The sequence below is a fragment of the Chitinophaga ginsengisoli genome (assembly GCF_003014595.1).
Taxonomy (GTDB): Bacteria; Bacteroidota; Bacteroidia; order Chitinophagales; family Chitinophagaceae; genus Chitinophaga; species Chitinophaga ginsengisoli.
Genome location: NZ_PYGK01000001.1, coordinates 864820 through 922490, shown reverse-complemented (window position 1 = coordinate 922490; position 57671 = coordinate 864820). Strand labels below are relative to the sequence as shown.

41 protein-coding genes (1 of these 41 running past the window's edge) are annotated in these 57671 nt (G+C 45.8%); 7 read left to right on the top strand and 34 right to left on the bottom strand.

Annotated elements, in window-relative coordinates; genetic code table 11:
- A protein-coding gene (locus CLV42_RS03910) for a response regulator transcription factor (RefSeq protein ID WP_106600564.1) crosses the window boundary here: on the top strand, positions 1 to 73 show its 3' end. The gene continues 632 nt to the left of window position 1, outside the view; only the last 73 of its 705 coding nucleotides appear in the window; its start codon lies off the left edge, out of view; its stop codon occupies positions 71 to 73.
- On the opposite strand, the gene CLV42_RS03905 is transcribed toward CLV42_RS03910, so the two are convergent.
- From CLV42_RS03905 to rsmA, 4 genes are all read right to left on the bottom strand, one after another.
- Positions 51 to 446 (bottom strand): HIT family protein, encoded by a 396-nt coding sequence (locus CLV42_RS03905; RefSeq protein WP_106600563.1) that lies wholly within the window; start codon positions 444 to 446, stop codon positions 51 to 53. The two genes, CLV42_RS03910 and CLV42_RS03905, sit on opposite strands and share 23 nt — an antisense overlap.
- Positions 447 to 533: 87 nt before the next feature.
- Positions 534 to 1007, bottom strand: a complete 474-nt coding sequence (greA, locus tag CLV42_RS03900; protein ID WP_106600562.1) for a transcription elongation factor GreA — start codon at positions 1005 to 1007, stop codon at positions 534 to 536.
- Positions 1008 to 1181: 174 nt separating this feature from the next.
- Entirely contained in the window at positions 1182 to 2111 is a 930-nt protein-coding gene (locus tag CLV42_RS03895; protein ID WP_106600561.1) for an NAD(P)-dependent oxidoreductase, read from the bottom strand.
- Positions 2108 to 2857: a 16S rRNA (adenine(1518)-N(6)/adenine(1519)-N(6))-dimethyltransferase RsmA gene (gene rsmA / locus CLV42_RS03890; RefSeq protein WP_106600560.1), complete on the bottom strand. Its 750-nt coding sequence runs from the start codon at positions 2855 to 2857 to the stop codon at positions 2108 to 2110. Before rsmA ends, CLV42_RS03895 begins: the two co-directional genes overlap by 4 nt.
- A 113-nt stretch (positions 2858 to 2970) precedes the next feature.
- On the opposite strand from rsmA, the gene pdxA reads away from it, so the two are divergent.
- Positions 2971 to 4044, top strand: coding sequence for a 4-hydroxythreonine-4-phosphate dehydrogenase PdxA (gene pdxA / locus CLV42_RS03885; RefSeq protein WP_106600559.1), 1074 nt, complete (start codon positions 2971 to 2973; stop codon positions 4042 to 4044).
- Between the two features lie 67 nt (positions 4045 to 4111).
- Here pdxA and CLV42_RS03880 read toward each other — a convergent pair whose 3' ends face one another.
- From CLV42_RS03880 to CLV42_RS03830, 11 genes are all read right to left on the bottom strand, one after another.
- On the bottom strand, positions 4112 to 4963 hold the full coding sequence (locus CLV42_RS03880) for a class I SAM-dependent methyltransferase (RefSeq protein WP_106600558.1): 852 nt from the start codon (positions 4961 to 4963) through the stop codon (positions 4112 to 4114).
- 178 nt (positions 4964 to 5141) lie between these two features.
- Positions 5142 to 5789, bottom strand: coding sequence for a hypothetical protein (locus CLV42_RS03875; RefSeq protein ID WP_106600557.1), 648 nt, complete (start codon positions 5787 to 5789; stop codon positions 5142 to 5144).
- A gap of 60 nt (positions 5790 to 5849) precedes the next feature.
- Positions 5850 to 8000, bottom strand: a complete 2151-nt coding sequence (locus tag CLV42_RS03870; RefSeq protein WP_106600556.1) for a TonB-dependent receptor — start codon at positions 7998 to 8000, stop codon at positions 5850 to 5852.
- Positions 8001 to 8189: 189 nt separating this feature from the next.
- Entirely contained in the window at positions 8190 to 9767 is a 1578-nt protein-coding gene (gene atpA / locus CLV42_RS03865) for a F0F1 ATP synthase subunit alpha (protein WP_106600555.1), read from the bottom strand.
- An 87-nt stretch (positions 9768 to 9854) separates the two neighbouring features.
- Positions 9855 to 10415, bottom strand: a complete 561-nt coding sequence (atpH, locus tag CLV42_RS03860; RefSeq protein WP_106600554.1) for an ATP synthase F1 subunit delta — start codon at positions 10413 to 10415, stop codon at positions 9855 to 9857.
- Positions 10416 to 10510: 95 nt separating this feature from the next.
- Positions 10511 to 11005 (bottom strand): F0F1 ATP synthase subunit B, encoded by a 495-nt coding sequence (gene atpF, locus CLV42_RS03855; RefSeq protein WP_106600553.1) that lies wholly within the window; start codon positions 11003 to 11005, stop codon positions 10511 to 10513.
- A 116-nt stretch (positions 11006 to 11121) separates the two neighbouring features.
- Positions 11122 to 11403, bottom strand: coding sequence for an ATP synthase F0 subunit C (gene atpE, locus CLV42_RS03850; RefSeq protein ID WP_012788904.1), 282 nt, complete (start codon positions 11401 to 11403; stop codon positions 11122 to 11124).
- 45 nt (positions 11404 to 11448) lie between these two features.
- Entirely contained in the window at positions 11449 to 12588 is a 1140-nt protein-coding gene (atpB, locus tag CLV42_RS03845; RefSeq protein WP_106600552.1) for a F0F1 ATP synthase subunit A, read from the bottom strand.
- A gap of 127 nt (positions 12589 to 12715) precedes the next feature.
- A complete protein-coding gene (locus tag CLV42_RS03840; protein ID WP_106600551.1) occupies positions 12716 to 16483 on the bottom strand; it encodes a DUF3857 domain-containing protein in 3768 nt (1255 codons plus the stop codon).
- Positions 16484 to 16535: 52 nt separating this feature from the next.
- Positions 16536 to 18209 carry an ABC transporter ATP-binding protein gene (locus CLV42_RS03835; RefSeq protein WP_245901452.1) on the bottom strand — a complete coding sequence of 558 codons (1674 nt, stop codon included), beginning with the start codon at positions 18207 to 18209 and terminating at the stop codon, positions 16536 to 16538.
- A gap of 161 nt (positions 18210 to 18370) precedes the next feature.
- Complete coding sequence (locus CLV42_RS03830; protein WP_146154302.1) at positions 18371 to 20566, bottom strand: hypothetical protein; 2196 nt, start codon at positions 20564 to 20566, stop codon at positions 18371 to 18373.
- Positions 20567 to 20690: 124 nt separating this feature from the next.
- Here CLV42_RS03830 and CLV42_RS03825 point away from each other — a divergent pair, with 124 nt between their 5' ends.
- The 3 genes from CLV42_RS03825 to CLV42_RS03815 all read left to right on the top strand — a co-directional run bounded on the left by CLV42_RS03825 (position 20691) and on the right by CLV42_RS03815 (position 23489).
- Positions 20691 to 21437 (top strand): DUF1003 domain-containing protein, encoded by a 747-nt coding sequence (locus CLV42_RS03825; RefSeq protein ID WP_106600548.1) that lies wholly within the window; start codon positions 20691 to 20693, stop codon positions 21435 to 21437.
- Between the two features lie 171 nt (positions 21438 to 21608).
- Entirely contained in the window at positions 21609 to 22292 is a 684-nt protein-coding gene (locus CLV42_RS03820; RefSeq protein WP_106600547.1) for a response regulator transcription factor, read from the top strand.
- A gap of 150 nt (positions 22293 to 22442) precedes the next feature.
- Positions 22443 to 23489, top strand: a complete 1047-nt coding sequence (locus CLV42_RS03815) for a sensor histidine kinase (RefSeq protein WP_170117379.1) — start codon at positions 22443 to 22445, stop codon at positions 23487 to 23489.
- A 3-nt stretch (positions 23490 to 23492) separates the two neighbouring features.
- Here the strand turns inward: CLV42_RS03815 and CLV42_RS03810 are convergent, their stop codons facing one another.
- The 17 genes from CLV42_RS03810 to CLV42_RS03730 all read right to left on the bottom strand — a co-directional run bounded on the left by CLV42_RS03810 (position 23493) and on the right by CLV42_RS03730 (position 51210).
- The gene (locus tag CLV42_RS03810; protein ID WP_245901449.1) at positions 23493 to 24815 is read right to left on the bottom strand and encodes a porin; all 1323 of its coding nucleotides are present in this window, start codon (positions 24813 to 24815) and stop codon (positions 23493 to 23495) included.
- A gap of 57 nt (positions 24816 to 24872) precedes the next feature.
- Positions 24873 to 26357, bottom strand: coding sequence for an MBOAT family O-acyltransferase (locus CLV42_RS03805; protein ID WP_106600545.1), 1485 nt, complete (start codon positions 26355 to 26357; stop codon positions 24873 to 24875).
- A complete protein-coding gene (locus CLV42_RS03800; RefSeq protein WP_106600544.1) occupies positions 26354 to 27625 on the bottom strand; it encodes a GDSL-type esterase/lipase family protein in 1272 nt (423 codons plus the stop codon). Before CLV42_RS03800 ends, CLV42_RS03805 begins: the two co-directional genes overlap by 4 nt.
- Positions 27597 to 29027 carry an SGNH/GDSL hydrolase family protein gene (locus CLV42_RS03795; RefSeq protein WP_106600543.1) on the bottom strand — a complete coding sequence of 477 codons (1431 nt, stop codon included), beginning with the start codon at positions 29025 to 29027 and terminating at the stop codon, positions 27597 to 27599. The genes CLV42_RS03800 and CLV42_RS03795 overlap by 29 nt, the downstream gene beginning before the upstream one ends.
- 44 nt (positions 29028 to 29071) lie before the next feature.
- Positions 29072 to 29602, bottom strand: a complete 531-nt coding sequence (locus CLV42_RS03790; protein ID WP_146154301.1) for a glucosaminidase domain-containing protein — start codon at positions 29600 to 29602, stop codon at positions 29072 to 29074.
- A gap of 211 nt (positions 29603 to 29813) precedes the next feature.
- Positions 29814 to 31562 carry an aspartate--tRNA ligase gene (gene aspS / locus CLV42_RS03785; RefSeq protein ID WP_106600541.1) on the bottom strand — a complete coding sequence of 583 codons (1749 nt, stop codon included), beginning with the start codon at positions 31560 to 31562 and terminating at the stop codon, positions 29814 to 29816.
- An 85-nt stretch (positions 31563 to 31647) separates the two neighbouring features.
- Positions 31648 to 32703, bottom strand: a complete 1056-nt coding sequence (locus CLV42_RS03780; RefSeq protein WP_106600540.1) for an NAD(P)/FAD-dependent oxidoreductase — start codon at positions 32701 to 32703, stop codon at positions 31648 to 31650.
- Positions 32704 to 32730: 27 nt separating this feature from the next.
- Positions 32731 to 35103 (bottom strand): ABC transporter permease, encoded by a 2373-nt coding sequence (locus tag CLV42_RS03775; RefSeq protein ID WP_106600539.1) that lies wholly within the window; start codon positions 35101 to 35103, stop codon positions 32731 to 32733.
- 4 nt (positions 35104 to 35107) lie between these two features.
- On the bottom strand, positions 35108 to 36499 hold the full coding sequence (locus CLV42_RS03770) for an alpha/beta hydrolase-fold protein (RefSeq protein ID WP_106600538.1): 1392 nt from the start codon (positions 36497 to 36499) through the stop codon (positions 35108 to 35110).
- A 194-nt stretch (positions 36500 to 36693) separates the two neighbouring features.
- Positions 36694 to 37410 carry an HNH endonuclease gene (locus CLV42_RS03765; protein WP_106600537.1) on the bottom strand — a complete coding sequence of 239 codons (717 nt, stop codon included), beginning with the start codon at positions 37408 to 37410 and terminating at the stop codon, positions 36694 to 36696.
- Entirely contained in the window at positions 37407 to 38714 is a 1308-nt protein-coding gene (locus CLV42_RS03760; RefSeq protein WP_106600536.1) for an AAA family ATPase, read from the bottom strand. The genes CLV42_RS03765 and CLV42_RS03760 overlap by 4 nt, the downstream gene beginning before the upstream one ends.
- A gap of 99 nt (positions 38715 to 38813) precedes the next feature.
- Positions 38814 to 44936 carry an alpha-2-macroglobulin family protein gene (locus CLV42_RS03755; RefSeq protein ID WP_170117378.1) on the bottom strand — a complete coding sequence of 2041 codons (6123 nt, stop codon included), beginning with the start codon at positions 44934 to 44936 and terminating at the stop codon, positions 38814 to 38816.
- 220 nt (positions 44937 to 45156) lie between these two features.
- Complete coding sequence (gene sucD, locus CLV42_RS03750; protein WP_106600534.1) at positions 45157 to 46038, bottom strand: succinate--CoA ligase subunit alpha; 882 nt, start codon at positions 46036 to 46038, stop codon at positions 45157 to 45159.
- Between the two features lie 64 nt (positions 46039 to 46102).
- Positions 46103 to 46906 (bottom strand): ABC transporter ATP-binding protein, encoded by an 804-nt coding sequence (locus tag CLV42_RS03745; protein WP_106600533.1) that lies wholly within the window; start codon positions 46904 to 46906, stop codon positions 46103 to 46105.
- Positions 46907 to 46983: 77 nt separating this feature from the next.
- A complete protein-coding gene (locus tag CLV42_RS03740; RefSeq protein ID WP_106600532.1) occupies positions 46984 to 47727 on the bottom strand; it encodes an MlaE family ABC transporter permease in 744 nt (247 codons plus the stop codon).
- Positions 47728 to 47783: 56 nt separating this feature from the next.
- Positions 47784 to 48815 (bottom strand): hypothetical protein, encoded by a 1032-nt coding sequence (locus CLV42_RS03735; protein ID WP_106600531.1) that lies wholly within the window; start codon positions 48813 to 48815, stop codon positions 47784 to 47786.
- Between the two features lie 112 nt (positions 48816 to 48927).
- Positions 48928 to 51210 carry an NADP-dependent malic enzyme gene (locus CLV42_RS03730; protein ID WP_106600530.1) on the bottom strand — a complete coding sequence of 761 codons (2283 nt, stop codon included), beginning with the start codon at positions 51208 to 51210 and terminating at the stop codon, positions 48928 to 48930.
- A gap of 121 nt (positions 51211 to 51331) precedes the next feature.
- Between CLV42_RS03730 and CLV42_RS03725 the strand changes: the two genes are divergently transcribed.
- On the top strand, positions 51332 to 51772 hold the full coding sequence (locus tag CLV42_RS03725; RefSeq protein ID WP_106600529.1) for a DUF4293 domain-containing protein: 441 nt from the start codon (positions 51332 to 51334) through the stop codon (positions 51770 to 51772).
- A gap of 83 nt (positions 51773 to 51855) precedes the next feature.
- Here CLV42_RS03725 and uvrA read toward each other — a convergent pair whose 3' ends face one another.
- Positions 51856 to 54672: an excinuclease ABC subunit UvrA gene (gene uvrA / locus CLV42_RS03720; RefSeq protein WP_245901447.1), complete on the bottom strand. Its 2817-nt coding sequence runs from the start codon at positions 54670 to 54672 to the stop codon at positions 51856 to 51858.
- 328 nt (positions 54673 to 55000) lie between these two features.
- Here uvrA and CLV42_RS03715 point away from each other — a divergent pair, with 328 nt between their 5' ends.
- Complete coding sequence (locus CLV42_RS03715; RefSeq protein ID WP_089834381.1) at positions 55001 to 55573, top strand: sigma-70 family RNA polymerase sigma factor; 573 nt, start codon at positions 55001 to 55003, stop codon at positions 55571 to 55573.
- A gap of 387 nt (positions 55574 to 55960) precedes the next feature.
- Here CLV42_RS03715 and CLV42_RS03710 read toward each other — a convergent pair whose 3' ends face one another.
- A complete protein-coding gene (locus CLV42_RS03710; protein ID WP_106600722.1) occupies positions 55961 to 57163 on the bottom strand; it encodes a thiolase family protein in 1203 nt (400 codons plus the stop codon).
- Positions 57164 to 57671 lie beyond the last annotated feature (508 nt).

Genomic DNA, 57671 nt, shown 5'->3' with positions numbered 1-57671 from the left:
GTCCGACCCCTCCATCAAACTGGAAACCCTCCATGGAGTAGGGTTCCGCTTCAACGTCCCAGGTCAGCTGTAATCTGCTGCTGTATTGCTTTGAATTCTTCTTCCGACAACTTCAGCTTAGGACGTGAAAAGTTCATGTCATCCGCCGTATTGATAGGTATCAGATGCATATGTGCATGTGGTACCTCTAAGCCGACAACGCTCACACCTACACGATTACATGGAAAATGACGCTCTAAAGACTCGGCAATAGGCTTTGCAAACAATAACCACTCTCCCAACAGATCATCTGTCACATCAAAAAATTTGTCTACCTCTACTTTAGGTACAATCAGCGTATGACCTTTCACTAATGGGAAGATATCCAGGAAGGCATAAAAACTATCATTTTCGGCTATTTTATAACTGGGGATCTCACCTTTGATGATCTTTGTAAAAACAGTCATGGTCCTCATTTTTAATGGACATAAAGGTATAAAAAAAAGCCCGCCCCTGTTGAACAAAGGCGGGCTTTTCATTATGATCGTATTCCTTTATACTGTAATATTCTCAATCTTAAACTTCATGCTACCGTTAGGAGCCTGCACGTCTGCGATCTCTCCTACGGTTTTGCCTAACAGGCCCTTTCCGATAGGAGAAGTTACTGAAATCTTGTTCAGTTTCAGATCAGCTTCCTTCTCAGAAACCAGCTGATAGGTAACTGTTTTCTTATTAGCCATATTTGTAATAGTTACCTTACACAATATGGATACTTTTGAGGTATCAATGGAATCAGCTTCCACTACTCTTGCAGTTGCAATCGCACTTTCCAGTGAGGCAAGTCTTGCTTCATGCATTCCCTGCGCTTCCTTGGCTGCATCATATTCCGCATTTTCTTTGAGGTCACCTTTTTCCCGCGCTTCTGCAATAGCTCTGGCAATCTCCGCCCGACCTTTGGTCTTGAGGTAGTTGAGCTCTTCCCGCATCTGGTCCAGGGTCTCTTTGGTAACGTAGTTTATACCAGACATAACGTTATGTTTTAGAAATAAGAAAAAAAATCAACGCCCCCGTTTGCACAGAAGCGTTGTAAAATTGGTATACGCAAATATAATATTTTTTACATCACCTTGTTGAAATACCCACAATAAATATTGTCATATTTACGGTATTTATAATAGAAGAGGCTGAAATGCAAAATAGCCTTAGATAACGTGTAATTTTTCCAGTACAATTCTCGCCATCTTCACACTGGCCTCATGAGAATACCCTCCTATATGCGGGGTCATGATCACATTAGGCATATGTAACAGTTTTTCGAAACGCTCTTTTTCTGCATGACTGTAAGTCGATAATTTTTCATTCTCCAGCACATCAAGGCAGGCCCCTCTTATTATTCCTGTTTCCAGAGCACTGACAATATCGTCTGTGTTCACAATCTTGCCCCTGGCCGCATTGATAAACCATATGGGTTGCTTAAAAGAGTTAAAGAAAACAGTATTAGCCAGGTGATGTGTTTCTGCAGTCAATGGCAGATGCACGCTGACTATCTCTGCTTTTTCAAACAGCTGGTCCATCGTTGCTTCGTGTACATATTTGTCACTGAAACCGGTCTTATATTTATCGTATGCCAGGATCTCTACATCAAAGCCCCTTAATTTACGCGCAAATGCGCCTCCCGTATTGCCATATCCTATGATTCCTACCGTCCTGCCATTCAGCTCAAAACCGCGGTTACCGTCCCTTTCCCAGATACCCTGGCGAAGCTCCAGATTACTTTTCTGGATATTGTTCATGAGACTTAGTAGCATACCTACCGCCTGCTCTCCCACTGTATCGCGATTACCTTCCGGACTGCTCACACAGTGAATACCCTTACTTTCAGCATAAGGTACATCAATCAGCTCCATACCGCTACCCAAGCGGCCAATCCACTGCAGCTGACCGGCACGGTCTATCATCGCCTTGTCAACCTTGATCCTTGTAGTGACGATCATTCCCGTGCAATCAGGGATCGCAGCCACTACTTCATCGTAAGAAATGGAAGGCATGTAGCTTACTTCATATCCTTTTTCTTCCAGTTTGTTAATCAGATATTCGTGCACCTTTGCGGTGATCAATACTTTCCTGCTCATATCATCTTATGGGATAATGCTGCAAAATCTGCTATACTCAGCTCTTCTGCTCTTTTATTAAAAATACTGTCCTGAAGAAATTCCTTGTCAAATAACGGCTTTAACGGATTACGCAGCTGTTTGCGGCGCTGGCCAAAGGCCGTTTTTACCAGTACAAAGAATTTGCGGTCGCTGGCGATATCATAAGGCTGCTCCAGCCGGTGTAAACGGATCACTGCCGACTTTACCTTGGGAGGTGGATTGAAACAGTTTTCATGTACTTCAAACAGGTATTCCACCTTGTAGTAAGCCTGGATCAGCACGCTCAATATGCCATATTCCTTCCCCTTTGTAGCCGCAATACGCTGTGCCACTTCTTTCTGGAACATACCTACCACCACCGGCACCTGCTGCTTCCATTCAAGAATACGGAACATGATCTGGGAGGAGATATTATAAGGGAAATTACCTATCACCGTAAACTGGCCTTCATAAGGCGCCGGCGTATCCAGGATGCTTTCATGTATGATCTTTCCCTGTATGACAGGATACGTCTTCTCCAGATACTGAACCTTTTCAGCATCCAGCTCCACAGCCTTAAAGTGCACATCGGGTATTTCCAGCAGATACTTGGTAATGGCGCCCGCTCCAGGGCCTACCTCTACTATCTGCTGACCAGGAATTACAGGTAAGGAGTCCACAATCTTCCTGCAGATGTTCTCATCTTTCAGGAAATGCTGCCCAAGCGATTTTTTGAGTGTATACATGGTTAGCCTGCAAAATTAAGGAAAACTTAGCGCAATGCTGCAAGATACCGGGGTGCTGCCTGTACAGCTTCCCGGCTATTATTCTTATATTTGCCCATTATTCTCAAATTAACATGAGTAGCAACACCCATACAAATAAACCGGTAATCGGCATTACTGTCGGCGATATCAACAGTATCGGCGCAGAGATCATCATCAAAACCTTTGCAGACAACAGAATGCTGGAGTTTTGCACCCCGGTGATATTTGCTTCCAATAAAACTATCAACTTCTACCGGAAGCTGATGAATGAAAACAACTTCAATTACCAGAGCCTGAAAGACTTCACCCGTCTGAACCATAAACAGGTGAACGTGTTCAACTGTTGGGAGGAAGAAGTACAGATCACCCCTGGTATTCTGAATGAAGTAGGCGGTAAATATGCAGCCCGCTCTCTGGCAGCAGCCATTGAGTGTTTGAAAGAAGGTCACATTCAGGGCCTGATCACCGCTCCTATCCATAAAAAGAATATCCAGAGCGAACAATTTAATTACACCGGCCATACTCCCTACCTGCGGGATGCTTTCGAGGCAAAAGATGTGCTCATGTTCATGACGGCTGACAATATGCGGGTAGGCCTGCTTACCGAACATGTACCGGTAGCAGAGGTTTCCAAATATGTAACAAAGGAAAATATACTGGCCAAGCTGCAGATGATGAAGGATAGCCTGATCAAGGATTTCGGGATCGATAAGCCCCGTATCGCTGTACTTGGCCTAAATCCTCATGCGGGAGATGATGGCCTGATAGGGCAGGAAGAGATCCAGGAGATCAATCCCGCTATCCAGCAGGCGAAAACCAATGGTATCCTTGCTTTCGGCCCCTACAGTGCCGATGCTTTTTTTGCCCGTCAGATGCACAGCCAGTTCGATGGTGTACTGGCCATGTATCACGATCAGGGCCTGATCCCATTCAAATCACTGGCAACCGGTAGTGGTATTAACTATACAGCCGGCCTGCCTATTGTGCGTACATCTCCTGATCATGGTACCGCATTTGACATCGCAGGTAAAAACCTGGCAGATGCTGACTCTTTCCGTCAGGCCATTTTTACCTGCCTGGACATCCTGGAAAAAAGAGAAACATATGCGGAGAATACCAGCAATCCTCTGAAGAAAATAGAGCTGGTTTCAGAAAAGTTAGCTTAAATTATAAAATTGTAAAAAGAAAGGGAGTGCCGTTTACACAGCACTCCCTTTCTTTTTACAATCAGATTCAGATATGAAAGGAGATAATTTCCAGTAAGCCTTTCCGCTCGCCCCTATAAACCTTATTCTGTCCATTAAGCACATATTCCGCTGCTTGCATGTCATATACATCCAACTGGTCAGCCTCCAGCAGTGATAACAGATTCTGTATCTTTTTGCGGCTGAACTGTTGTAAACGGCTACCTATGTAACTTTCCATTGTATCCAGCATCTCTTCTGCCTTTGTAGATGAACCAACCGGCAATCCTTCCGCATGCACCATGTAATCCATGATCACGGCATTCGTTTTCGTTCTTGAACAGAAATTCCGCATGATGCTCAGAAACTGTTCCTCAGAAATATAATGAATAATGCCTTCAAATATAATCAACGCTGGTTGTTGCGGATCATAACCCGCATCGATCAATGTACTCATCAGCTGATGAGTATTATTAATATCGGCCTGCAACGTATGTAATCTTTCATCATGGAAGGAAATAGCGGCATATATTTCCTGTTTCTCCCGCATGTTGGCACTATCTACTTCGTAAATACTTGCTAACTGCTGCTCAGGGAAATATTCCGTCAGCTGCAGGGCGAGAGGATCCAATCCGGCTGCCAGTATGCACACCTGCTGCCGGGGATGTTGAATCATCAATTGTTTGATCAGGTACCTGATCATTCTTTTTCTTAATAATAACGCTTCGCGGAATAAGGGCGTAATTCGGCTCAATTCATCTGCCAGATTCTTTACCTGACTAAAATCAATATGGGCGAGATATTCTCTTCCCAGTCCTTCTTCATACAAACTTTTGACATAGGTCAGTACCAGTGCAGAAGTGGACGCAACGCTCAGCTTGTTGACACCACCAGTTTTCATGGAATATACTTTTCAAGGTTAACAGATGACAGCGTTAATTTGTTAACACGTCTTATTAAAGATACCCCCAACAACTGATACCGTATTGCAGGATGTTGGCACCAATAGAAAAAGCCAGGAATTAACGGGAAGATAATTCCCATTAATTCCTGGCTCATGATGCCTGATTTCCGGTCTGTTATTTTATCTGTGCCAACAACCCTTTTGTATATGCTTCACCCCAATGAGGCGCGATAGCACTGGCAGGCTTAAATGCGCTGAATTTTTCCAGGGCAGTTTGGAATTTTTTCTTTGCTTCGGTCTTGCTACCTCCGAACTGCTCTGGTGTATAGAACAGGGATTGTCCCTGCAACATATACACTCTTGGATTCTCCTGGTTGATCTGGTTGGCCTGTGCTAATAACTCGGCTGATTCCATACCATATTTCATACCTCTGGTAGGTGGATCTACACGGATACGGGAAGTAGCTACCAGCGATTTGATACAATTGATCTCATCGTTTTTAGGACTGATGGCCTCCGCCTGCTCAATGTTTACTGCTGCCTTATCTGCCAGGTCATCTACTTTGTCATTATCCCGCTGCATCAGCGCACTCATTACATAACAATAACTTGCATAGTAAAAAGGCAACCACTGTGTTTTTTCTGCGGCGGCGATACGTTCAAAGGTGTTGCCGATTTCAAGTAATCTGTCGGGGTTAAAATTCGCGGAGTCATCCAGCATTGTAACATTTTTGGTCATCACGCTCTCGTATTGAGCACTCTGCGCCATGGATACTGATGCCAGGCCAACGAACAGACAAATGGAAAACAAAATACGCTTCATTGTAAAAGTGTTTAAGTGTTAATTGTGGTTTTATATAACGGTTTTAGAATGGGCTATAGATTATAGATTATTGATCACATCCTGCCTTCTGTCTATTCCGAAGTTCATGAACATACCAAGGTAAATGAACCGGGGAATATTAGGCACTACCTCTTGCCTGCGCAATTTATCTGAGGAATATCGATAACCATATACTTGTTTGAAGTTCGGTGCATTCGATACTGATAGCACAAATATGGTGAACGCCTTGCGGATGGATGTCAGATAGCTGGCGCTTAATCCGATGGAATTATAAGTCATAGTTTTTTCTGACATGAACTTACTATCCGGCAGATTAGGATTGTAATAAGGCCTTCCTGTTGAGAAACTGTATGTGATACCCAGGTTGGTGGAAATAGCAGGGATAGTATATTTATACACCACGCTGAAGGTATGTTTCGCAGCAAAATCAGGCTGTACCTCGAAAGGGTAGTTCAGGTAATTACGCTTTGTATCCAGGTAGGAATAAGAGATCCAGTAATCCGTGTTTTTAATTGTTTTACGATCGCGCCAGAACAACTCGATACCTTTTGCATAACCTGTTCCTGAGGTGGTCGTATCAGGGCTGGTTTTAACCAGATCGTGATATTTCTTGTAAAAGGCTTCCACTCGTAGTGTATAGTGTTTGGCTACCCACTGGTAAGTGGCGATATAATGTGTTGCCTTCATATAACCCAGATCAGGTTTAAAACGGAGATACTGTTGTTCCGGTTTCTCGTAAAAATCACCGTAGGCAAGAGATACCTGGCTTAAACCTGTCAGTTTATAAGCCAATGATACACGGGGAGCTATATTCGCCTTATCCAGTACGGAAGAATATTCCACCCTGCCGCCAAAGCGACCTACCAACCTCGGAGTAACATAGATATCACTTTCCACGAATCCCGCAGTATAGTTGTCTACATAGTTTGCCGGCCAGTTGTTGAAGGCTGATTTCTCCACACTATACTGGTATTCTCCTCCGAAACGTAGCATGGAATATTGTCCCAGTCCTTTGGTCAGCATTGCTTTCACCTGTCCCAGTTCCGACTGGTTCTTCACTTTTGCCGGCGTGCTTTTATTCAGGGTATCCAGGTCTATCTTATCAACATTCGTACTATAGGATAGTCCGGCGTTGAATTTCCAGTCGTTACCCAGGCTTTCTTTATATATCAGGTTGGTGTAGATGTTTTGGTTCTTCAGCTCAAACTGTTCCTCATAACCAGGATGTTCCAGGCTGGGACGAACAGTACCCATATGGGTCTTATTGGCATATCCATAAAATTTCAGCATACCGGTTTTGGAAGTCTTCCTCCTGAAATTGGCAGAGGCACCCATGATCTCAGGATTTGCGCTGAACCTGTATTTTGGCTTCAGCACATTCAGATAAGGTCCCAGGTTGGTATAATCTGCTTCGATACCATAGGAGCCTTTTTTATCTTTTGACAGTTCTTCCATTCCTCCGCTCACTCCAATCACGGAGGCGCCCAGGCTATAAGAAGAACGCTGTGGCAGGTCTGTTGATTCCAGGATCAGCGCAGAAGACAACCCCTGACCGTACTGGGCAGAATATCCACCGCTGCTGAAGGTCGTACCCTTAAACAAGAAGGGGGAGAAACGACCGCGACCGGGTTGGTCGGGAAGGCCTGAGTAAAATGGATTACGTACCAGCATACCATCTATATAGGTTTGTGTTTCGTAACCGGTGCCACCACGTACGAACAGCCCTTCTCTATCATTTGTCTGTTGGGTACCTGGTAATGTTTTCAATGCATTCACGATATCAGCGCCTGCTCCTGCAGTAGTTACAATATCCAGGGGTTTCAGTACGGTGGTCTTTCCTTCATCACTGGCTTCAAAACTGCCGGCAGTAATTGTCACGACTTTCAGGTCATTGACATTATTACGCATGATTATATTCACCTCCAGTGTTCCATCAATGAACACTTTTTGTTCCTGGGTGGTATATCCCAGTAAAGTAGCAGTAATATACTGTACACCTTTTACATCGGTGGTAAAGGAGAAACTGCCATCTGCACCACTGGTAGCCCCGTCATAGGTATCTTTTATGGCAACATTCACACCTTGTAAAGGACGTTTCTTGCCATCGGTGATCTTCCCGGTGATTCGCTGCTGTCCCATCATGCAGACCGGTAAGAATAGTGTAAACAGAATCAGGTTGAGTTGTTTCATGGGGGATTTGATGTTTAATAACAGAACAAAGCTACTCGTACATTCCTCCCTTTTCAATCCATAAAAGGTAAAGGCGGGGAAGATTGTCGGTAAAAACAGGGGATTTGTCGGCAGGAATTGAATATAAAGATAGGGAATAAAAAAGCTCACCGGCGAAACCGGTGAGCTTGATAAAAAGATGTATGCTGATTAAGCGAATCTTGGTTTCAGTTCGTTTACCAGTGTTACCATGCGTTTCAGGCCATCTTCAGGCAGGTTACCCTTCTTGAATTCGCCCAATACTTCTGGCAGGCGTACTTCCATTTCATGCAGGAAAGCCTCTTCGAATGCTTTCACATTCTTTACAGGCACTTCACGCAGCAAACCGTTTGTACCCAGGTAGATCATAGCGACCTGTTTTTCTACGGAGTATGGAGCAAACTGGGCCTGCTTCAGGATTTCCACGTTACGTGCACCTTTATCCAGTACTACTTTGGTAGCAGCATCCAGGTCACCACCGAATTTGGAGAATGCTTCCATCTCACGGTATTGCGCCTGATCCAGTTTCAGGGTACCAGCTACTTTCTTCATGGATTTGATCTGAGCGTTACCACCTACGCGGCTTACAGAGATACCCACGTTGATCGCAGGACGGATACCGGCGTTGAACAGATTGGATTCCAGGAAGATCTGACCGTCAGTAATGGAGATCACGTTGGTTGGGATGTATGCAGATACGTCACCAGCCTGTGTTTCGATGATAGGCAGCGCTGTCAGGGAACCACCACCTTTTACCAGGTGTCTGATAGACTCTGGCAGGTCGTTCATCTGTTTAGCGATTTCATCCTTGCTGATCACTTTCGCAGCACGTTCCAGTAAGCGGGAGTGCAGGTAGAATACGTCACCAGGATAAGCCTCACGGCCAGGAGGACGACGCAACAGCAGGGATACTTCACGGTAAGCAACGGCCTGTTTAGACAGATCATCATAGATGATCAGCGCAGGACGACCGGTGTCACGGAAGAATTCACCGATGGCAGCACCAGCGAATGGAGCGTAGAATTGCAGTGGAGCAGGATCAGCAGCAGAAGCCGCAACGATGGTTGTGTAAGCCATAGCGCCTGCTTCCTGCAGGGTTTTCATCACACCTGCAATGGTAGATGCTTTCTGACCTACTGCTACGTAGATACAATAAACTGGTTTACCAGCGTCGAAGAATTCTTTCTGATTGATGATGGTGTCAATACAGATAGCGGTTTTACCGGTCTGACGGTCACCAATCACCAGCTCACGCTGACCACGACCGATAGGGATCATAGCATCGATCGCCTTGATACCTGTCTGCAGTGGTTCTTTTACTGGTTCACGGAACAGAACGCCCGGAGCTTTACGTTCCAGTGGCATTTCATACAGTTCACCAGTGATAGGGCCTTTACCGTCGATGGCAGCACCCAGTGTATTTACAACACGGCCAACCATGCCTTCACCAACTTTGATGGAAGCGATCTGACCGGTACGGCGTACTTTATAACCTTCTTTTATCTCCCCGGATTCACCCATCAATACCACACCTACGTTGTCTTCTTCCAGGTTCAGTGCGATGGCTTTTACACCATTTTCAAATTCCACCAGTTCTCCGTAACCAACGTTGTTCAATCCATATATACGAGCGATACCGTCTCCCACCTGCAATACAGTACCTACCTCTTCCAGGTCGGCAGCAGCATTGAAGTTGCTTAGTTGCTGGCGTAATATCGCCGAAATTTCATCAGGTTTTATCTCCACCATAATGTATGCTTTTTATAAAAGGTCGTTAAAATGATTGAATATAACGACAACAGCTTTGCGTGTACGCAGCGGCTGCTGTGAATTGTTTTATTTGATTGCAGGCACGTAAATGTTCTCTGCAAACTGTTTTTTGATATCATTCAGATCGCGCAGTACGGAAGCATCAAACAAGTTGTTATTAGTTTCCAGTACAAAACCACCGATCAGATCAGCATTTACAGCTGTTTCCAGCTTCACCTGCTTATCTGTGCCAGCCTGTACTTTAGTCTTGATCAGATCCAGCACTGCTGCGTCCAGCGGAACAGCGGTGGTGATCTTCACTTTGCTGATGTTTTTCAATACATCGTACTGCTTACTGAACTCCTGTGCAATTTCCGGCAGGTTGCTTTCCCTTCCCTTTACCACCAGCAGTTTTACGAAAGCAGCAGTGATGGCATTTATCCGGCCTTCAAAGATAGCAGCTAAGATCTGCTGTTTCTTGTCAGGCTTAACGATAGGGCTTCTCAGCAGCACAACAACGTCCGGATTGGTCTTAGACAGCTGCTGCATGAACAGCATGTCGGCATTTACCGCTTCCAGCTGACCTTTTTCGGAGGCCAGATCTACCAGAGATTTTGCATACCGGGATGCTAAACGGGGATTCTGCATATTAGTTATATATCTTTGGGCCTTTCAAGGGGAAAGCTACAGAGGAAAGATTGTTTATCTATCTCCTGTAGCTTCCGGCTTGCCAGCCTATCTCTTTAGTTTAATTTGATTTCTCCAGCCAGTTCTTTGATGTAGCTTTCCTGAGCTGTCTTGTCAGACAGTTCTTTACGTAACACCTTTTCTGCTACCTCGATTACCAGTTTACCCACCTGGTTCTTAACGTCTGTCAGAGCAGCCATTTTCTGGTTGTCGATAGCCGTATAAGCTTCGCTGATGATCTTTTTAGCTTCCAGCTGTGCCTGTGCTTTCGCTTCGCTGAGGATCTGATCTTTAGCATCTTTTGCTTCCTTCAGAATCTTACTTCTCTCAGCTTTTGCTTCTGCCAGTACGTGCTCATGTTCAGCTTTCATCTGCGCCATTTCTTCCTTTACTCTTTCTGCAGATGCGATGGCATCAGAGATAGAGGTTTCCCTTTCTTTCAACGTGGACAGAATTGGTTTCCACGCAAATTTCTTCAGGATAAGGAATACAATAATGAATATGAGTAATGAAATGAAAAACAAGCCTAACGCGGGCTGCAACAGATCCATGATTATGAATATTTATTTGGTTCGCAACTTGATTGATAAGCAATCCGATACACATCCTTTGTAAAACATTACTGCATCCTTTGCCCTGTGCGCCGGATGCAGTAAAAAGTTTAGCCTTACAGCACTACTGCCAACAGACCAGCGATAACGCCGAACAGGGCAACACCCTCTACCAGCGCCGCAGCCAGGATCATGTTTGCACGGATGTCGTTTGCAGCTTCTGGCTGACGAGCGATGGATTCCAGCGCGCTTTTACCGATGTTACCTACACCGATACCAGCTGCGATAGCAGCGATACCAGCACCAATAGCACCACCAGCCTTAGCCAGACCTGCTGAAGCAGCAGCAGCTGCAGCAGCTTCAGGAGCAGCCTGCAATAAAACAGTTAAAATTGCCATAATGAATGTGTATTTATATTTGATTACTAATTTGTCCTATAATAATTAATGGTGCTTGTGACCGTCATCATGATGATCATGATGAGGCACTTCCATACCCTGCCCGATGAACACCGCTGTCAGATTAGCAAAGATGAACGCCTGGATAAAAGCCACCAGCAGTTCCAGCATCATCATCACGATGTTGAACACTACAGTGATCGGTAAGAAACCATAACCTGCTGCTTTGTTCAGGGAACCAAAGATAAATACCAGGGAGATAATGCTCAGGATAATGATGTGACCCGCCAGGATATTAGCGAAAAGTCGTATCATCAGGGAAACCGGCTTGGTGAAGATACCGATGATCTCAACAGGTACCAAGATAGGCTTAACCCATCCCGGAACCGGTGGGTTCAGGGTGTGCGCCCAGAAATGCTTGTTTGCACTGAACGTGGTTACTATGAAACTGATCAGGGCCAGGGCGAAGGTAACCGCAATGTTGCCGGTAACGTTAGCAGAACCTGGTAACAATCCTAACAGGTTGTTGATCAATATAAAGAAGAAGATAGTCAGAATGAATGGAGCATAACGCTCTGCATTACCACCCGGGATGTTTGGCTTTACCACCTCATCGCGGATAAAGATGATCACCGGTTCCAGGAGACTCTGCAGACCCTTCGGCGCTTTCTTTGAACCTCTGGTTGTATAGGCTTTCGCTACACTGGTCATCAGCCAGATCAGCAGGATACCTGCCAGGATCATAGAAGTAATATTCTTGGTGATGGAGAAATCGTAAATCGCTGCACCAGTAGGGTTATCATTGGCGTCTACGGCAATGATCTTTCCATCGGGGTATTTAGCCTCTTCCAGCCCTTTTTCCTCACGGTAATGCTTGGTTAACAGGCGGTAACCATCATGCGACTCATGGCCATGATGAAAAGCAGAAGATGAAAAGGCGGAAATTCCTTTATCCTTATTATAAATAATAACAGGCAGGGGAATAGTAACATGTGTTTCACCCATGCTGAACAGGTGCCAGTCATGTGCGTCCTTTACGTGACCAAGAAGCACTTCCTTGGCATCAAAACCCTTCTTCTCCTCTTCGCGAGATTCAGAAGTATTCGCAAACGTACTAAAACCACTTATGCTAAGTGCAACAATAAGGGCTACCAGTCTATATTTGGACAGATTGTAGGAAATCACCGCTTTCTGAAATTTTGCGCAAAGATAGCAGTTTTATTATCAAAAAGGTAAGCGACTACAAAAAATATGTACAACTAAAGAGGGACCATAAAATACGGTCCCCCTCCCTCATAACATATTGGATTATTTACTTAAATGAAACATATTTCTGCTCAGCAGCTACAATCAGATTAAAGAAATCCTTCATTTTCGGGAAGGCATCCGGTTGGATGTTGTCACGGATATTTGTCTGAAATACTCGCTTGATTAACAGTTTATTAGGTGCCGTCTTCACGTAAGTCAGCTCATATTTCATATCCCCAAAGCTGGCCTGCACGTTACCAGGTACCTGGTCGAACGCTTTGCCCACCGGCAACTCGATCTCTACCTCCGTATTATAATGGTCCACATTCTCATATCTCCAGTACTCAAACGGATACTGACGGGGCTCATTATTGAAGATGTCAGCCGTTGCTACTATATCAAGTAATGGTGGCTTCACCATGTTCAGGTCGCCTACACTGATCACATCGTTCTTAACCGTATAGGTCGCATCCATGATCACGGTGTCTTTCAGGTTATCCAGGTTGCTGAAAGAGAATTTCTCGAGGGTAACCGGATTCCTGAATTGTCCGGAAACTGATTCCTGCAGGTCCTTCTTCAATTCATCCTGCGCCTTGTCGCTGTAACTGCTGCGTAAACCGGAAGCTACTTCCCCGTTAGCCGCCAGGATGGTATTAATATGCAGGTCGGTATTGTCCACCATGATCCTGCTCTTCCTGCTTTTTGTCACATCAAAATGCCCCTGTGGCTCAAATAAGCTGATCGCCTCGCCTGACTTATATTCATAAGGGATATTTAATATCTGTGCGCCGACCAGGCTTTGTGGCATCGCATTGAAAGGCAGGTGATTATCAGTGAGTTCCAGGCTACGGTACTCTTTTCCATCTTTATACCGTACTATACAGTGGTTAAACTCCATAGACGGTAGGCGCATACTCTGCTGGCCATTACCACGGGTGCTCACCAGCACCAGGTTGGCCTCCATTCCTGCCTTGCGGGCAAAAGACACAAACAGGGTGGAAAGGTCCTTACAATCTCCCAGACGGGTATTCAGCGTTTTAGATGCCCGCTGCGGCACATAGGCGCCCTGCCTGAAAGAAACTGAACTATAACTGATGTGCTGCTCTATATAATTGTAAATACGCTGTGCCTTTTCATTATCGCTTAAACCGGCTACCCCGTTCGGGAATACCTCTTTATAGGCCGCGTTGACATCAAAGTCCTCTTTAGACTGAATACGTGTAATATCACTATACCACTCCGCAATGAAATCCCATGACTTCACAGTAGATACATGTAACACCTGTCCTATATCATTGACACTAGGACTGTACCCTTCATCTTTAAAGGCAGGTACATTACGCATCTCCCAGGTATATAAACGGAAATTCTCATGTTTGCTTTCCACCGGTTTTACGCCCTGGCTGTTTGTCAGCTCATAGTACATCGGCAACTGATCAACTACCAGGATGCTGTACCTGGCCATCAACGTCGGACTGAAAGTAGAGAAGTAAAACTTGTCCCAGTATTCACGTCCCAGGCGGCCAATACCATAATTGCTCACCTTATAGTTCAGGTACACTACATCTCCCGGTTCCAGTCGTGTATATACCACTTCATTGTCATACGTCTCAGCCGGTACTTTTGCCCCGCTCGCTTTTACCACTTCCGCTTTGACAATCGTCATATCCTGGTATACACTGTTGTACGGGATGCTCACTTCCTTCCAACGCTCAAGACCGTCTTTGTTATTGATATAGACTGCGATGTTATTTACCTGCTCACTTGCCCCTTCTGCATAAAGTACAACCTTCTTCTCATTGAAAATGTAATAGTAGCTCTTGGAAGTGTCCTTCTTTGCTTTCAGGTTTTTATTGATCTCAGCGTAATAATCCTGCTGAGGAAAATAACTGAATACATCTGGTTTGCTTTCCAACTCCCGGATCTTCTCCCTATAGGTATATCCACCTGCATAAAGCTGCAATGCCTGTTTGTAATACTCAAGTGCCTTTTTCTTATCTCCCATCTGCAGATAACAGCTGGCAATATCTCCCAGCGGCTGATGCTGATAAGGACTTATCTGATGTTCTATCTCCAGGTAATGTATGGCAGAATCATATTCCTGGCGGGCAAAGAAATGCGATACCAATGGCGAATAGGTATTGATATCATAAGGCGCTGAGGCGATAATCCGTTTCAGCGTGGCCACCCCCTTTACAGGTTCATTCTGCTGAAAATAAGCTTCCGCCAGTGCTTTCATCATGTCATATTCGTAATACTTCGCCAGGTATTTTTCCAGCACTTTTAGTCCTTCCACCGGGTCTTTCAGCATCTGTTCATGATACTGGGACATTGCGGCGGCAAACTGAGGATTCTCCGGATATTTTGCATACGCTTCTTTCAGCAGGTACACCATACTGTCCACCCGCTGCAAATAGGCATTCAGATATAATCGTTTTGCAACAGACCATACCCTGGGGCCATTTTTCGCATCCATCTGGTTGATCATATCCAGCGCCTCTGCATACTTCTTCTCTTTCTCCAGCTGATCTTCGTTATTCTGCATCACCTGGTAGTTCTCAGGGTCCATCTGTTTGATCTTCTCCGTCAGCTCAGTCAGCGTAGTTCTGTCATATTGGTAAGACATGCAGTCCATATACTGATAAAGGACCAGGGCATTGTCCGGGTATTTTTTATACAATCCGTACATGGTTGCTTTCGCCTTATCACGTTCTTTGTTACGCGTATACACTTTGGAGAGCAGAATAGCATACATAGGGTCCTGCGGATATTTTGCAATTTGCTCCCTGAAATATGCCTCTGCAAAATGAGGCAACAATTTAGGTGTATCTGTGCTCTTATCCAGCTGATATGATTGTACATCACTGGTGATACTGATGCCTTTCAGGGGCTCATACTTTTCATCTGCCAGACGTACAATGAAGTTCGGTATCTCATCATTGGTAAATCCTATCTGAACCAGAATGCGATTATATCCTTTATTGAGATGACACCGTACATTATACTGATCCAATTCTGTCGCACGCTCCTCTTCTTCAGCAATCAGCAGTTTATCATTTATCCATACTTTCAGTGAACCTCTGCCCCCCAGACACAGGATTGCATCTTTATCAGCATCTGCGTTTACAAAAGTCTGTGCATAACCAACAGCAGTATTAGCAGGAAATAATGAACCCACAAATACCCAGCCCTGTTGCGTTATCAATAAGGGTTTGAACCAGTCGATGGTGGTGTTATTGTAGGAAGTGAATCCTTTACCGGCAGCGGGGTCTTTCACAGGGCCATACTCCTTGTTGAAACCGCTGCCGCTGATATTATCGAAAGCACCAACGAACTGCCAGCTTTCCAGCGCCCCTATCTTTGGAAAGGCCAGTGCAGCACTATCCATCATTTGTCCGCTGAAATAATGGAAGCCTTTAAAATAGTTGGCTGCTGCTTTCAGAGAGCCATGAAAACGGGGTTCATTCAGCACCCGTTCCAGGTTAGCCCGCTGCTTACCGGTTTTAACGCCATATTCCCCCAGGACGGCATCATTGAACCACAGCGCGTAGACATAAGGATTGATATCAGTAAAAACATCTAGTGGATTGGGATACCTGTCTAAGAAGCCAGCGCTGTTCATTTCATACGCCTCTAACAGGATCAATGCCGCCATGGCATTACTTTTACGGGCAGGATCACTTTTCAGCGCTTTCCTGAAATACTCAATTGCATGAGGTTTGTCGTTTTTATTCAATGCGTCCCAGCCTTTGTCATAGTCCCCGGCAAAGGTAACAAACGAAAAAAGTGACAGTAATGCACAAACAATAATAGATTTTTTAAAGCAGTTCATAAATAGGAAAGGGATTATGATTATTTCACTACTCTAATGTAATGAAACTAGCTCACATAACCCCGGTCTGCTTGAACTGCATGCTATGTAACTTGTAATAAAATCCACCGAGTTTCAGCAATTCATCATGGGTTCCCATTTCCCTGATCTCACCCTTATCCAGCACAATGATCTTGCTGGCCTTGCTGATGGTAGATAATCTGTGTGCAATAATGATAGATGTACGATCGGAGATAAGCTTGTCTATGGCCTGCTGGATCAGCATTTCTGATTCCGTATCGACGGAGGAGGTAGCCTCATCCAGGATCAGGATGGAAGGGTTATACAGCAGTGCACGAACAAAAGAGATGAGCTGCCGCTGTCCTAACGACAGCGTGCTTCCGCGCTCCATTACCTGGTAATCATAACCGCCTGGCAGTTGCATAATGAAGTCATGCATTCCTATCAACCGGGAGGCCTGTTCTACCTGCTCTTTTGTAATAGCAGGATTACGAAGTGTTATATTCTCATATACAGAACCGGCAAACAGGAATACATCCTGCAATACTACTCCTATCTTGCTGCGGAGCGCCGACAAAGAATAATCTCTAATATCAGTACCGTCTATCAGGATCCGGCCTTTCTGTATTTCATACAAACGGTTCAGGATACTGATGATAGTCGTTTTACCGGAACCGGTATGCCCTACTATGGCGATGGTTTCACCCGGACGGGCAGCAAAATCAATATCCTTCAATACATACTCTGCATCTTTATATGCAAAGTAAACGTGGTCAAAAGTAATCGCACCTTTCATGGTGGCAGCATCCTTTGTCCCTGTATCAGCAATATGATCATCACTGTCCATGATCCTGAATACACGCTCACTGGCCACCATTCCCATCTGCAGCGTATTGAACTTATCGGCCAGCATACGCAGCGGACGAAACAACATGTTCAGGTACATAATAAAAGCGATCATCACACCCTGGGTCACCTCATAGTTCAGTACCTTGTTAGCGCCCCACCACACCATCAGGCCCAGGGAAATCGCCAGGATGATCTCTACAACAGGAAAGAATACTGAATAAGCAAAGATGGCATCTATATTAGCCGTGCGGTGCTCCTTGTTGATCTGACGGAAACGGGCATATTCACGCTTTTCACCGGTAAATGCCTGTACGATCGCTACACCGGTCAGGTGTTCCTGCACGAATGCGTTCAGGGCCGATACCGCATTCCTCACGCGGTAGAATGACTTATTTACGCTTTCCTTGAAAATATAAGTAGCAATGATCAGTATGGGAAAAGGAGAAAGGCTGATCAGTGTTAGCCGCCAGTCTTCGAGGAACATCACCACAAGTATCGCGATGATCATCAACATATCAGCGATGATGGAGATCAATCCCTCAGAGAAAACATCATTAATGGCCTCTATATCATTGATGGTACGGGTAGTGAGCGTTCCGATGGCTGTTTTATCAAAGAATCCCAGGTTAAGGTGTACGATCTTCTTATAGACAGTGACCCGGAGGTCTTTTATCACAGACTGTCCGAGCCAGTTGCTGAGATAGGAGAAGTAAAAACGCATCACTGTTTCCAGCAGCAGTAACAGCACCTGGATGACCGTAATAATGATCAGCATCTGCATCAGCTGACCTGCTATATATTTGTCTACTGTTAGCTGTATCAGGTATGGCCTCATAGGCGATATAACGGCAAGTAATACCGTCAGGAACATCGACATATAGAATGAGCGCCTGTATGGAACTGCAAAAGTGAATATCCTCCTTAATAAGCTAATATCAAAAACCTTCTTGACCGCTGTATTTTCCACTGTACAAAAGTATAAAGAAAAAGCCCTCCGGCAATATTGCCGGAGGGCTTTTTCTTTATTTCATCATTCGTTTACTTATCCTCTTTCATGATCTGTTTGTAGGCCTTGATAAATATAGCACCCAGGTTTTTATGGGGTGGTACATAATCGCTGAACAGCTCCTTATTACGGGCATCTCCGGCAAACCGTTTGCCGAGTGACGCCCACATCTGTACCCAGTCTACATTTTTACCGCTGCGGATAGTCTCGTCCAGGGTACGGATGATCGGTTCATTCACGAAACGGGTTCCTACCTGTTTGGAAGAAATGATATGCGCCTCCGGCGATTTCTGCAGTACAATGGCCAGGTTATGATAACCACCACAGGACCCCAGCACTACGATTTTAGCTGAACTCTGCAAATTGTCGAGGGTCGTATTCACATGATAACTATGACCACGGTGAATAAACACAGTCGGATGAATATCATTCTCATCCAGGTATTCGCTCAGTTTCTGGATAGCCTCTTTATCTGCCGGCTCTTCCAGCGGAAGGTTGGCATAAATAGTGATCGGCTTGCCCTTGATAGACTGGATGGTAGTCCAGTACTTGTTTTTACTGATCTTCCACTCACTTGAAGGGAAATTGCTCATGAAGCTTACGTAAGAGTCATGCCCGTCTTTATCGCCATAAAAGAATACCTGCTGATACACCATGCCACTATCACTCAGCAACGCATTATAAGTCACGAAGTTAATAGGAGGCAACTGCAACTTTGCAGCCATCTCACTGGCTTTTGAAGAGTCACTGCCTTTATCCGTTTCCGTATCGAACAGGCTTCCCAGCAATTGGTAGATAACAGTTCCTCTCCTCTCTTTCTTACGGGATACATAGATATAATTCTTCTGTACTTCTTCCCGCAGGAAAGCCAGTAATTTCGGATCACGGATGCTGCCGAAAGAGTTGGCAACGTCCACTGCATCTTCCAGATCTTCCGTTTTTTCCAGGCTACTCACATACTTTTTCATGAGATAGTTTGCATTCTCAGGAGCCATGGATTTCAGGAAGTTATCCAATGTATTGAAACCAGCAGCCATGGCAATGAACTTCTTGAACCTGTCGAACTCCACCAGCATCAGTAAGCTGTCCCCACGCGGCGGTTTCATACGTGCCATCATCTGGTCATAGATACCCGCATTATTGTGGTTGGTATAACTGGAAGTGTACAGTTCTTCCTGGCCATTGATGATCAGGTAATAGAGCTCTTCAGGCGTAAAGTCTTTTACTATGCGGAAACGTACTGGCGCCGGTTCCTCGTGCAGGTCATTTATCTCGCGGATATAATGCAGGGAACGGGCCTGCAGGTTTTCCAGCATCGCTTTCAGACCAATGATGTTTTCCCCGTTATTTTTACGGTTTTGTAACGCGATAGCACTTTTCACCAGTTGTTTGAAATACAAATCCTCATTATCGGCAATAGCTGACAGCTTTTCTACTGTGGTAGTGCCGGCCATCAGCTCATCAATGAAAGGCAGTATCAGGGTGGATTGTCCTGAATTACCTATCTGGACGATCAGCTGCACGATCGGGTCCTGGTTCTTCTTAATGGCAGTAGCCACCGGCGTATAGGAAGTGGCATAAGTCAGTACCTGGTTCGGATATTTCCTGGCAACCGCGGCTATTATAGAATCCGTAGCCGGATACTCAAGGTAATTTCCTATCTGCGACATAACTGTTTCCAGATTGCTGAAGGCATATTTGGCAAATAATACACCGCGGGCTTCCTTGTAGCCGCGATTATCGTGGAAAGGCTCTATCATCCTTTCTCCTGCGTCAAACGACAGATTCTGCACATAAGGCAGGATGCTGGCGCCTTTGATATCAGCCTTCATCATCTCGCGGTAAGCCTGCACCATGGCCGGCGCCTCTTCCGGCGCTATCCTGCGGTAGCTACGCTTGATATTATAGTCGTGAATCATTACATACAGGCCAGAAAGATATTTGATCTTCAAACGATGGTCCAGTGCAGAATCCAGCTCAATCTGGGTCTGCATGTCATCTATCTGTTTGATCAGCGCATCAGTAACCTGCAGATTGATGGTCTGATCGTCTGATACACGTACCAGGTCGTCCGCCTTACCATCAAATTTCAGGGCAGCAGCCTGTTCTTTGTCAATGTTGTCATGGAAACCAATTCTTCCGATAGGTATTTCAACTTTTTGCGTTTGTGCATACAGCAGGTCCTGTAGGGAGACCAGCAAGAAGATAATAGTTATAATTCTTTTCATTAATATAAACATGCTTTACTCTAACATGCTAAAGCCAGTATAGCAAATTTACTACCAAAATACCACAGCTCCACATTTCCGGCCTATTAGCGTACTTTTATGCCTCCAAAACAGTGAGTTTCATATGCAAACCTTTATTAGCGATATGTCGGGAAAATCGTTCCCAAGTTCAGAAAAAGTACACTGCCGAAGCGTCAGCAAAAACATCCTGGAGCTGGTTCAGAAAGAGCATCCGCATATCACTTCCAAATCCCATCTGGCTGTATCCGAACTGAACGAATACCGGCAAAAGTACCTGGAACACCTGTTTGCCCGGGAAATAGGAGAACTGACCGAAATGGAAAAGATGGTCCTGCAAAAGCTGAAAGAACACGAAACGCTTACTGATAAACTGGAAGCTGGGGAGAATCCCGCCAGTTTCACCTTCGGACAGCGCCTGGCTGACAAAATAGCTTCTTTCGGAGGCAGCTGGACCTTTATTACGCTGTTCCTGCTGTTCATCCTGGTCTGGATAGGCATTAACATGTACTGGCTGACCAATAAGGGATTTGATCCCTATCCATTTATTCTGCTGAACCTCATTTTATCCTGTCTGGCTGCGTTGCAGGCGCCTGTCATTATGATGAGCCAAAACCGGCAGGAAGAAAAAGACAGGCAGAGATCTAAAAATGATTACATGATCAACCTCAAATCTGAGCTGGAACTAAGGATCCTGCATGAGAAAATAGATCATCTCATCATGCACCAGCAGCAGGATATGATGGAGATACAACAAACACAGCTGGAAATGCTAAATGAAGTGAATCAGACCTTAAAAAGGATGGCTGGAAACAATAATAATCAGCGACATACGAATGGAGATAAGGCGTAATGATACTATCATAACATCAACTCTCCCAAGGAAAAATAGCGTATTTTTGCATAACCGGTATTCCTTTGCTGTTGTGCATTATGCCCGAATTAACAATTAGATAATGTTAACTTTTCATTAATAGCGGAGACGACGTTATAATTTTGTGCCGTCTTTAAAAAGTCAATATATATGATAGACCAAGCGGTTGCAGGTAAAATCTTGGTGGTGGACGACGAAATAGATATTCTGGAAATCATCAGCTACAATCTTAAATCAGCCGGATACGATACGATCACGGCGAAAGATGGCAGTGAGGCTGTTCAGAAAGCGAAGGTATTCCGCCCCGACCTTATCATGCTGGATATCATGATGCCGAATAAGAATGGTATTGATACCTGTCGCGAGATCAGGAAGATCCCGGAATTTAAAGATACCATGGTGCTGTTCCTCACTGCACTGAATGACGAAAAATCAGAGATCGATGGTTTGAACATGGGTGCCGATGACTATATCGCAAAACCGATCAAACCAAAATTGCTGGTAAGCCGTATCAATGCACTTTTCCGCCGCCTGCACAAACCTGAAGATATGCAGGTGCAACTGGGCGATCTGATCATCGACCGAGAAAAATTCACTGTAACATACAAAGGCCAGGAGATCATCCTGGCGAAAAAAGAGTTCGAACTGCTACAGCTGCTGGCATCAAAACCTGGCCGTGTATTTCTCCGCAATGAGATACTGAACCAGGTGTGGGGTACAGAAGTGATTGTCGGCGATCGTACTATCGACGTGCACATCCGCAAAATACGCCAGAAAATAGGTATTGACCTCATTACAACAGTGAAAGGCGTGGGCTACAAGTTCGAGATGTAAACTGCACCAGCTCACTTACTTACCGTCTAACCGTTATTTCTTCTACTCAGAGATACGCAACCGGGTATTGCGGATCGAGCTTTGTGTGTTATGTCAAGTGAAAAATTTGGTTTAATTTCCCGCTATTATAACGATTACTCATTATGGAGTATGTTTAAAGCCAAGAATCTTTCTCCACAAAAACTGGCAGGATTTACTGCCCTCATACTTTCAGTTATTATTACACTGGGCACCCTCGTGATAAATGCTAACTGGAAAATAGTGCTGACAGCATTTGTACTCACCTTCCTGGTGTCGTATTACCTGTATCTGTATACGTTGCAAAACTTCATTTACAGGAAAATAAAACTCATTTACAAATTCATCTACCAGACCAAGGCTTCTAAACGGGAAGAGTTCTTCAATAAGAACATCCTGCCTCTGAAAACCATTGAAGAGGTGAGTGAAGATGTGGAAAAATGGGCCAGCCAGAAGAAGGAAGAGCTGGACATGCTGCGCCGTAATGAAGAGTTCAGGAAGGAATTCCTGCTGAACCTCAGCCACGAACTGAAAACGCCCATCTTTGCTGTACAGGGATATATTCACACCCTGCTAGATGGGGCCCTGGAAGATCCAAACGTCAACAAGATCTTCCTGAAAAATGCCACCAAGAACATTGACAGGCTTTGCCGCCTGATCGACGACCTGGACGAAATATCCAAGCTGGAAAGCGGGGAAATGACCATTAACGGTGAGAATTTCGTCATCCAGGACCTTATCAGGGATGTCTTTGACACCCTGTCTCTTAAAGCCAATACCAAGGGTATCAAATTCAGTGTGAAGAAAGGCTGTGAAGCACCTATTCATGTATTGGCTGACAAGGAGAAGGTAAGACAGGTGCTGATCAATCTCGTAGACAACTCCATCAAATACGGCCGTCCTGACGGACATACTGTAGCCAGTATCTACATCATGGATGACAAACGCGTACTGATCGAAATCTCAGATGATGGTATCGGTATCGCAGAAGAACATCTGCCTCGTGTATTTGAACGCTTTTACCGCACCGACAGAGCCCGTAGCCGGGATATAGGCGGTACAGGTCTTGGACTGGCGATCGTAAAACACATCGTGGAAGCACATGGTCAGACCATCAATATCCGTAGCAAACCGGAGATAGGTTCTACCTTCGGCTTTACCCTGGAATCTGGTGAATAAGCTTTAAAAACGGTATTGGAGCCTGCAGGTGAATACATTGTCCGGCAGGTCCTTCTCATACCCTTCAAGGGATGTAGATTCATTTTTAACCAGATCGTAGTACAACATCACCTTCATATTCGAATTGAAATAATGCACAAACCCGCAACCCAGGGTATTATATCGGATGTCTGCCGGGGTCATTCCTCCATTCACAGCACCGATTTCCTTTCCTTTTACTCTTTTATTGGGATCGTACCAGTCATATTTCAACACAATCAGGTTCATTGGATTGCCAAGGTTCTGTAACAAATACAGATAAGCGCCATCAAACTTCCTGATGTACAAAGGCGCATTCACACTTCCGTTCACAGGTATCGTTCCAGGTGTTTCAGTAGTAGATGCTGTGGCGGTCTGTGTACCACGCAGGTACTCCAACCGGATCTCCGTAGCGCCCTTATTATTTCCGTTAGGAATCCTGAACTGAACATCTGCTCCGTAATAGTGACGGGGGGCGATCTTCCCCTGATTAGTCAGAGAGGAATCAACATGGTAGGCAGGCATACCCGCACTATAACCCATTTTATAAATATACCGGGTGAACTGCTCCATTCCACCATACAGCATAGACACAGCTCCCGACAAACGCCAGTTCCTGCTGTTCAGCTTGATAGGTTTTACGGCTACCCGGGTAATAAAGTCTTTATGGCTGTCAAAATCACTGGTAGCAGTCAATCCCTGTCCGTTAAACAGACCGGCATCTATCTTCAGGAACTTTAAAGGATGATTGGGACGACGGGGTTCAAAAGTGACCATGGCGCCTATATCACGTTCCGTCTTCATCAGGATCTGCGACATACGCCCACGTTCAGGCGTTTCACGGTCGGATGAAGAGAGGTTAACTTCATAACTGATCGGACGGGCAAACATTCCCGCCGTCAGGGAGAAGACATCCCACTTATTCTCGAAAATACGGCCAAAGAAATCGCGGATAAATACCCCTCTCTCCGTACCATCAAACTGGAAAGCAAATTGTACTACAGGCATATGGTCTTCGTCATACCGGGCATAATCGAGACGGAAGCGCCCACGGCGCAACGTGAACCTGTTATCCACCTCCGCCGGGAAATCGCCACCGGCATAACTTTTTATTCCTTTTGAGGAGGCATACTGAAACTGAGGTTGAATATATCCGCTGAAACGTACAGCGTCATACTTCTGATACAACGAGAACATACCCTTCCCTACACTGGTAGTGGTATCTATCATGTCCATCAGAAACTGTGCTTTGGCAATACCGGAAAATAACAAAGGCAAGCAGACGATTGCCATATGTTTAAGTCGCATTCACGAGATTTTGCGCAAAACAACGGAAAAAGAAAATGATAACAAAAAGATAACACCCTAAAACTGCAAGTAAATAGGCATCATCGGCTGAGACGATTTCACCTGCACTAACAGCCAGATGAATACCACCATGATCACTACGCTACCCACCACCGGAACACGGGACAAAGCATGCTCTGTAAACTGTTCGGTACGTTTGGGCAGGAAATGCAGGACAAACCCCAACAGCATCACCCAGAATACCGCTGTATACCCATTATACAGTTCCAGCCATACCCCAGGCTGGAAGTCGTATACTACCTGATGCAGCAGTGCCCAGGAATCCTGGAAAGTAGTTGCCTTAAAGAATACCCAGCAGAAACATACAAAATGGAAAGTGAGCAGTATCCCCCCTATTTTCAGCAATGTACCGGCCCAGCCGGTTACACCACCGCCACGTTTCTTCAGCCAGTCCAGCCTTACTTTATCCACAGCCAGCGCACTACCATGCATAGCACCCCAGAAGATGAAATTCCAACTGGCGCCATGCCAGAAACCACCTATCAGCATGGTCAGCCCCAGGTTGATATACTGGCGCACCTTGCCTTTACGGTTACCTCCCAATGGGATGTACAGGTAATCCCTCAACCAGGAGGAAAGCGAAATATGCCAGCGGCGCCAGAATTCTGTGATACTGGAGCTCTGGTAAGGAGAGTCAAAGTTTGGAGGGATCTTAAAACCGGTCCACCGGGCAATGCCCAGCGCCATATCTGAATAACCGGAGAAGTCACAGTAAATGATCAGGGCATAGCCGTACACACCCAACAGGCATTCCAGCCCCGTGTGTTTGGATGGATCATCAAAAATATATTGAACGAAGTTCTGGTTAATGAAGTCAGAAATAACGACTTTCTTGAACAAGCCCCCTATGATCAGGTACATGCCTTTGCCTATATCTTCTGCATCAAGCACATACGGCTGGGAGATCTGCGGAATGAAGTCGGCAGCCCTCACAATAGGCCCCATCATCAGCTTGGGAAAGAAAGACAGGAAGAACAGGTAGTCCATAAAATTGTCTACCGGCTTTATTTCCCGCCTGTACACATCAATGGTATAGCTGAGGTTCTCGAAAGTATAGAACGAAATACCGATGGGCAGGAGCAGTTTTAACGGCTCTACCTTGCCCAGGTGCAGGTCATTGATGATCCCGATGAAGAAATCAGTGTATTTAAAGAAGAACAGCAGTCCCAGGTTAAGAACAATACTGATGATCAGCAATCCTTTCTGCTGCCTTTTGCTCTCCGAATCATAGATGTACCTCGACAGGTTAAAATCGACGATAGCCGAAAGAATAACCAGTCCTACATACATACCGCAGGCCTTGTAGAAAAAGTAAAGTGAGAAGATAGTAAATACCCATACCCTTCCCTCTTTACTCCGGCCTACCGCCAGATAGCATAGCAGGAAGATGGCAAAGAAATAAAAGAAAAAAGCGCTGTTGAACAGTATAGGATCGTCTTTCTGGTATAGTAAGATCTCCAGCAGCTTATTCACGTCGATCATTCGGCTAGGTTTTTATGGGTCTTTTCTACTTTTAAAAATTTGTCATAGCTATTACGCAGTGCCTCATATAACAGTTTTCCCTGTAACTGGTAGCCTCTTGCATTGAAATGGATATGATCTCCGGACCATCCGCTGGCAAAATTTTTTGCCATGGCCTTGTTCACACCATTAAAATTCCAGCAGGCTATCCCATTCTCCCGGCAGTAACTCATGATCTGCTGGGTCACAACGGCTATGTAAGGATTAGGATAATATGCTACACGGTAATAGGTTTTGTATTTCTTCCCCACTTTTCTTCTGTACGGCCGTTTACTCACTCGTTTACATTCCGGCGGCGTTGTTAGTACGATAGACGCCTTCGGCTGATACTTCCTGACCATCATCACCGCCTCATCGATCTGTGTGCGGAATGCCGACGCATTGAGACTACCGTATGCTTCATTCGTGCCAAGGGAAATGATCACCAGCTGCGGTTGCATCACTTCCATTTCTGCTATCAATGTACTGTTGTTCTCATTGTAATGCTGATACATGGCGCCATTGATACCTACGGCGCTGTATAGTATCCCGTTTTCTCCGTTTTGCAACAAGGCGCCATAAAACCGGAAAGGTTGCGCATTCTGCCTGTCCCATCTCACCTGGAAGCTCTGAACGGGCGCCGCAAATGTCAGCGATGCCTTTCTCAAAGTAGGATTACCTCCTTCGAAGGGTGCATGAGAAATATCCACTCCGGCACCCGGCACACTGATGGTAGAATCGTCAGTACCAGGATCGTAAAATAATTCCGCCTGGCGCACATTGTTATCCATCCGCTCATCATCCTGCCGGCCATTAAATGCGAGTGTAGGCGCATCATTCCTGGAGGTGAGCACTATGGCTCCCGGTCCCAGTACCTCTGTAGATTTATTCCTGTCAATGATCCTGTCCACATCCCATCTGCCGGTACTGTTCCAGCGATAGTCTGAAGGACCATTTGTGTTAGCGAGATTATACGGGAATACCCATCCTCTGCCAGCACTTCCGAAATCCTGTTGCAGGAAGAAGGCCGTTGTGAATGGAAAAAAACCCGCCTGTATGTGAGAATCTCCCAGGTGTAAAACGGAGATAACGTTACTATCAGATTTACGAAGGGCGCCAAAGAAACGGTACAATGCCGTGTCCTGTGCTATGCCGTTTTGACCCACAGCAATACTGCTGATCGTGGTCAATACGCCCGTAAATAAACTGATAATCCCTTTCTTACTCGTGTTCCAACTGCTTATATTCATCCATCATCGCTTTATACAGCAGCGCTCCCACTCTGGCCGCTCCCTGTCTGTTAAAATGAGTGTAGTCCTTATTCGCCAGCGCCGGATCACCCTCTACCCAACGGGTCATAGAGTTCTCTCCTCCCATTGCTGCATACAGGTTCCAGTAGGCAGCGCCATGTGCTTTGGCCAGTTCATGCTGCACCTTCAGCAGCGCGGTTACACCCGGTGCGGTGATATAATTTCCACTTTTCTTGTATGATTTATCGGCTGTACTTATTACGAGAAATGAGGCATTTGGCAAATCATTACGCAGGGAGTCCAGCACCTTTTTCATCGGACTTCCATACCATTTATAGTCTGTCAGCTCAGGCTTCCACAACACATTTGCGCCATAATGCAATACGATCAGATCATAGGGATGTTCAGACTGCATCTGCTGTAACAGCTGCCCGGATAATTTACCGAGCTCTATTCCGCTAATACCACGGAAAGAATAGTTATCTACATACACACCACTATCTCCTTCAAAACACACGCCATAAAATGGCGCTGCCGCACCACCAGCCCACTTAATCATGACCTGCCTGGCAGAGTCCATCTGAAGGGAGAGCTTATTGACGGCACGATTACCAGAAAGCGCATATGCTTTATCATTCACGGAAATATTGCCGGAAGATACAGGACCATACAACACGCTCACCTGTGTAAACCTGTCCTGGCCACGTTTTTTAACAGGCTGATACCTGATCCAGCTGGATTCACCCGGTACAAAAGTATGGCCTGAAATACCCAGGTAAAGATTGGAAGGCGGTAACTGTTTGTAGCTGTAGTCTTTCCAATCCTTTGAAAAAGTATGTGTGATCGTAGTCCGGAATCCGGCCACTACAGAAGTAACAGGAACAAAACCTACACCTTCTCCCCCAAATAAACGTTGCAGGCTGTCCCGAAGATCTGCTGTGATCAGGTCTCCTTCTATCATGGAATCACCAAAGTAGGCAATACGCACTTTCCTTCTTTTCTTCGCTTTCAGCTCATCCAGCGCCAGGAGAAAATGCTGCAGCCCAGCTTTGACAGTGGTGTCAGCACCAGTGGGAGGCAGGTAATTCATGATGCCTGCGTAAGTAGCAAAATCATGTAAGTGATCCGGATCTGGTATTGCCGGTACATTCGCGCCAAGGGAATCAGCGGCAACGGTGTTGGAAGTATCTTCAGGTGAATCACCTGCTATCAGGGTGCTGTCATTATTGATATCTTCAGGGGCAACCGGGGCATCTTTTCTTACATCAGCTAAAAGATCCAGGGGTCGGGTGGTAAAATCATTGAAGGAGAAGCTGTTTTTTACCAGTGACAGTGCCACCAGGCATATTAGAGTCCCCGCAATAATGTAAAAGGGATAGGCAGATTTGTTTTTGCCGGACATAATTGCTAAATCTGATTTGTTCGTATAAAACTACAGACTATAAATTAACTGCCGGTATATGCCATTTGCTCATCCAGTTTGTATAATTTATAGCGATTAATCATGCTAGTTACTCTTTTCACCCACTCATGTCCTGCAGAGGAATACCCCGCAGTGTTCATGTGTTTGAGCCAGAGTTTGTATTCAACGTTTCCCTTCATTTTAGGGAACCATTTTTTGCGGGTTACCAAGTTGGCAAAGTAGTTAAATGAAGCCTCTGCGTTGGCGAACTCTTTATACCGTGAGCGATAGGCTACTCCATTCTTTTTATGAAGACTGTTACGTCCCACAATCCCAAAATGGTTATACAACAATTTTGCATTCTTACTCGTCCCCATCCCCGATTCCAGCATTGCAATACCCATTATTACACTTGCAGGGATACCTTTCTCATTCATAATGCGAATAGCAACCGGCTTGTATTTGTTCACATAGTTAGTGGCATAACGTTGTGAAAAAGCAGTACTACCGATAAGCAAAAGTATACCCAGCAAAGCACAAAACCATCCCCCGCGAAACATTTTCTTAGATGTCATGGCAGAATGTTTTTTTGTACCGGCAATATAGTTGAAATATTTGTACAATATGACTATAACTTATTAAAATTTACTAATCTATTCTTTACTTAATTCCTGTTAATTAGATGCGTTCCTTAGTTTGCACCAATCCCCCTTGACACCGTTTTTTGCAGCATCAAGGGGGATTCAGTTTTATTTTGCCACCCATTTAAACAAAGTCCGTGCCAATCTATTTTACCAGACCAATCTTCAGCTCATTCAGCTGAGACTGATCAATGGCGCTAGGCGCGTCCAGCATGACGTCGCGGCCGGAATTGTTCTTAGGGAAGGCGATAAAATCACGGATTGTTTCACTACCACCCAGCAGCGAGCAGAGGCGGTCGAAGCCGAAGGCGATGCCTCCGTGCGGAGGAGCTCCATATTCGAAAGCACCCAGCAGGAAGCCGAATTTGTGATTGGCTTCTTCCGGGGTCATACCCAGCGCTGCAAACATTTTCTCCTGCAGGTCGCGCTGGAAAATACGAATGGATCCACCACCTACTTCTGTACCATTCAGCACTATATCGTATGCATTTGCCTTGATGTCTGCATATTTGGACAGATCAGCCATCCAGCTGATGTGTTCAGGTTTTGGTGAAGTAAAAGGATGGTGACGGGCTACCCAACGGTTTTCCTCCTCTGCATACTCAAACAGCGGGAAATCGATCACCCACAATGGTTTAAATACATTCTTGTCTCTCAGGCCCAGACGCTCACCCATTTCCAGTCGTAACTCGCTCATTGCCTTACGGGTACGCTCTTCTTTACCTGCCAGTACCAGGATCAGGTCGCCCGGTTGTGCCTCACATTTTTCGGCCCAGCCTTTCAGTTTCTCTTCATCAAAGAACTTATCAACAGAGCTTTTTATTGTTCCATCAGTATTATATCTGGCATAAATGAGACCGCTCATGCCTATCTGCGGACGTTTTACCCATTCAGTCAGCTCATCCAGTTGCTTACGGGTATAGTCTGCACAACCTTTTGCACAGATGGCTACTACCAGTTCAGCCTCGTCAAATACTTTAAAGTTATTGCCCTTCACAGTACCATTCAGGTTCACCAGCTTCATTTCAAAACGGATATCCGGCTTATCGTTGCCATAGAACTCCATAGCGTCATCCCAGGTCATACGAGGGAATTGACCCTCAAAAGTGATGCCTTTGATCTCCTGGAAGATATGCTTCAGCATATCCTCGAAGTTATTCAGGATGTCTTCCTGCTCCACAAAACTCATTTCACAGTCTATCTGGGTAAATTCCGGCTGACGGTCAGCACGAAGATCCTCATCACGGAAGCATTTTACGATCTGGTAATACCTGTCGTAACCACTCACCATCAGCAGCTGCTTGAAGGTTTGCGGAGACTGAGGTAACGCATAGAACTCATTAGCATTCATACGACTGGGCACCACAAAGTCGCGGGCACCTTCCGGAGTGGACTTAATGAGGAACGGCGTTTCAATATCCATGAAGCCCCTGCTATCCAGGTAGTTACGGGCAGCCCTGTTCACGCGGTAGCGCAGTTCCAGGTTCTGCTTCACGATGTTACGGCGCAGGTCAAGATACCGGTATTTCATACGCAGCTCGTCACCACCATCCGTGTCGTCCTGGATGGTGAAAGGAGGCGTTTTAGCGCTGTTTAATATGGTAAACTCCCCAACAGTGATTTCAATATCACCGGTAGGGATATTTGGGTTCTTATTAGAACGTTCGGTTACAGTACCCGATACCTGTATAACGAACTCACGACCCAGCGGCTGATTATCCAACTGCTGATTCAAAGACTCTCCAAACAGAAGCTGCGTAACACCATAACGGTCGCGCAGATCCACGAATGTGATACTTCCGAATTTCCTGACTGCCTGGATCCAACCAGACAATGATACCTGTGTGCCTTTGTGTTCCAGCCGTAGTTCGCCGCAAGTGTGCGTTCTGTACATATACTTATATTATAAAGTTCAACTTTGTGTTCTCCGGGGTCGAGGCCCAAACGGTCGGCAAAGATACATTTTGCCGCCTGCATTTCTACCCCCTGTACCTGTTAAAAAAGCGTTTAATATCTGTATCAGCCTGCAGTGGCTCATTGCGGAGTACATGAGCGGCAAATTCGGCCGCCATAGCGGGAGCCAGGGACGTCCCTTTGGTCCCCAGGCCGTTAAATATGCCCAGAGAGGAGTATTGGGGGTGTAATCCCATTATAGGACGGCGATCTGTCCCTGAAGGCCGTACAGCCGCCAGCTGCTCCAGCACCTGGTAAGGAACCTTCAGTAATTGCTGCAGGCCTTTTTCCAGGATTTCCCGCTTCTCCTGTGTAGCAGCTTCATCCGGATAATCCCAGGCAAATGTTGCCCCTACCCAATAGGTATCTAAAGTCTGTGGCACAAGCGATACGCTCCTTTTAATAATATCAGGTGTAGAGAACCCAGGGATCTGTACTTGTAGTACCTCCCCTTTATTTAACAGGAATGGGATGTAATTGAACCAGGGGTTATTCACAATAGCGGCGCCCTCACAAAAGATCAGGTAACGGGCACTGATGTCAGCATATTTCACGCCTTCGGGGCTGACCGCAAGACCGGAGAGCTCCAGTCTTTCCTCCCGCAGGCTGTTATGACTTTTCAGATAGCTTCTCCAGGCAGGTAAGAGATTATGTAACAATACAGTAGCACCTTTTACAATAGCGGCGCCATGGGGCTGGTCCAGCCATTGATCGTAGGCACTCACCCTCTCCTCCGACGGGTCTTCCATATAGGACAATCCCGTGGTGCGCTCCATAAAAGCTTCTCTCAACTGCTCGGAGGGTAATACATTATAAATATCCCTGGGCTTGAATACCTGTACACCAAGCAGCTGTTCCAGCTCTTTATATACCTGCATGGCCACAGGGTAGATCTGGTCATATTGCCAGGCTACAGTGAACCGGCGACCGGAAACAGGATTGATCACTCCTGCCGCCACCCGCGACGCGCTATTGGGCTTATATTCGTCCATGACCAGTACAGACTGTCCTGCCTGCATCAAAGTGTAACTCAACACGGTACCTGCAATGCCCTGCCCTATGATCAAAAAGTCTACTTTCATTTGGGCTGCAAAATACGATACCGCTGTCTATTCCGCCTTAAGGCTTTTTACAGGATTCGCTAATGCGGCCCTTACAGACTGGAAACTGATCGTGATCAATGATATGATCACCGCTGCGATACCTGCCAGCAGGAATACCCACCAGTGGATACTCACCCGGTAAGCATACTGCTGCAGCCAGGAAGACATTGCCCACCATGCCAGCGGGAAAGCCACTCCACAGGATATAAGCACCAGTTGCAGGAAATCCTTCGATAACAAACCAGTTATACCTGCTACACTGGCGCCCAATACTTTTCTGATACCAATCTCTTTTGTCCTGCGTTCAGCCGTATAGGCTGCCAGACCAAATAAACCTAAACACGAAATGATGATAGCCAGTCCTGCAAATGCGCGCGACAACCTGTTTACCAGCATTTCTCCCTGGAACAGGTCATTGAACTGATCGTCAACGAAAGTATATTCAAACGGATAACCGGGGTTAGCTTTGGTTATTACTTTTTCAATAGCCGCCACAGCTTTTACAGGATCAGCAGTCGCTTTTAAACGCAGATACATAATGTTCCCAAACTGTGTGATGTTATAGAACATAACAGGATCTGGTGAGGCATACATGTCACCATACACATAATCTTTCACCACTCCTACAACTGTCAGGAAAAGTGCCGGGCCATTAGTCGGTGCCTCAATCTTCTTCCCCAATGCACTTCCTGCTCCCATCATTTTCGCCAGGGAAGACGTGATAATAACACTCTGTGAATCCGTGTTCGCTGCGTTAAAATCCCTACCTTCCAGAAACTGCATACCCATAGTAGGAATAAACCCGGAACTCGCCAGTCGGGTAGAGATCAGTATATCACTATTCTCCGGTTTACCCTGCCATTTTAATGCACCGGTGTTATTACCGCCATAGATAGTAGGATGATCAGACAGCGCTACATTCTCCACCATCCCTGTATTCAACAGGTCCTGCTTAATAGAGCTGAAATTATTCAGCATGTTTGCTTTCAGGTTTATGCTCAATAAATGCTCTTTATTGAAGCCCAGATCTCTGCTTTTCACATGTTGCAGCTGTTGATAGATGATCACGGTACAAATGATGAGTACAATGGATATTGAAAACTGTAACACCACCAACCCTTTCCTGATAAATGCAGCCCCTCCTGCTTTTGTTTTCAAGCCTTTCAGCACTGCCACCGCATTAAACGAAGAAAGGTAAAAGGAAGGGTAACTTCCTGCCACCAACCCACAAACGAGTGTGATCACTATCAATGCCAGTATATGTAGGGGGTTCTGCAATCCTAATGTCAGGTTCTTTCCCATCAGCGCATTTGCCAACGGCAATACCATCCATATAATCACTACTGCCAGTACACAGCTAAATGTTGCCATCAACAAAGCTTCTCCTATAAACTGTGCCATTAGCCCCTGCTTGCCAGCGCCCATCACTTTACGTACACCTACTTCACGCGCCCGCTTTTCACTGCGGGCAGTAGCCAGGTTCATAAAATTGATACAGGCTATAAGCAGAATGATCCATGCAATCAGGGAGAACATACGGACATAGGTGATACGCCCTCCCACCTGTTTCCCATTTTCAAAATTCCCATGCAAGCGCCAATCGTTCATATTGAACAGGAACAGGTGATTGATCGCTCTGGGATTTTTTTGCTGGATGAAATTGTATAGCTTTTTATCAATCGCTGCCGGATCTGCATTAGGCGCTAGCTCTACATAGGTATAAGGAGAATTGCTCAACCAGTCGGATAACGCTTCTTTTCTCTGTTGAAAATAAACCTCGAAGGGAGCTACCCATTCGAACTGCAATGTTGAGTTTTCAGGCAGGTTTTTCACCACTCCGGTGATTACATATTCCTGTTTATTATCCACTTTTACCCTTCTGCCTATGATGTTTTTATCCTCTCCAAAAAACTTCTTCGCAGTCTTTTGTGTGATCACCATTGCATCAAGGTCTTTAAACGCAGTGCTTGCATTCCCCTCCACAAAAGGTAAAGTGAACATATCAAAAAGCGAAGGTTCTGTATATCTGCCGCTTGCATAAACAGCCTTCTCCCCTATATTGAACAGCAAAGAAGATGCAAAATCTGTCATACGGCAAGTATTTGCAATACCTGGAATCTCTTCCTTTATTGCTGGTCCCGTCAGTCCCGGTGTAGAGGAGAACGTACGGATACTTCCCTCATAATCCCAGTTCGCCTGCAAAGAATACAACTTGTCCCTCTTCGCATAGGTGCTGTCAAAATTAACTTCATCTTCCACCCATAAAAAGATCACACCTGCACAAACAATCCCTATTGCCAGTCCGAATATATTCAGGAAACTGTAGGTCTTATTTTTCCAAAGATTACGCAGCGTTGCTTTCAGATAACTCTTAAACATTTTGTTATTTTTTTGCAGTTGCTTTTCCGATATGATATTGCAGGTCCGCAGGAATGGCCACTGCCTCCTGCTTTCCGGGTGCTAAATATATCAGCTTGGGTATATTCGCTGTGTCATAAGTCATGTCCAATTGGTAAAAACCTTTGTCCAACGGTACGATATAAGACTGAAGATCATCATCGTCCCCTTTTACTTTATAATCGATCAATACCTGCTTATTCAGTGATACTGTAGCATTCGTCCCTGGCTCTATACCAAAAATATAATACCCGGGTTCTTTCAGTTCTATCAAACCAGTAATCTGTCCATGCAAGGTATCAAGTCCTCCCTGTAACATCTTTCTTGGTTTATCTGTTCCATGCCACATCTCTCCTATTATAAAAGTGCCTTTCTTTGTTCGTGCATATCCATCCCTTGCAGCCATTACTTTTACAGTCAGTTGTACAGGCACGGTAATTTTCGATTCTCCCGCTGTTAACTTTGGTGATGCCGCTGTAGGTTCTGTTCCATCTGTTGTATAATGCACGTCCAGATGCTCTTCGGGAAAGCAATACAGGTTAAAAGGCTTGTCTTTCAGGATAATACCCGACATTGGATGATAGTTGAGTTCCTTGGTCATGTACCCGTTGTATGTATACTTCAATCCATCATACACTGTTTTAAAGATCATGGAATTATGCGTTTCCCCGCTATATACCAACGTCTTCCAATGTAATGCTGCTGGTGCCTTCGCGCGGAAGATGGAATCCATGTCTTTGATCCCCATTTCCTTAAACGCCTGCCCTTCTCTTCCGGTTAACAATAATGTTCTATCTGGATTAGGCAGGGATGGTAAACTATCCGCTGCCATTTTCATCAGGAAACCATTTCCCCACCAGAAAGCAGGATCAGCCAGTAAATAAGACTGGAATAACTGAGGTTCTTTAAAAAAGGCATAGAGACCAAATACGCCCCCCAATGAGCCACCATGATATGTTCTATATCCTTTGGTAGGATACTTCTTTTCTATATACGGGATTAGTTCAGTTTTCAGGAACGACAGAAAATTATCCGCTCCCCCGGTTAATTTATTATCCGGGATATTGTAAGGAGTAAAGTCTCTGACGCGATAGTTGTCTTTGCCTACATAAGTATTCGGCAGGCTCACAATAATGTTCGGCGGCATGAACTGGATCTCCGCGAAGCGTTGTAATTGCGCTACTATCTTAGTGTTCCACTCTCCATCCGTTACATAGGTCACTTCAAATCTTTCACCTGGTTTGTATTTATCCGGCATCACCACTTCTATCTTCCTTTGTTCTTTCAATACATTGGAATATATAGAATCTTTTATGATCACCTGTGCAGAGGTGGTGAAAAATGAAAGGACAAGAAATACCGTGACAATCAGTTTCATAGAAGGATCAATTTTGGAGTGACAAATAACAGACTAAAAATAGCAATTGCTGTCCGTATTTGGTAACTCATGTGGCTATGACCCTAAAAGAATGCCATGTCAACACATTATTGATTATCAATTATTTAATACAAAATTCAGCAAGGTAAGTGTCCGGTTTTGATACAGGGATGTCCGGTTTCAGCAAGAACAAACTATACCGGGTCTTCTGTATTTTCCGGATTACGGGGCACGGGACTATAATCAACGGCATCAAAACAACTGACAGCTGTTCCGGGGAAGGACTGAATCAGTAATTCCCTTACAGCCTTGTGTTGATGATAGACCGCATACCAGACAGAGAAAAAACCTCTCTGTCTGGCAAATGACACAATATCCTCAGCCTTTAGCCTTCCCGATTCAAAGTCCGGCAGGTATTTGACCGCCAGCGCCCAGGCTACCCTTCTGTGGTTCCATCGTGTATCATTTGCATTATGTCTCACGTATTTGGTATTGCCGGGAAATTTGTCCAGACCAACGAGGTTGAGCATTGCCTCCGCTGCCATCGTAGACGTACCTTCCAGCAACGGATTAACACTAATATACCCGCCCTCCTGATAGGTGAAAGAGAGGAAAGTATTGTTCCTATGAGGAAAATGCATCGCATTTATATTAACTGGCTTAGCGGCCTTATTATCTCGTCCATTGCATCTGCCACATGCCAGTAGAAAATTATCCCAACTACATTTTAACGTTGGATCCTGATGCCGGGAAATAACATGTTCCACCTCCAGGTCAGCACTAAACACTTCACAGTAGCTGCAATAATATCCGAGATTATTTTCAAGGTCAACTCTGGCAAGACTATGTTGTTTATAAACCTTATTCCTGCCATTAATTTGGGGCCATTCAAACTTTTCAACAGGTCTCATAAACCTTTAGCTTTTCTTTCAATCTTTAATGATGCGACAAATGCTGGATCTTCTCCGAATCTCTCCTCTAATTCATTTAATTGCTCCCTCAATTGACTTACGCGTTCATCATTATCACTTGTCTTTCCCGCCTGTATTAACTCAAAATATTCCTGTGCAACTTCCTGCATCTTTAAAAACTCAATGCTTCTCGGCACATTCTCTACCCCCATTTCTTCCGCAGCAACAGCCTCAATTGTTTTCCTGAACGGATCACTTCCTTTTTGTATTTCATCATCAATGATGATCAACTCTTCCGAGCGTATACTTTGCACAATAAACGCCGAGTGCGTAGTAACAATAAACTGAATATTCGGAAATGCCTGTTTAAGATCCCTGATCACATGCCGCTGCCAGTTAGGATGTAAATGCATATCCAGTTCATCTATCAACACAACTCCCTTAGTCTGAATAACCGCGTCACTCCCTAAATACCCATTCAGGATAACACACCGGAAAGCTAATTCAGCAACAAGGTTTAACATGGCAATCAACCCATCACTCATATTAGAATGAGTCTTCCTGCCGAAATCTTTATCATCAATTTTAACAACCGCTTCCAATTCTCTGTAATGAGTATTGAACCCAATATCTTCCAGATATGGAATAGCTATAGCAATAGCTTCGAATACAGCTTCTTTCGTCCCTGCAAACTCACGGTCATACTTCAACTCATTATCATAATTATATAACCATTCTATCACTCCTTCAAAATCCACTTTGTCCGAAAGTGCAGCCAGATAACCCTTTTCCATGCGGCTCCTGCGTTCCTGTGCTCTTTTCCCCTTCCGCTGTTGCGCCATTGTCCGTTCAGTTCCAAAACTTGCTACAACTGGTAGAACCGCTCCGCTGGTTTGTTTTCTTTCTTTCAACAGTCCAGAAACAGCATCCATTAACTCCCCGACATGCTTTCTGCTATGGCTTGTCATTCCGTTTGCCAACATCACCCTCGACCATTCAATCTGATCATTATTAAACTGTGAAAACACTCTAATCAGTGTCTCCTGTTCATTTGCACTATATCCCCGATCAGCGTCATTCCATTTGACAAATACCTCCTGTTGCCGGAACTGACGTCTGTAAACCGCCGACGCAGGTATCGGTAAACATTGCAGGTAAGCTCCCAGCGCTACCTGTAGCGCATGTAATAAGGAAGACTTCCCTAAACTATTATCTCCTATAACAACTGTGAATCCCGGGTTAAAAGAAATCTCCTTCTGCTCAAATCCTTTAAAGTTCTGGATATACAGATAATTGATCAGCATGAACAATGAATTATGGGGAAGCAATATAACGAAAAAACGCTGATCCGGAGGCCAAAACCCTTTCCAGATCAGCGTTTTATAAAAATGACATTATAGCGATCACTCCACTACCTTCACCCTTATCCCCTCACTATGCGCACTAAACTCCGGCGCATACATACACTGTGCAGTAGTGATCCCATTACTGAAGTTCCCCTGATGTGTCACGAACAAAGTATACTCAAACACATAAGTTCCTTTTCTCAAACTGCTAAAGAAGAAATTAGTGCTTGCATCCTTCGTGCTTTCGTAATAGCTCACACCATTCTGCCATTTAGACTCACTGATCACATTCTGCGGTTCGAAACAAGCCGCACGCATGTCTTTCAGGTGGATATATTCCATATCACGGTCAGATTTCATCACGATACGTACCTTCACTTTGTCACCCACTTTAAGGCTGTTACCATCTTCAATGGTAGTCAATACAGGACCATTAGCTGTATTCCTTTCTATGAACAATTGTTTCTCCAGTTTCAGCGGAGTCTCTGCCGAAGTGATCTTATCCAGTTGTTCGAAATACTGCCAGTACACAGCGCCCCATGACGGCTGACCTTTACTGCCTTTCACCGTTACTGCGATATTCCCCATGGCAGGTTTCACTTCGTTGGTATTGAAACGCTTTTTAAAGTAACCAGTACCTGCCTCTGTTTTTTCTTTCTCACTGCTCACAGTTACGCTACCTGCTTTGATATCTATTTCCGGTGTAGCGGCTAACCAGTTACTACCACCCAGCAGCATTGCATAACATGCGTCAGCTGTAGCTTTGGTGGTATTCCAGTTATTGGTTTGTTTGTTCTTGAGCAACCATGTCTTCATATCGCCGACAGCTGTGGTATCGTTGGTCACTTCTTTGAAAGCAGCGATCAGCATAGCCTGCGATTCTACAGGCGCCTGATACCACCAGTAACCACCACGTAGCTCTTTCCAGGTCATTCCCAGTTCATCGTTGTTAATAGCGCGTTCTTTTAATGAGTTGATGATCTCAGTAGCGGTTTTAACATCACCACCTTTCTTCAGTGCGATCGCCAGCATCGCCTGCGGATATACATCCATCTTCATCCAGTATTTCTTAGCCTGTGCGAGGTAATACAGATAGGCTTCACGATATGCACCGGCAACCTCTTCACCTTTAAACAGACTGCGTGTATACAAATAGTGCGCTTCAATATACCCGATCCACTGAGCATTCATATCTGCCTTATCTTGTTTCAGACTGCGATAAGTTACATCAATCGCTCTGTCAATATAATTGAGACCTTTGGTGATCATGCTTCTCGCTTCATCTTCATTTTTCAATGCACCCACTTCACGTAAGCGACCGAAACCAGCGATGATATATTGGGTGATGTAACGGTCTTCCCACATACCATTAAACCATGGGAAAGCCCCATTCCCCATCTGACGTTCCACCAGCTGATTCACTGCTCTCTGTTGTTCGCTGCTCATACGTTGCAGATCGAATAACAAAGCTATGCGTTTCTTCTGTTCAGATTCATTCTTTGCTTCCAGCACCCATGGCGTTTCCTGTAACAATACTGCTTTCAGTTCCTCATTCTTCTGCAAGTTGCTCTGCAATGCAGATGTATCTGTAGTACGCCATTTCTCAAAAATGTTCTTCACACCAGGTAATGCATTGACAATGTAAGTAGCCAGTGTATTTGCATAGAACCTGTTGAAGATCTGTTCAGAACATTCATATGGATATTCCATCAGGTAAGGCAGTGCCTGCACTGCATACCAGGCGGGATTACCAGAGAACTCCAATGTGAAGGAATGCTGTTGTAAAGTTTCAGAGTCGCCGCTCTTTAACAGCTTAGGCATCGTGAATGTACGGGTACCATCGCCACGCATAGACAACGGTAATGTCTCAGTTACCAGCGTACTATTAGTCAATACAGGTAATGCATTTTCCTCACCATCGCTGTAGATACCGGATTGTGCTACCACACGGTATACGAGTGAACTGTTGAAGTTGAATGGGATCTGTACCGGGAAACTCACTGCTGTACTCTGCCCTTTCTCCACAGTGAAATGCTGTACAGGGAACAGGTTCTGGAACCATCCATCCACAGGCTGCATAGTCCTTGCATCCAGCAGTTCAAGTCTTGCTTCTCCTTTCAGTGTACTATCTGCCAGGTTGCTGATCTTGGCAGAGAACTCCATCCTATCGCCCTCACGCATGAAACGCGGTGCATTCGGCTGTACCATCAGCGGTTTCTGTGTTACGATACTGGTTTCTGCCATACCGAAAGCAGCGTCCTTTGTATGCGCAAGAGACAGGAAGCGCCAGCGGGTCAATGCTTCCGGCACTGTAAAGTCGAAACTAATATTGCCATCTTTATCTGTATGCAGTTCAGGCAGGAAGAATGCTGTTTCGTTGAAGTTTTTACGCGGTTGAATATTGTCGGCAGGTTTAGAAATACCGCTGCCATTCTGATCCAATGCTTTAGCTGAATCTTCTGCTTTTGCCCCTCCGGTTTGCTCCAATGAAGCCACTTTCTTAGCATCAACAACTTCCATATCAGCCTTCACCATCGCCGGTGCAGGCGCCGGCAGAGCTTTCGACACAGCGGCTTCAGCCATGACAGCGCCCGGTCTTGCTCCGGATAGCTTACCATACATTCTGCGTCGAATGCCCTCAGAATATCCCACAATGCTCACTTCCTTATCATCCAGCAATAAATATGCACCTGACAAATACCAGCCAAACCAATTCAGGTCATCATACGCGAAGGCTGGCAGTTCTGGTCTGCTCTTACGGGTAATGTCATCCCGGTTAATAGACATTGTTCTCTTAAAGTTGTCTTCCGCTGTCCAGAAGCGGAAAGCATACAGTTCCGGCATTACTGAAGGTACAGACCAGTCTTGTCTGCGGAATTCATCCAGCGATGCATCAAACATAGAAGCCACCATTTCAGCAGCTACCTGCTCTCCTTTATAACCTTTGATCTTTACCTGCCACTTCTCTTTTTCTCCAGGTAATAATTTATCACGATGAGAAGCAATCGTTACATCCAATTGTTTATTCGACCATGGCACGTTGACGGTTTCTGCCAGTGTATATACCCTGTTATCTTTTACAAAAGCATACTGGAATACCGCATTGCCCCTGTCGGATTCTAAAGCTGTATAATCTCTGTTCTCAATCGTTCCGTTGATATTAAAACTACTGAAGGCTTCTTTCTTCTCTGACTGCGTTAACAGTTGCAGTACATGTACATCCGTGGCAGAGGAACCGATACGGATCTGTTTTTTCTCTCCTGGCTCTACAGGCTTTGCATCTGCATATTTCCATACATATACAGGGTAAGATAATTTCTTCTCCGACAGATCTACCACTTCAAACACCTGCTTCTGCACTACTTCTTCACCATATTTATCTTTGGTACTTGCTTTCAGCTCATACCATCCTGCAGCTAATTTTTCTTTCGCCAGATGTACATTGCCTTTTTCACTGGTAGTAACCGATTGTGTCAGCACCGCCTGTTCCCTTATCCAGCTTTCATTGTTATCTTCATCATTATAGATGTCATGCGGGAATGCTTTTTCGTACGCTTCCTGTGGTATCACAAACTGGTCAGGTTTAGCCCAGTATCTGCTGCGCAATAAACGTGCAGGCGGTTTTACCGGACTTACACTCACTGCTACTTCTGCAGCTTCGAATGAGCCATTGAGATTTTGTGTGATGATCTTAACAGAATCGAGGTCTTTCTGCAATACAGTACCCGGCAGATTCAATTTAATTTCCAACGCCTGGTAACCGGCACTTACCATCTGGTCTCCACTATGTGTCTCTCCATTGATATCAGTAACAGTAGCAGAAACAGCATATGAGAATACAGGTTTCAGTGCAGCGGGTACTTTGAGATCAGGCAGTGCTGGGAAAGTAATGCTGAAAGTACCATCCGCGGCCGTCTTTACCTCTCCATGAACGATCTCGCGGGACTCACTCTGGAATGGCATTCTCCACATCAGCCATGGATAAGGGAAACGTGCTCTCCTGGTTACACGGTATTGCACCTGTGCACCATCTATATTGTTTCCAGCATAAGCCAATGCTTTACCCGTGACTTTTACTGAATCGTTCACACGATAGGTACCTTTCACCGGCTCAAATTCCACATAGAATTTCGGACGCTTATACTCTTCCACCTGGAAAGCAGTATATGCAATCCCGCCGGTTTCCTGCAGGTGGAATTCACCATTCAGGCGTCCTGTTGGCAATGTGAATTTACCTGAGTAAGCACCGTATTCATTCGTTGTTACGGTAAGTGTATCTACCAACTCTCCATTCACATCATACAACTCTACCTTTGTCTTCAGCCCAGGCATCACTTTACTCTTTGCACCACCAGGATTAGCGGTCAGCGCAATCCCTTTAAAATAGAGTGTCTGACCCGGACGGTAAATAGCCCTGTCTGTGAAAATAAAGCTGTTATGCTGGTCTTTTAACTCGTTTGACTGTTGCTGATACTTATAGTTGTATACGTACTTAAAATCGTCTATAAACAGCTGGTCCTCGCCATTCTTCCATTCCAGTCTTACATTCTGACGTTTGTTATCCCAATTCACGTCTATCACACCATCTTTATTAGCGGTGTAAGTCTGCAACTGTGTTAACTTACTGGCCCTTCCGCTTTCATTATGGCCCCAGACGGTCAGTTTTGTACCTGGCAGCGGTTGACCTGTTTGCCTGTGCAGGGTGTAATACCTGCTGGTGATATCGTCTTCATTATATTCGCGTAGTATATAACTGATGTTCGACACATGGATGAACTGTATCGCCAACAGATTCTCACGTAAGCTAAAATCCTTATTCACACTGGCGATCACCATATATAGACCCAAGGGCAACGCATCTATTTTTATCTCTGCTGCATGCTCCCTGAAATCTGCTGATCCTGTCATGGCCTGTTCCCATGTCTTCAATGGCTGTTTGCCTACAATTGAACGCCAGTATTTATTGGTCGTATCGCGATAGTCCTCCTGGGCTTCACGCAGCGAGTTACGGAAAGCCTCATCGATGCGTACCACTCTCAGATAGATCTTGTCTGTATTCCTGTAAGTCACCAGTGTGCGGAAAGGCATATCCGGCAGGTTAACCAGTTCCGTTTCCAACCTGAGCGCTTCCCCTTTGATGCCCTGCAGCAGGTCGAAACAGCTTGCGCCGCCCACAGAAACAGGCGCCAGTGCTATCGCCTTTTCACAAAGTGTTTTTGCCAGCTGCATGGCGGCTGCCGGTGTCATACCTTCTGCAACAGTGGCATCTTTTTTATTTCCTTCATTAAAATAATAATAGGCCAGCTGAGACAGCACCTGTGTCATCTCTTTCTCTCCTTCATAAGCTTTTTCCTGGGCTTTCAGCAGCTTTACATACAGCGCTTCCTTATCAGGCATCACTCCTACCTGGTTCATATAGGTGGTTCTTTCCAGGTCAAGATCAAGCAATGCAGTCTTGTCTTTAGCATGGAAACGCATCAAATCCTGCAGCAGCAATAAAGCCTTGTATTGAAGGGATGCTGAATCTGTAGTAGCAAACTTGTGTTGCATAAAAACATCCGCGGTAGCGAAAGCAGCAGGATCTGTCAGCTCAAACTGATTTTCAGGACTCGTGATCTGGCTCTCTCCTGACTTGTAATAATCCAGGGCGCGGTGAGCGACCAGGTCATATAGTGTAGGGCGCAGTTTCCGGCCATTCCCCTTACCCGCCTGCAGGATATCCTCATATTTGCTGATATCCACCTTCTTCAACGCAGGGATGTCCTGTAAAGAGGCTTCATAAGCGGCGGTTATCTCCCGGTGAAGACGCGCTTCGCTCCAGGTGGAAACATCTGTCGATGTATCACCTTTGATGTCTGTACGCTCGTATAATTGAAACCTGTTGTCCTCCAGGTAGCGTTGCAGGGTCTCCCCCTGCAGACTTTTCATAATGGCCCGGGCAGTGGGAGAAAAGGTCTGTGTCTTCCAACTTACATTCTTGTCCTTTTCATTCTTCTCCGTTTCCAGGTTAGCCACATATTTGATGCGGTAGATGTAAGTCTTCAGTAACTGTACCTCATTCTGCTGTTTCGCAGCATTCTCCGAGATCACATCCAGTTCCAGCAAAGCTGATCTGAGCAGGCCTTTCCCGTCTAATTCCTGTACCTTCTTCCAGTGGGTGTCATAGTTAAATTGGGCCATAACAGATTTACAGCTTAAAATTGAAAAAATAAAAATGGCTACGATAAGACGCATATGGGATAGCATTTGAATTTCATTTATCTCCGGAATAGGATGCGAAAAAAGTTCCTATTCCACAGGGTTCCGGTATAAAAGTCAACAAAATAACCTTGGGGACAAAAAAAATCCTCCCGACGGATGCACCCGTGGGAGGACAATATAGTACATAACCTATTGGTTATTATGCTTTCACAGTTTTCAGCACTTCCGCCATTGTCTTACCAATGTTAGCAGGGCTTTCTACTACGTGCACACCACATTCAGCCATGATCTTCATCTTGGCAGCTGCAGTATCATCAGCACCACCGATGATAGCACCAGCATGACCCATACGACGGCCCGGAGGAGCAGTCTGGCCCGCGATGAAACCAACTACAGGCTTGGTACCGTGTTCTTTGATCCATTTTGCAGCGTCAGCCTCCATGCTACCACCGATCTCACCGATCATGATGATACCTACAGTTTCAGGATCGTTCATCAGCAGCTCAACCGCATCTTTGGTAGGGGTACCAATGATCGGGTCACCACCGATACCAATAGCGGTAGAAACACCCAGACCAGCTTTAACTACCTGGTCTGCAGCCTCATATGTTAAAGTACCGGATTTGGATACGATACCGATGTTACCTTTCTTGAAAATGAAACCCGGCATGATGCCTACTTTAGCTTCTTCAGCAGTGATTACACCAGGGCAGTTAGGTCCGATCAGACGGCTCTTACGGCCAACCAGGAAGTTTTTAGCCCTGATCATATCCTGAACGGGAATGCCCTCAGTGATACATACGATCAGTTCAATACCTGCTTCGGCAGCTTCCATGATAGCGTCCGCAGCGAATCCTGGTGGAACGAAAATGATAGAAACATTCGCGCCGGTAGCCTTTACAGCATCATCTACTGTATTGAAAACCGGACGATCCAGGTGCTTGGTGCCGCCTTTTCCCGGCGTAACGCCGCCTACTACCTGCGTGCCATATTCTATCATCTGTGTGGCATGGAATGTGCCTTCTGTACCGGTAAAGCCCTGTACAATCACTTTGCTATGCTTATTAACTAAAACACTCATCGCGCTTGGTTTATTGTTTTATAATGATATCGGCAAAATTAAAGTCCTAATCCCAAATTCCAAATCAATCTTTTTTGATCCGGTTCCGCCAGTTCTGGTCCTGGAACATTTCCATCTGCCTCATCTCTTTCGCATCCCGGAGGAATTCGGATGCGAAGATAAAGTCATTCAGCTTCTCATCTTTACTGAAAACGATGTCTTTATTACTTCCCTCCCACTGTTTACGCCCCTGGTACATATATACGATATGGTCCCCGCTTTCCATTACGGTATTCATATCGTGCGTATTGATCACCGTAGTGATGTTATACTCAAGTGTTAATTCTTTGATAAGCTTGTCTATCAACAAAGAAGTCTGGGGGTCCAGACCGGAATTAGGCTCGTCACAGAACAGGTATTTAGGGTTCAGTACGATCGCCCGGGCGATTCCTACCCTCTTTTTCATCCCCCCGCTGATCTCAGCCGGGAACTTTTTTGCTGCTTCTTTTAAATTCACCCTCTCCAGGCACTCCATCACACGGGTCTTCTTTTCCCGGAGGGTACCTTTCCCGAACATATCCAGCGGGAACATCACATTCTGCTCCACCGTCATACTGTCAAACAGGGCCGATCCCTGGAAAAGCATCCCTATCTGCTGGCGGATCTCCTTCTTCTCATGCTCATTCATATTCGTAAAATCCTTCCCGTCGTACACCACCTTACCGGCATCCACCGGCATCAATCCCACCATACATTTCATCATCACCGTCTTTCCACTGCCACTGGTACCGATAATCAGGTTCACTTTCCCGGTCTCCATCACGGCAGATACATCCGGTAGAATGATCTTATCTCCAAAGCCTTTCTTAATATTAACCAATTCAATCATAAACAATTACGAATTATGAATCCGGGGCTACCAAACAGGGAATGTTCCCTTTCTGTTATCTGTAGCAGATGGATTACTTATAACAATAGTGCTGCCAGCAGGTAATCCATGAATAATATCAGCACGCAGGTTACCACCACAGCACTGGTACTTGCCTTACCGATCTCTAAAGCGCCCCCCTCCACATTATATCCATAATAGGAAGGTACACTGGCAATAATGAAGGCAAATACGAACGACTTAAACAAGGCAAAAAAGATGTTATACGCCTTGAATTCCTGTCTAAGCCCCTGCCAGTATTGTTCCGAAGATAAAATACCTCCCAGCTCACCTGCTTTCTCTCCTCCCCAGATACCCAGGAAGCCGGCAATGGAGATCAGACAAGGTATCATGATCAATGCCGCCAGGATTTTGGGTAGGATCAGGTATCCTTTTGTATTGATACCCATGATCTCCTGTGCATCTATCTGTTCAGATACACGCATATTACCCAGCTCTGAAGCTATCTTGGAACCTACTACACCTGCCAGTACGATACAAGTCAGTGTAGGTGCAAATTCAAGAATGATGGTATCCCTCACTACCTGTGCAATGGTGGATTTGGGAATGAGTGGGCTTACCAGCTGATAAGCAATCTGCAGGGTGGTCACCCCTCCCATGAACAACGAAATGATAAATACAATGCCAAACGATCCGATGCCTATATCCACACACTGCCGCATAAACTCCCGCCAGAACATTTTCATGTTTTCCGGGCGGGAAAACATGCCTTTTAGCATAAGCAGGTAGCTTCCGAAATGATGAAAGAATCTAAATTCCATAACTGGCCAAAGATAGCGAAAAATAGTCGGGACTACATAGCCCTGAAGCCGTCTGCTCATTTAAGACTTCTTACCAGTAACCGCTTCAGACTACGTTCAATGATCTCACCCATTGTCTTACAACGGGAAAACACAGGGTCATCATAGTACTCAGCCAGCTCATGACCCAGCTGGGCTACCTTTTCAGGGAATGATACCTGGTCTGTCATGATCACATCCCTGAGATCTTTTATACGGTGCCGTTGTGTCTTGATCCTCCGGGCTATTACAGAACGCTCCTCCTGCTGATACTGCTTTACCACTTCTGCGTTCAGGTGTTTCATGGCCAGCTCCACGAAGACCCGGTTCTCCTTGAAGAACTGCGGCATGTAAAGCGTCCGTTTCCCTTCATAGAACTGCTGATCAAAATCAATGGCACGTATGCGGAACTGCACATCGTCAAAGTCCTGGGTAATATCAAAAACGAAATTATAGGAACGCATATCACCCAGCAAACGCACGAAACAGCGTTCATTGAACTTCACAAACTCCTTGGCTATACGTTTTGGATTGAACTCGGGCCTGTTCAGGTAGTGAAGGATGAACTGATCGCCCGGTACACCGGCAATATGCTCTTCTACCAGCGTATTGCCATCGATCAGATAACTGATCCAGTAGGGGGATAATATATGTTCCAGCTCCAGCCCATAAATACGGGAGGCGTCTGCGATCTTGACATAAAAATAATCGTATACGTCATTGTACGTATTCCGGATCCTGATCCGGAAAGGGTGGGAATTACCGAAGGTACAATAATCGATACGTTCCACTTCCAGGTGCTCTTCTGCAGTCTGATCACCGCCCGCTTTCAGGATGGAATAGATCCTCTTCAGGCCCGCCTGTAACTGATGATACATGCTCTGCGGATAAAATACGGACTCCCATAAAGTATCCTTACCCTCCTTATCGTACACAGGAATGCTGTTATCGTAATAACGTAGCTCCTCATAAGAGATGGGCAATCTCACCTCTCTCTCATACAGTTTGAGGTATCCCCTGAATGCAGGGTTCAGCGGGAAAAAAGCTTTCTTCTTGGATATCTGCTGCATACCCAAATATCAATCAAAAAAATCAGGAATTAAGCATCCGGCATTCAATACTGCGGCGTATACCGCTGTATCAGATGCCCGATACCCAATTCCTGATCACGTATCTTTTTAGTTATTTCCCGTCGCAGCACTTATGCTGCGCATCCACCACGGCAATATTCACCATGTTCACAATAGAACGTACAGTGCTGCCCAACTGGAGGATGTGCACAGGTTTCTTCATACCCAGCAGCACCGGCCCGATGGCATCGAAGCCGGCCACTTCCTGGAGAAGATTGTATGCAATATTACCTGCTGCAAGATTAGGGAAGATCAGGGTGTTCACTTCCTGTCCCAGCAGCTCACTGAAAGGATAACTATCCTTCAGGATCTCCTGGTTGAAGGCCATAGCTGCCTGGATCTCTCCATCTACTATCAGGGTAGGATCTTTTTGTTTTACAATTTCACGCGCCCTGCTTACCAGCTGCGCTTCAGGGGTTGGACTGGAGCCGAAGTTGGAGTAAGACAACATCGCAATGCGTGGTGTGATGTTGAACTGTCTTACTTCATTGGCCACCAGCATGGTGATCTCTGCCAATTCTTCCGCCGTAGGATTGAAGTTTACGGTAGTATCTCCCAGGAACAGTGGTCCGCGCTTGGTATTGATGATATACATACCAGCCACGCGCTTCGCATTCTCCTCAGTACCGATTACCTGTAAGGCCGGACGGATGGTATCTGGGTAGTTACGTGTCAGACCAGAGATCAATGCATCTGCCTCTCCTGTTTCCACCAGCATACAGCCGAAGTAGTTACGCTCACGCATTACCTTTTTTGCTTCATACTGATTGAAACCTTTACGCTGGCGTTTTTTGAAGAAGAGTTCTCCAAACTGATGACGTTTATCGTGCATCTCATCGCTCTTCGGATCGATGATCACTGTGTCGTCCAGTTCAATACCATTTTCAGCTGCCAGGTTACGGATACGCAGTTCATTACCCAACAGGATCGGGTAGGCAATACCTTCTTCTCTCACCACCTGCGATGCTTTCAGCACCTTCAGATTGTCTGCTTCTGCAAATACCACCTTACGTGGGTCCTGACGGGCTTTGGTACCAATCACACGGAACAGCTGGTTATCCAGTCCGAGGCGTTTATTCAGTACTTCTATGTAGGCCTCCCAGTCGGTAATAGGCAGCTGGGCTACGCCGCTATCCATAGCAGCACGGGCTACTGCAGGCGCCACATGGCTCAGCAAACGGGGATCCAGTGGTTTTGGAATGATATATCTTGGTCCGAAGAAGAGGTTCTTTTCATTATAAGCCAGGTTCACGATATCGGGTACAGATTCCTTGGCCAGTTCTGCCAGGGCGTGTACCGCCGCCAGCTTCATTTCTTCATTGATCTGAGTGGCACGTACGTCCAGCGCTCCGCGGAAGATGTACGGGAAACCCAATACATTGTTCACCTGGTTAGGATGATCGGAACGGCCTGTTGCCATAATCACATCCGGACGGGAGCCAATAGCCAGATCATAAGCAATCTCCGGATCAGGATTCGCCATCGCGAAGACGATCGGGTTCTTTGCCATGCTCTTGATCATATTGGGCGTTACTACGTTCCCTACGGATAAGCCTACAAATACATCCGCATCTTTCAAGGCTTCTGCCAGCTCTGTCACCTTCGAGGCCGTGGCAAACTGTTTATGCATTTCTGACAGGTTAGGACGGGAAGTATTGATCACACCATCCTTGTCAAACATGATGACATTCTCCCTCTTAACACCCAGGGCCACATACAGCTTTACACAAGCCATAGCTGCTGCCCCGGCGCCATTCACTACGATACGGACTTTATCGATCTTCTTTTTTACCAGCTCCAGGGCATTCAGCAGGGCTGCACTGGAAATGATGGCTGTACCGTGCTGGTCATCGTGCATGATAGGGATCTTCAGTTCCTTTTTCAGGCGCTCTTCGATCTCAAAACATTCCGGACTCTTGATATCTTCCAGGTTGATACCTCCAAAGGTCGGTTCCATTGCTTTCACAACCTGTACAAACTCGTCTACATTCTTAGTATTCAACTCAATATCAAACACATCGATATCTGCAAATATCTTGAACAATACCGCTTTCCCCTCCATCACGGGTTTACCGGCTTCAGGGCCGATATCTCCCAGGCCCAACACCGCTGTACCGTTACTGATCACCGCGACCAGGTTACCCTTGGCGGTATATTTGTACACATTTTCTACGTCTCTGTTGATTTCCTTACAAGGTTCAGCTACTCCGGGTGAGTAGGCCAGGGATAGGTCCCATTGTGTCTTGGTGTTCTTTGTAGGTATTACTTCGATTTTTCCAGGCCGCCCCAATGCATGGTAATCCAATGCATCCTGCTTGTTCTGTTTTCTTGCCATTTCAATAAAAGATTGTTCTTGGGCGTGCAATATACGAAGTATTAAAAGAACAGGCACTAGCACAAAAGAGTAGGTTCACAATATTTACTTATTTTTACCGTGATTAATCTCCCTGACAAACATGATACAACGCATTCAAAGTCTTTATCTTCTATTAGCCGCAGCGGCCGGTATAGCTACCTGGTTCCTGAACATCTGGAAAGCGGTATTAAGCGACGGAACCCTGACATATTTTAAAGCCCAGTCCAGCTTCATTGTATTCGTAATCTATATGCTCATCGTTGCACTGGCGCTCTTCTGCATCTTCCTGTTCAAGAACCGTAAGCTGCAGTTCCGGCTCACCGTATTAAATATCTTCCTGGCAATTGCATCCATTGCCCTGCAATACTTTGAAGTGCTGAGTACAGCCAACAAACTGCAGGAAGGAGGTAAACATATTTCTGATGCCTCTTATTTACCCGGCGCTTTTCTGCCCATATTGATCCTGATCTTCCTCTTTATGGCCGCAAGAGGCATCTATAAAGATGAGAAACTGATCAAATCACTGGACAGATTGAGATAAAAGACCCCCATAAACAGATTAAATAAAAATGCTGCGAAGAATATCTCCGCAGCATTTTTTATGCTTCTTCATGCAATAAAGACTTAAAGATATTTGCCCGTATAACTTTCCTTCACGTTTTTCAATCCCTCCGGCAATCCTGTGTACAGCAGCTGTCCGCCACCGGCGCCTCCTTCAGGCCCCAGATCGATCACCCAGTCAGCACTGCGGATCACGTCAATGTTATGTTCAATGACCAGCACGGTATGTCCCTGTTCAATAAGTGCATTGAAGGATGCCAGTAACTTCTTGATATCATGGAAATGCAGACCAGTGGTTGGTTCATCAAAGATGAACAGTATATGTCCCTGTGCCTTTCCTTTACCCAGGAAGGAAGCCAGTTTCACACGCTGTGCCTCACCACCGCTGAGGGTATCGCTGCTCTGCCCCAGTTTCACATAACCCAGGCCCACGTCGCTCAGCGGACGGATCTTATTACAAACATCTTTTTCATCTTTGAAAAAATCCAGGGATTCCTCCACGCTCATTTCCAGTACATCGTAGATGTTCTTGTTCTTATAGGTTACTTCCAGTACCTCGTCTTTGAAACGTTTACCACCGCAGCTTTCGCATTGCAGATGTACATCCGCGAGGAACTGCATTTCAACGATCACTTCCCCTTCTCCCTTACAGGCATCACAACGGCCTCCGTCTACGTTGAAGGAAAAATGTTTAGGCTGGAAACCGCGCATCTTGCTCAGCGGCTGCTTTGCAAACAGGTCGCGGATCTCGTCATATGCCTTGATATAGGTTACGGGGTTAGAACGGGACGATTTACCGATCGGGTTCTGGTCTACCATCTCGATCTGGGTGATATCATCTACCGCACCTTTCAGGGCCCGATGTTGTCCTACGCGTTCTGCAAACTCTCCCTTCAGCTTCATGAGGGCAGGATACAATATCTGTTTCACCAGTGTCGTCTTCCCAGAGCCACTCACACCGCTCACGACTGTCAGCACCTGTAATGGGAAGTCTACATCAATGTTCTTCAGATTATGTTGACGGCAGCCTTCCAGTGTAATCGCCTTTTTCCACTTACGGGTATGAGCCGGCGGCTCTATGCTGAGCTGTCCGCTCAGGTATTTTCCTGTCAGGCTTTTGGTATCTTTTAATATCTGCTGATAATTCCCTGCAAAGATCACTTCCCCTCCCAGGTGACTGGCCAGCGGTCCCATATCGATGATATAGTCCGCCTCTTCCATCATCATTTCATCATGCTCTACCACTACAACGGTGTTACCCAGATCACGCAGTTCCTTCAGTACATTGATCAGGCGATGGGTATCGCGTGCATGCAGACCAATGCTCGGTTCATCGAGGATGTACATAGAGTTGGTCAGGTTACTGCCCAGCGAGCGGGTCAGCTGTATACGCTGGCTTTCTCCTCCACTCAGTGTATTAGCTACACGGTTGAGGGTGAGGTAGCCCAAACCTACATCCAGTAAGGTCTTCAGACGGTGCTCAATTTCCACCAGGATCCTTTTCGCTACCTGCTGGTCGTATTCACTTAGCTCCAGTTTTTTGAACCAGGCATTCAGGTCGCTTACCGGCATATCCACCAGGTTAGCGATGTTCACTCCGCCTATTTTGATATACAATGCTTCTTTCCTGAGACGGCCACCACCACACTCATGGCAGGTAGTACGGCCACGGTAGCGGGATTGCAGTACACGGTATTGCACCTTGTACAGGTTCTGCTCTACCATTTTGAAAAACTCATTCAGCCCATAGAAATGCTCGTTGCCTGTCCACAACAGCTGGTATTGCTCCTCTGTAAGATCAACTATCGGCTTGTGGATGGGGAAATTGAACTTCCTGGCGGCTTTGATCAGCGCTTCCTTGTATTCGCCCATCTTCTCTCCTCTCCAGGGAGCGATGGCGTTTTCATATACACTCAGTCGTTTGTCGGGAATCACGAGGTCGGCGTCAATGCCCAGCACCTGCCCAAAACCTTCACAAACGGGGCAGGCCCCGTAAGGGTTATTGAAGGAGAACAGGTTGGGAACCGGCTCTTCGAACTGCATACCGTCCAGCTCAAAGCGGTTGGAGAAGTGTTTCATTTCTCCGCCATTCACTTCCACCAGGCAGTCGCCCTCACTCTCGTAGAATGCGGTCTGTACGCTATCCGCAATACGGTGTAGGTCGTCTTCCTCAAACGCTTTCGCCACCAGACGGTCTACCAGCAGGTATACCTCCTTAGGCAAAGCAGGTTTCTTTTCGTCCAGCAGCTCTTCGATACGCAATAGGGTGCCGCCGTCCTTCTCTTTCGCATACAGACGGGAGAAGCCTTTCTGCATGAGGATCTGCAATTCCTCCTTCACGTCACGTTTGGCATGACGGCGGAAGGTGACAAGCAGTTGTATCTTGGAGCCGGAAGGCAGTTTTTTGATAAAGTCCACCACATCGCTCACCTCGTGTTTTTTCACCAGCTGACCGGAAATGGGGGAATATGTTTTGCCGACACGGGCAAAGAACAGGCGGAGGTAATCGTATATTTCTGTCATTGAGCCCACGGTAGAACGGGGCGTACGGGTAATCACCTTCTGTTCGATGGCAATGGCAGGGCAAATACCCTTGATATAATCGACATCAGGTTTGTTCATTCTCATGAGGAACTGGCGGGCGTAGGAGCTGAGGCTTTCCGCATAACGGCGTTGTCCTTCAGCATACAATGTGTCCATGGTCAGTGAAGACTTTCCTGAACCGGATACTCCCGTCACGACTACCAGCTTACTCCTGGGGATGCCTACGCTCACATTTTTGAGGTTATGAACGCGAGCGCCTTTAATGAAAATCTGATCTTGTGTACTAACTGACTGATCGTCAATTATTGTTTCCGTTTTCTTCACTTTAGTAGCCATAATGGATGCAAAAATACCGAAAGTAAACCAATCCGGGGTAATTCCATTATACCTGAATGTGTTATATGCTATGCAGGAAACCTACCACCATCCATCAATACAACGGATTGCAGCATATATTAAATCAGCTGAAAATTGCACGAAGGAGGGATTGTTTTATTGAACTTTTACATTATATTTGCATTAGATGAGAATTGAAGGCCACTTCAGATTCTATTTTACCAAACTAAAAACTACCTATTATAGCATAAACTCTACACATTTTCCTACGACTGTCACAAGTCCTATTTTTATTATAAACCCGCTATTGTAGAAGTTTATGCAAATAATGTACAAACTAAGTGATGAGCAACTGATTACTCTTTTCAAAAAGGGTCATGCTTCCGCATTGGAAGAATTAGTGCACAGGCACAAAGATAAGCTCTATACCTCTATCGTATTACTTGTGAAAGACGCATTCCTGGCTGAAGATATATTCCAGGACACCTTTATTAAGATCATAGATACCATTAGAGCTGAACGCTATACTGAAAAAGGAAAGTTCCTCCCCTGGGCCATGCGTATTGCGCATAACCTCTGTGTGGACCACTTCCGTAAGATCAAGCGTACGCCTATCATCAAGACCAGTGACGACAAAGATATTTTCAACGTACTGAATTTCAGTGAAAGCAGTGCGGAAGACAAGATGATCACAGCACAAAGCCACGACCGTGTGAGAAGAATGCTGGATATGCTGCCGGAAGAACAACGGGAAGTGATCATTCTCCGCCACTATGCTGATCTGAGTTTTAAAGAGATAGCAGACCTCACCCAGGTGAGTATCAATACCGCATTAGGCCGTATGAGATATGGTCTGATCAATCTCCGGAAGATGATGACGGAGAAGCAGATTTGTTTGTAATCCTTTTTTTGCTTGCCATCGACGGGCGGCCGGGAGACTCCGACCGCCCGTTCTTAGTTTTACACCAACCTTCGCAAGGTCATTCGAACTAAGCTCAGAGAGGGCGCATAACTGCCTTTAACAGTGTAATGCCAACCCGGTGGAGAAATACCTCCGGTCCCTTACCTCGTGCCGGGGGGCGTAACAGGGAAATCTTTGCGGGATGTCCCGTAGATGCGTCGTGTATGAAGCATGTATAAGCCCACTCCTCATCAGGTTATGAACACGAGCGCATTCAATGAAAATCCGGTCTAACTAACTAACTGATCGGCACTAGAAGATATCGGATCGGGCTAACGGGATCAATAAAAAAGCCCGGCCATAGCCAGGCTTTCTATTTGCAGGAACTTATTTCAGATTCTCATAGATCATAGCCGCTCCCTGGCCGACTCCCACACACATCGTTGTCAGCCCGTACTTCGCTTCCGGCCTCCGCTGCAGCTCATGCATCAGTGTTGCCGCAATCCTCGCGCCCGTACATCCCAAAGGATGTCCTATCGCAATGGAGCCACCATTCACATTGACTTTCGCCTCGTCCAGTCCCAGGTCGCGGATACAAGCCAGCGCCTGTACAGCAAATGCTTCATTCAGCTCTATCAGGTCCAGCTGCCCAACCGTCAAACCTGCACGGCGCAGCGCTTTCTGTGTAGCCGGCACAGGGCCAATACCCATGATAGACGGATCAACACCCGCTACTGCCATGGCTTTGATCTGCATCAGCGGTTTAAGATTATATTGTTTCAGCGCCTGTTCAGACACTACCAGCACCACGGAAGCGCCGTCATTGATACCGGCAGAATTACCAGCGGTTACGCTGCCATCTTTGGCAAAGGCGGGCCTTAATCCCGCGAGTTTCTCCAGTGAAGTCTCCCTTGGTGGCTCATCGTCAGAGATGATCACCTGGCCCTGTTTATTCGGAGTAATAGGAACCGGGATAATTTCCGCAGCCCATTTCCCTGCCGCATAAGCTTCTTTATATCTCACCTGGCTCTGTAAGGCAAAACGGTCTTGCTCCTCCCGGCTGATATTCCATTGACGGGCAACATTTTCCGCTGTTTCTCCCATGGAATAGGGATGATACATCTCTGCCAGTTTGCTATTGGTAAAACGCCAGCCAATGGTAGAATCATATATTTCCGTCTTCCGGCTGAAAGCACCGTCAGCCTTCGGCATCACCAATGGCGCACGGGTCATGCTCTCTACACCTCCCGCCAGGTATACATCCCCGTCTCCACACATGATGGCCCTGGCTGCATCCATAATAGCCTGCATACCGGAAGCACAGAGGCGGTTCACGGTATTGCCCGGTACGGTTACCGGTAAACCCGCCAATAAAGCCGCCATCCTGGCTACATCCCGGTTATCTTCGCCGGCCTGGTTGGTAGCACCTGCTATAACATCCTCAATACCAGCAGGATCAAGCGTTGGATTGCGTTGTAAAATTGATTTTATGAGAAGGGCCAGCATATCGTCAGGCCTTACGGAACTGAGAACCCCGCCATAACGGCCTATTGGGGTACGCACCGCATCTACTATATAGGCAGCTTGCATTGCTTGATGGATTGCTTTGGTTAATAAAGGGTGTAAATGTAGGGGAAAGCGGGGTAATACCAATGCAGGGCCTTTCATTCCCCTGCGATAAAGCTTTTATTCGCTCAGGATATACTTGAGGTTCGGTGGAGGCTATATCCTATAGGCCCATTACTATAGCATCATAGGCACTTCCTATAGCCACGGCTATAGAAAAGTGCCTGTAAAGTAGGACTAGAGAGCCTATAGGATATAGCCTCTACCGAACCTCCACCGAATCTCTGGCAAGGAACAAACGCCATTAAACAAACCATAATACGCCTGCCGTGGCGGGTCAGGTGTTTGGAATATAGATGACAACTCCGGGGCATGGGAATTACAATGGAATCATCCGCGGCAATAGTAACGCGGGGAGCAACCCCGATGAACGGAATTATCCACAACAGAATCATTCGCGGCAATAGGACTCCGCTAGGAGTCCCATTGTTTGTAGCGCGGGGTGACAACCCCGGGGACGGAATAATAACAA

Bases quoted from the DNA above. Each gene is read 5' to 3' on its own strand.
- CLV42_RS03905 (WP_106600563.1), bottom strand. From the start codon at position 446: ATGACTGTTTTTACAAAGATCATCAAAGGTGAGATCCCCAGTTATAAA.
- greA (WP_106600562.1), bottom strand. From the start codon at position 1,007: ATGTCTGGTATAAACTACGTTACCAAAGAGACCCTGGACCAGATGCGG.
- CLV42_RS03895 (WP_106600561.1), bottom strand. From the start codon at position 2,111: ATGAGCAGGAAAGTATTGATCACCGCAAAGGTGCACGAATATCTGATT.
- rsmA (WP_106600560.1), bottom strand. From the start codon at position 2,857: ATGTATACACTCAAAAAATCGCTTGGGCAGCATTTCCTGAAAGATGAG.
- pdxA (WP_106600559.1), top strand. From the start codon at position 2,971: ATGAGTAGCAACACCCATACAAATAAACCGGTAATCGGCATTACTGTC.
- CLV42_RS03880 (WP_106600558.1), bottom strand. From the start codon at position 4,963: ATGAAAACTGGTGGTGTCAACAAGCTGAGCGTTGCGTCCACTTCTGCA.
- CLV42_RS03875 (WP_106600557.1), bottom strand. From the start codon at position 5,789: ATGAAGCGTATTTTGTTTTCCATTTGTCTGTTCGTTGGCCTGGCATCA.
- CLV42_RS03870 (WP_106600556.1), bottom strand. From the start codon at position 8,000: ATGAAACAACTCAACCTGATTCTGTTTACACTATTCTTACCGGTCTGC.
- atpA (WP_106600555.1), bottom strand. From the start codon at position 9,767: ATGGTGGAGATAAAACCTGATGAAATTTCGGCGATATTACGCCAGCAA.
- atpH (WP_106600554.1), bottom strand. From the start codon at position 10,415: ATGCAGAATCCCCGTTTAGCATCCCGGTATGCAAAATCTCTGGTAGAT.
- atpF (WP_106600553.1), bottom strand. From the start codon at position 11,005: ATGGATCTGTTGCAGCCCGCGTTAGGCTTGTTTTTCATTTCATTACTC.
- atpE (WP_012788904.1), bottom strand. From the start codon at position 11,403: ATGGCAATTTTAACTGTTTTATTGCAGGCTGCTCCTGAAGCTGCTGCA.
- CLV42_RS03840 (WP_106600551.1), bottom strand. From the start codon at position 16,483: ATGAACTGCTTTAAAAAATCTATTATTGTTTGTGCATTACTGTCACTT.
- CLV42_RS03835 (WP_245901452.1), bottom strand. From the start codon at position 18,209: ATGTCGATGTTCCTGACGGTATTACTTGCCGTTATATCGCCTATGAGG.
- CLV42_RS03830 (WP_146154302.1), bottom strand. From the start codon at position 20,566: ATGAAAAGAATTATAACTATTATCTTCTTGCTGGTCTCCCTACAGGAC.
- CLV42_RS03825 (WP_106600548.1), top strand. From the start codon at position 20,691: ATGCAAACCTTTATTAGCGATATGTCGGGAAAATCGTTCCCAAGTTCA.
- CLV42_RS03820 (WP_106600547.1), top strand. From the start codon at position 21,609: ATGATAGACCAAGCGGTTGCAGGTAAAATCTTGGTGGTGGACGACGAA.
- CLV42_RS03815 (WP_170117379.1), top strand. From the start codon at position 22,443: ATGTTTAAAGCCAAGAATCTTTCTCCACAAAAACTGGCAGGATTTACT.
- CLV42_RS03810 (WP_245901449.1), bottom strand. From the start codon at position 24,815: ATGCGACTTAAACATATGGCAATCGTCTGCTTGCCTTTGTTATTTTCC.
- CLV42_RS03805 (WP_106600545.1), bottom strand. From the start codon at position 26,357: ATGATCGACGTGAATAAGCTGCTGGAGATCTTACTATACCAGAAAGAC.
- CLV42_RS03800 (WP_106600544.1), bottom strand. From the start codon at position 27,625: ATGAATATAAGCAGTTGGAACACGAGTAAGAAAGGGATTATCAGTTTA.
- CLV42_RS03795 (WP_106600543.1), bottom strand. From the start codon at position 29,027: ATGTCCGGCAAAAACAAATCTGCCTATCCCTTTTACATTATTGCGGGG.
- CLV42_RS03790 (WP_146154301.1), bottom strand. From the start codon at position 29,602: ATGACATCTAAGAAAATGTTTCGCGGGGGATGGTTTTGTGCTTTGCTG.
- aspS (WP_106600541.1), bottom strand. From the start codon at position 31,562: ATGTACAGAACGCACACTTGCGGCGAACTACGGCTGGAACACAAAGGC.
- CLV42_RS03780 (WP_106600540.1), bottom strand. From the start codon at position 32,703: ATGAAAGTAGACTTTTTGATCATAGGGCAGGGCATTGCAGGTACCGTG.
- CLV42_RS03775 (WP_106600539.1), bottom strand. From the start codon at position 35,103: ATGTTTAAGAGTTATCTGAAAGCAACGCTGCGTAATCTTTGGAAAAAT.
- CLV42_RS03770 (WP_106600538.1), bottom strand. From the start codon at position 36,499: ATGAAACTGATTGTCACGGTATTTCTTGTCCTTTCATTTTTCACCACC.
- CLV42_RS03765 (WP_106600537.1), bottom strand. From the start codon at position 37,410: ATGAGACCTGTTGAAAAGTTTGAATGGCCCCAAATTAATGGCAGGAAT.
- CLV42_RS03760 (WP_106600536.1), bottom strand. From the start codon at position 38,714: ATGCTGATCAATTATCTGTATATCCAGAACTTTAAAGGATTTGAGCAG.
- CLV42_RS03755 (WP_170117378.1), bottom strand. From the start codon at position 44,936: ATGGCCCAATTTAACTATGACACCCACTGGAAGAAGGTACAGGAATTA.
- sucD (WP_106600534.1), bottom strand. From the start codon at position 46,038: ATGAGTGTTTTAGTTAATAAGCATAGCAAAGTGATTGTACAGGGCTTT.
- CLV42_RS03745 (WP_106600533.1), bottom strand. From the start codon at position 46,906: ATGATTGAATTGGTTAATATTAAGAAAGGCTTTGGAGATAAGATCATT.
- CLV42_RS03740 (WP_106600532.1), bottom strand. From the start codon at position 47,727: ATGGAATTTAGATTCTTTCATCATTTCGGAAGCTACCTGCTTATGCTA.
- CLV42_RS03735 (WP_106600531.1), bottom strand. From the start codon at position 48,815: ATGCAGCAGATATCCAAGAAGAAAGCTTTTTTCCCGCTGAACCCTGCA.
- CLV42_RS03730 (WP_106600530.1), bottom strand. From the start codon at position 51,210: ATGGCAAGAAAACAGAACAAGCAGGATGCATTGGATTACCATGCATTG.
- CLV42_RS03725 (WP_106600529.1), top strand. From the start codon at position 51,332: ATGATACAACGCATTCAAAGTCTTTATCTTCTATTAGCCGCAGCGGCC.
- uvrA (WP_245901447.1), bottom strand. From the start codon at position 54,672: ATGGCTACTAAAGTGAAGAAAACGGAAACAATAATTGACGATCAGTCA.
- CLV42_RS03715 (WP_089834381.1), top strand. From the start codon at position 55,001: ATGTACAAACTAAGTGATGAGCAACTGATTACTCTTTTCAAAAAGGGT.
- CLV42_RS03710 (WP_106600722.1), bottom strand. From the start codon at position 57,163: ATGCAAGCTGCCTATATAGTAGATGCGGTGCGTACCCCAATAGGCCGT.